Below are 55,395 nucleotides of genomic sequence, written 5' to 3' on the forward strand. Positions count from 1 at the left end.
ACCTATTGCCACTGCTTTCCAGCGTTGGGCCCTCCCCAACACCCCCGGGCCCCGGCGGGGGCCCGCTGCGGGGGGCGGGCGGGGCGGCCGCCACCCCCCCCCCGCCCGGCCCGCACGTCAGGCCGGGCGCGCCCCGGCGCCGGCGAGCACGAAGTCGACGATGCCCGCGACCTGCGCCCGCAGGTCGTCGTCGCCGAGCGCGCGCTCGTCGCCGGAGACCAGGAGCCGGTTCATGGTGACCGCGCCGTAGAGGCACAGCACGAGGGTCCTCGCCGGCAGGTCCGCCGGGACCTCGCCGCGGTCGACGGCCCGTCGCAGGATCGGCAGGACGGCGTCGGTGTGGTGGCGGGCGACCTTCTCGGTGAACGTGCCGAGCGAGGACGGCGCGCCTGCGGCGTCGACCGCCATGCGCACGGTCGCCCAGCCGGCGGGGTCGAGGTAGTGGCGGAAGAGGTTCGTCGCGAGCGCCTCGAGGTCGCCCCGGAGGGTGCCGGTGTCGACGTCCTCGATGCCGGCGGCGCGCACCTCGACCGCGTCGAGCAGCAGGGCGTCCTTGTCGCGCCAGCGCAGGTAGACAGTGGACTTGCCGACGCCCGCCCGTCGCGCGACGGCGTCCATCGTGAAGCCGGCCCAGCCGCGCTCGCCGTACTCCTCCAGCGCGGCCTCCAGGATCCGCGCCTCCGCCCCGGGCGTGCGGGGGCGGCCGCGGGTGCGGCGCGGCGCGGGCTGGGGGGACGCCATGCGAACGATTGAACCACCCAGCGGCCGACTAGGTTGTCGACATGTCTGTCGGCACCGGTGACCGCGGCGCCGCGTGGTCCGCGCGGAACACGCACCACTGGGACGAGTGGCCGCTCACCGACCTCGTCGCCGCCAAGGGCGACCAGCGGGTCAGCCTCGTCGTGCCCGCCCGGAACGAGGCCGGCACCGTCGGCGACGTCGTCACGCGCGTCCGCGAGGCCCTCGTGGAGACGGTCGCGCTGGTCGACGAGGTCGTGGTGATCGACTCCGACTCGACCGACGCGACGTACGACGTGGCGACCGGTGCCGGTGCGGTCGTGCACCGCTCGGCCGAGGTGCGCCCCGAGCTGGGCTCGCGGCCGGGCAAGGGCGAGGCGATGTGGAAGTCGCTCTTCGTCACCACCGGCGACGTGCTGGTCTTCATGGACGCCGACCTCCTCGACTGGGACACCCACTTCGTCCCCGGCCTCCTCGGGCCGCTGCTGACCCGGCCGGAGGTCGCGCTGGTCAAGGGCTTCTACGAGCGGCCGGGCGCGGAGGGGCCGTACGACGGCGGTCGGGTCACCGAGCTGGTCGCCCGCCCGCTGATCGCGCTCGAGCACCCCGAGCTCGCCGGTCTCGTGCAGCCACTGGCGGGGGAGTGGGCGGTGCGGCGGTCGCTGTTCGAGGCGCTGTCGGTGCCCACCGGGTACGCCGTGGAGCTCGCGGCGCTCGTCGACACCACCGCGCTGCTCGGCGTCGACGCGATCGCGCAGGTCGACCTCGGGCGGCGGGACCACTCGCACCAGCCGCTGCTCGACCTCGGCGCGATGGCGACGCAGATCATCGCGGCGATGACGGCGCGCAGGTCGTCCGCCGGGCTCCCGGGCTCGCCGTCCGGCGAGCCCGAGCCGGTCGTGCTGCGGCAGTACCGGCCCGGACCGGACGGCGTCGCACCGTACGACCGCCGGGTGCTCGTCTCCGAGCGGCCGCCGGCGAGGTTCCTGGCATGACCTTGAGGCTCGGTCGGCACGAGTTCGCCGACGACGCGACGATCATGATGGCGATCGTCAACCGCACGCCCGACTCGTTCTACGACAAGGGCGCCACCTGGGCGGAGGACAAGGCGTTCGACCGGGTCGCGCAGGTGGTCGACGAGGGGGCCGAGATGGTCGACATCGGCGGCATCAAGGCCGCGCCCGGTGAGGAGATCGACGAGGTCGAGGAGAAGCGGCGGGTCGTCGACTTCGTCGCGCGGGTCCGCGCGGCGTACCCCTCCCTCGTCATCTCCGTCGACACCTGGCGCGCCTCTGTCGGCGAGGCGGTCTGCGAGGCGGGCGCCGACGTGCTCAACGACGCCTGGGGCGGGGCGGACCCCGCGCTGGTCGACGTCGCGGCCAAGCACGACGTCGCGCTGATCTGCACCCACACCGGCGGTGCGGTGCCGCGGACGCGGCCCTACCGGGTGGAGTACGACGACGTCGTCCGGTCCGCGATCGACGACACCGTGGCGTACGCCGAGCGCGCGCTCGCCGCAGGCGTCGCGCGGGAGTCGCTGGTGATCGACCCGGCGCACGACTTCGGCAAGAACACCTTCCACTCCCTCGAGATCACCCGCCGCCTCGACGAGATGGTCGCGACCGGCTGGCCGGTGCTGGTGTCGCTGTCGAACAAGGACTTCGTCGGCGAGTCGCTCGACCTCCCGGTCGGCGAGCGGCTGACCGGCACGCTCGCCGCGACCGCGGTCTGCGCGCTCGCCGGCGCCCGGATCTACCGCGTGCACGAGGTCGTCGAGACCCGGCAGGTGGTCGACATGGTCGACACGATCGCCGGACGGCGGCTCCCGGCGCGGGCGATCCGGGGGCTGCAGTGACGCGCGTCGTGCTGGTGCCGGGCGTCCTCGCGCTTCTGCCCGAGCACGCCTCCCAGGTCGATCCCGTCGCCGACCTGCGGGCAGCCGCGCTCGAGGCGGTGCGGTGGCTGGGCGACGACGTCGAGGTGGTCGCCGACCCGCAGGGTGAGCGGATCGCCCAGGCGCTCCTGGCAGCAGCGGGTGCTCGGCACGGCGCAGGGGCGTCGTACCTCGTGGTGGGCAACGGCTCGGCCCGGCGCAGCGAGAAGGCGCCGGGCTACCTGGACGAGCGCTCCTTCGCCTTCGACGACGCGCTCCGGGCTGCGCTGGCGGCTGGCGACCTGGGCGCCGTCGACTGCACGCTCGCCGAGGAGCTGTGGGCGTCGGTCGAGGGGATCCGGCGGGCGGCCGACGCGATCAGCGGTCCGGCGACCGTCGACTACGACGACGACCCGTACGGCGTGCAGTACTGGGTGATGCGGTGGGGCTCGTGAGGGTCCTGCTCGGTCCGCGGAGCGGCGACCTCGCCGACCTGTACGCCGTACCCCGGCGACCGTGGCTGCGGGTCAACATGGTCAGCACCCTCGACGGCTCGGCCACCGGCCCCGACGGCCGGAGCGGGTCGGTCAACAACGCCGCCGACCACCGGGTCTTCCGGACGCTGCGCTCGCTCGCGGACGCGATCGTGGTCGGTGCCGGGACCGCGCGCACCGAGGGGTACGGCCCCGCCGACGTGCCGGTCGTGCTCGTCTCGCGGCGGGCCGACGTGCCGGAGGGGTTGCGCGGTCACGAGGCCGGTCGGGTCCTGGTGGCGACCTGGGCGACCGCCGACCGTCTCGACGAGGCGCGTGACCTGCTCGGCGACGAGCACGTGCTCGTCCTGGGTGACGACGCGGTCGACCTGGCCGCCCTCAAGGAGGCGCTGGTCGCCCGTGGTTGGACCAGCCTGCTCTCGGAGGGCGGGCCGCACCTGCTGCGCGACCTGCTCGCCGCGGGCCTGGTCGACGAGGTCTGCGCGACCGTGGTGCCGCAACTGGTCGCCTCGGACGGCCCCCGGATCACCGCCGGCCCGCCCGTCGACGTGCCGCTGTCCCTCGAGCTGCTGCTCGAGGAGGACGGGACGCTGCTGGGCCGCTGGCTCGTCGACCGGCGCGGCTAACAACAGACGGTCCATGCCTTTACCGTCCGGCGGGTCACCGGTTCGGCACCTTCTTCCTCGACAGCTGCGGCCCGGCGACTGACAAGTACGAGCCCGGCATGGCTCCGACCAGGCGGCGGTCGTTGCTACCGCGCAACGCCAGGCCCTCGTGTTCATCGAGTCTTACCCTCGCCAGGGCACGGAGGCGACTGACGACGCCAGGCTCGATAGGGCTCTGGCGGACGCGACGACTCGTGGAGCCAGACCCTCATCTTAGGCCCAACCTCCTACTTGTTCACCGCGCAGCACGACTCCACCATCAACTCGATGGTGCTTCAGGGAGTTGTAACGCCACCGTGCTGAATATCGACACCTGCGTGACTGCCTGCAATGTGACCGGCACCTATACCGTGTTGCCCGACCTTCGGGTCGAGTGCACAACCGTCGCGCGCATGGTCGTCCCCGTGATCTTCAATGACACGGCACAGGAAACAATCGGCCACTGCTACTTCCGAGGGCTCGAGACTCTCGATTCTCCAGGGTCTACTACAAGTCCGTCATGAGCGCCGCAAGCATAGGCATCATTGACCGCAGCACGTTTAGCCCATTCCTGCATCCGGGTCGAGATTTGGGACGTGCGGGTCAGCAACATTACATTTGGGCGATGAGCTGAGACTACGCCATCGGCGTATCCAAGGGCGCAGGCAACGGCTTCCTCGACAGTGTGAGCATCGTCCCTCCGCTCAAGTCCAACCCGGCCGGTTGCGCGGGGCTCTACTTCGATAGCGCCAGCGGCTACGCCGGAACCTGGGGCGGATTCATCTACCTCGACGGCAACCGGTCTCTCTGTTCGCTAGGGCATTCCGATCGGACCCAACTGGTCCAACGTCGACCTGAAGGTCAAGGCCACAAGATGGGCTCCGACTGCGTGGTAATTGACTCCGCCTAAAACATCATTATCGACTACCACGGCGAGAACAACTCTCAGACCCAGGACGGCAAGAGTCGCGGCAAGCGGTCGGTTTATCGCGCAGTAAGGTCCGTGGCAGTGGCGTCGGGCGACACTGGGAAGACCATTGCGCTCGCCCCCCTTCCCGATGGCCTACCGCCGTCGACCTCGCAGATCGAGTTCGATGGAGAGCGCCGGCCGGACGCTCCAGCCGTACCGGACTACGCACACGAACTACAACCACATATCCGTCGCCGTCGCGTCGGCCCTACGGCCGCGGGCACGCTGCACTGGCGAGCCAACCTCGAATGATGGACGGCCAATGGCCGTCCCATGTCGCAGGAGCAGATACCAGACGTAGACGATCCACACGAGCTCGATCCTCACGATGAGGCTCTCGCTCGCGCAGTACGTCGCTGCGGCTATGAGGAACGCCACCTCGCCGTACAGACGCCTCTCCATCAGCCTGTAGATCGCTCGCCAGAAGAGCGCTAGGAATACAGCCAACATGACCAAACCGCCACCGACCGCCAGGTGGATGTAGGAGTTGTCCACCGGGTAGGCCGTCGCCTTGACGGGTGTACTCAATACGAAGTCGAACCATTCCCGATCTTCGAGGAACATTCGGTAGAACACGGGCCTATTGCTGAGTACCCGGTTGACCTCGTACCCCGTCAGGTAAGCCAGGATCGGCGTCGCCCCGACGAGCACGACTGGGACCGAGGCGTACACGATCGGGATCCGAACCCGAGGGACGATAACCAGCAGTCCGGCGAAGAGGAGCACGGTCAAGAAGCCGCCCCGCGCGTCAGTGGTTCTGAATAGTTGATAGGACAGCGCCAGAACGGCGCCTAGAGTGAGAGCAAAGCGCTGGCGCGACCAGTATCTGTAGGCGTACAGCAACGACAACATGCAGGCGCCGGCGACGATGTTAAAGAAGAACGGCACGCCCTTCGTTCCGTAAGCCTGTCGCTCGCGGATGATGCGCCCGGCCTTCTCCAGGACGATCTCCTGGTTCACGGTGGCCCCAGTCCACAGAAGCAGGAAGATCAGACCCAACGCCGCCACGGCCGCGACGGCCGCGTATTTGAGCACCGTCCTCTCTGGGAGCAGGCACAGCAGCAATGCGAGGATGAGCGCGAACACAATCGACAACTGGTCAGGGTTCTGGCGAAGTACGAGCAGACTCATCGACGCCAGCAGCAGCCCCGTTAGCCACTGCGGCACGTAGACATTGCGGGCAAGGAGGGCGACGAGTACGACCATCAGGACGGCTCCACGGACCCCCTGCTTCAGCGCCTCGTTGTCAGCCGCCACGGTCTGGATCAGCACCGAGTTGACCGCCAGCGCCACAAGGGCGATTGCAGCCACAAGGCGTGGCGGGCGACGCCTCGCGACAGTCGCCGTCAGCCTCGCGTTGGCTGTGGTCGCCGTCATGCGGTCTTATCGGCGGGTCGGGTGAACACGAAGACCTCCCGGAACTCGCCGTCGATCCCCCGCTTTCGCTCCTGCGGCAACTTGTGCACCGTCAGGTCGAGTCCAGCGTCAGATGCTCGGTCGAACAGGTCGGCTCCCCAATCGAGGGTGACCAATGAGGCGCCCCCGTTCACGGGGCTGCGGTGATACTGCGGCTCGAGGTTGTGCACCACGCCAGCGTCGGTCAGCGACGCGCGTTCCCGCGTGGCCGCCAACTGCGGGTACCACGGGAAAGTGGCGATGTGCGCCCCGCCCGGCTTGAGAACCCGGAAGATCTCAGCCAGCACCTTCTCGGGCTTGAACACGTGCTCCAGCACGTCCTGAGTTACCAGTAGATCGAACGTCTCGTCGGCGAACGTGAGCCTGGAGAGATCTTCGCAACGAACCCCGTTGACCTCCGCGCCGAGCGGAGTGTCGTCGAGGTACTGGGAGGAACTGTAACCGGGGGCCGCGGACAGCGCGCTGGAGGCGCCGCGTCTGCCCGGTGAGGACTCGTGGATGTCAAGGGCGCGCCAGTCGGAGCGGAACTGGGCCAACACCTCGAACAGGCATCGCTCTCGCGGGATCGACAAGCACCGAAGGCAGCGAAGGTCGTCGCGCGGCCATGGGCCCTTCTCGATGTAGACCGTCCGCGCGGATCCACGAGTCTCCTTGCAGATGGCGCAGGTGCCGGGCCAGGTGAGTAGTCGGCGAGGCGGCTTCACGCGGCCAGACAGCACGGCACGCATCAACATGCGCCGGAGCCTACGACAGGACGCTTTTCGGCGGGCCGCTGATCCGTCCACTCGGCCGGAAAAGCGTGGGTCGGCCACGCGCTCAAAAGACTCCGCCGGTGCCCACGGGTTCGGCGCTACTGGGCCGCTGGCTCGTCGACCGCGGCTGACGGGTCGACGACGGACACGAGGACGGCGTCGGCGTACGACAAGCGGACCTCGGCGAGGTACTCGACCAGCAGGTCGCGGGTGAGGTCGGCGGTTCCGACGACCACGAAGGTGTCCGCCTTGTCGCCGAGGTCGAGGGTGAGCTCGTAGGCGGTGCCGTCGGCCTTCTCGGGCACCAGCTCGAGGAGCGCCTCCTCGTCCTCGACGGCCGCGGGGTCCTCCGGCGCTGCCTCGGGGTCGACCAGGCAGGTCCAGTCGCGGTCGAGGGCGGCGGCGCACGGGTCCGGCTTCGGCTCGGGCTCCGGCTGCGGGGTCGGGCTCGGCGTGGGAGAGGGCGTCGGCGTGGGCGTCGGGTGGTTCGGCTGCGGCGGGGGCTGGGGAGACGGCTGCGGGGAGGGCTGGTGCTGCGGGGGCGACGGCTCGAAGTCGGACCCCGGGGACGGCACGTGGCCCGGGACCGGGGCGTCCTCGGCCTCCTTGACCGGCTCCCACGCGGCGTCGGGCTCGGGCGAGGCGACGGTCGAGGGGGCGCCGGAGGGCGCGCCGGTGTAGCTGGGCGCCGGGACGTAGGACGTCGTCGGCGGGATGTACGGCGGCGTGTACGACGAGGGGAACACCAGCTGCGGCGGAGCCCCGGCGACCGGGCTCTCACCGACGTCGGCGACGACCGGCGGCGGGTAGAGGCCCATCGACGGCGGCACGACGTCCGCGGGCGTTCCGAAGGTCGGGGCCTCGCCGGTGGCGGGCCACACGATCGTCGACGGGTCGGCGGCGGTGACCGCGGGCGACTGCCCGTCGGCGTACAGCAGGCCTCCACCGGCGCCCAGCGTGAGCGCGAGCGCGACGGCGATCCGAGACCTCATGGACCCACCGTACGTCGGGGCTCGCGAGCCTCGGCAGGGGTTTCCCGAGGGAACACCCAACGTTCATATCCCCAGAACCGGAACAGGGTCGCCAGTGCCACGCCGACCAGGTTCCCCGAGACGTTCTCGGCAACCGCCGAGGTCCAGTCGAAGACGTAGGTGCTGACCGCGAGCGGCACCAGGTTGACCACCAGCCCGGCGACGTTGACCAGGAAGAACAGGGTGTACGCCGTGGCGAGCTGCCGCCGCTCGCGCTGGTCGAAGACCCACAACCGGTTGCCGAGGAAGGCGAAGGTCGCCGAGACGACGAACGCCAGCGACTTCGACGTCAGCGGCCCGGTCTCGAGCAGCTGGCGGGCCAGGTTGTAGCAGGCGACGTCGATCAGGAACGCGAGCCCACCGACGAGCAGGAACCGCCAGGCCACCCGCCCGGTGACGCCGCCGGCGGCGGGGCGGTCGGAGGTGGTGGTGGGCGGCACGAGGGAGTCGGTACCCCCGACACGCCGCCGTGGAACACACGCGGCCCTCCGAGCGTTCAGCCCCGTCATGGCCCCCGACGACTCCCGCCGCGTGTCCTTGCTGCTCGGGCTGCTCTTCGGGCTCGCCGGGATGGGCTCCTCCTCCGCCGCGGTCGCACTGCCGCTCCTGGGCAGCGACCTCGGCGTCGAGGTGGGGATCGCGACGTGGTCGATCAGCCTGTACGCCTTGATGCTGGCGGTCACCACGGCGGTCTACGGCCGGATCTCCGACCTCGTCGGCGTGAAGCTGCCGCTGCTCGTGGGCGTCGGGCTGATGACCGCCGGCGCGCTGGTCGCGGCGTTCGCGCCGACGTACGGCGTGCACCTCGGCGGCCGCCTCTTCCAGGGCGCCGGCGCGGCCGCCGTGCCGACGCTGGGGGTCGCGGCGCTGAGCGCGCGGTACGACGGCGAGGTCAAGGGCCTCGCGCTGGGCCGGCTCGCGGGCATGGCCGCCGCGGTCTCCTGCCTCGGCCCGCTCGTGGGCGGTGTCGTCGAGCACGCCTTCGGCTGGCGGGCCGTGATGGCGCTGCCGATCCTGGGCCTGCTGGTCATCCCGTTCCTGTGGCGCGCGCTCACCGGCGAGGGCAGCGGCGCGAGCCTCGACGTCCTCGGCGCGGTGCTGGTGGCGGCGACGGCGGCCGGGTTGGTCCTGCTCGTCCAGTCGCCGTCCACCGGGCTGGTGGTCGCGCTCGTCGGCGTGCTGCTGATGGTGCTCGGCGTCCCGCTCGTCGCCTTGCGCGTGCGGCGCCGGCCGCACGGCTTCCTGCCGCTCGCGGTCGTCCGCAACGCGACCGTCGTGCGCAGCGCGGTGGCCGCCGCGGCTGTGCCGGCGGCGTGGTTCGGCCTGCTCGTCTCGGTGCCGGCCGTGCTGGTGCACGACGGCTGGCAGGCCTGGCAGGTCGGGTTGCTGCTGGTGCCGAGCGCGGTGATCGCGCTCTTCGTACCCCGCGTCGCCGGCCCGCTGCTCACCCGGATCGGCGGCCCCGCCGCGCTCGCCGTGGCCGGCGTCATCGCCTCGGTGGCGCTGGTGCTGGCCGCCGTCGGCACCGCGCTCGTCTCGCCGGTCGTGCTGGCCGTCGCCGTGGTCCTGGTGACGATGGGCTTCGGCCTCGGCCAGCCGGCGCTCACCGCGTCGGTCGGCGACGCCGTCGAGCTGGACGTGCGCGGCGTCGCCCTCGGCGTGGCGACCCTCCTCTTCCTCGTCGGCGGGTCGGTCGGCTCGGCGGTCGTCGGCGGGGTCGGCGACGCGCTCGGCGTGCCGGCGTCGCTCGGCATCCTCGCCGTGCTGCCGCTGCTCGGCCTGGTCGCGCTGGTGCCGGAGCTGCGGCGGTCGCCGGCGCTCGCCGTGGACTGAGCTGCGCGACTGACCCTCGCCGACTGAGCAGGGGTCAGGCCCTGCGCGGCTCACCGGGTCTCGACGACGGCTCGCCTGCTCGACCGGCGGGCGCTCAGCGCGCGAGCGGCTGGGGGAGGTCGAGGTCGCCCAGGGCGCGGATGAGGCGCTCGGCGACGTAGTCGTGGCCGTCCTGGCTGGCGCCGCCGCCGGGACTGCGGAGCGCGGGCCGGTCGGTCCTCCCGGCACCGGCCCAGCCGGCGCCGTACGGATCGACGACGTATCCGTCGTACTTCTCCGCCAGGTCCCGCACCGAGCCGGCCACGTCGTCAGGGAGCGGGGCGTCCTGGGTGAGGGTCCAGGGGACGACCTGGACGAGCACCGCTTCGGGGTACGCCGCGCGGAGCCGGCTGAGGTAGTCGTCCATGGCCGCTCGGAGGTTGATCGTGGAGACGATGCGCAGGTCGTTGCGCCCGGCGTCGACCACGACGATGTCGGGGTCCTCGACCCCGCGCTGGACCTGCGGGAGCCGGTCGAGCAGGGCGTCGCCGGTGGCGGCGTTCGCGAAGCCGGTGCCCTCGACCGCGTCGACCTCGCAGGTCCAGTCGAGCTCCTCCGCGGTCTGGCAGGCGTACCCGTCCTCCGGGGAGTCGGCGCCGACGCCCGCGGTGTATCCGTCACCGATCCACAGCGAGACCACCTCGTCCGCGGGCTCGGGCTCCGCCGTCGGCGAGGCGGACGGACGGGGCGAGGGCACGACGAGGGAGTCGCTCGCCTCCTCGACGGTGGCGTCCACTCGGTCGCGCCAGTCGAGGTAGGCCCAGGCGGTGCCGCCCACGACGACGAGCGCCAGCAGCACGACGAGCACGCCGGAGAACCTCGACCCCATGCGCCGAACCGTAGCGGCCCGCGAGGGCGGCTCTGCCACAGTTGGCCACGTGCAGGTGGGGATGACGCTGCCGGTGATGGAGCCGGACCTGTGGGCGCGCGGTGCCGCGGTGCTCGAGGAGTGGGCGCGCGCGGTCGACGCGGGGCCGTTCTCGACGCTGTGCTTCGGCGAGCGGATCGCCTTCGACAACCCCGAGACGCTGACCCTGCTCGGTGCGGTCGCGGCCTGGACCGGCCGCGTGCGGATCGCGACGACCGTGGTGGTCCCACAGCTGCACGACCCCGTCCTGCTCGCCAAGTCGCTCGCCACCGCCGACCAGCTCTGCGCCGGCCGGCTGACCGTCGGGCTGGGGGTCGGCGGGCGCGAGGAGGACTACCGCGCGGTCGGCGCCGACACCGGCACCCAGACAATGCGCGAGATGGCCGAGCGGGCGGGCGTGCTGCGGGCTGTGTGGAGCGGCGACACGGTCGCTGGAGCCACCCGCCGGGTCGGCCCGCCGCCCGTGCAGCCCGGCGGGCCGGAGCTGCTCGTCGGCACCATGGGCCCGCGGACGATCCGGTCGGCCGCGGCGTGGGCCGACGGCCTCGCCGGCGTGACCCTCGACGTCGACCCCGGCGGCGTACGACGCCTCTTCGACCTGGCGGAGTCCGCGTGGGCCGAGGCCGGCCGGGCGGCGCCGCGGCTGACGACGTCGTTCTGGTTCGCCCTCGACGACGGCGACGGCAGCTCCCGCGCGCAGGTGCACCGCCACCTGCGCCACTACATGAGCTGGCTGCCGCCGGACCTGGTCGACGCGATGGCGCCGACCACCGGGTTCGCGGGGACGCCGGCCCAGCTGCGGGAGGTGCTGCGGCGCTTCGAGGACGTGGGCACGCACGAGGTCCACCTCATCCCGACCGGCTCGGACGTCGCGCAGGTCGAGGCCGTCGCGGAGCTCCTCCCGTGAGCCAGCAGGACACCGGGGCCACCTGGGCCCGCGCCGCGATCCTCAGCGTGGGGTTCGTCGCGCTCCTGTGGGTCGTCGAGGTGCTCGACGCGGTCTGGAGCAGGGACCTCGACACGTACGGCGTGCGCCCCCGCGACGACGACGGACTGGTCGGCGTGGCGCTCGCGCCGGTGCTCCACGCCGGCTGGGACCACCTCTCGGGCAACACCGTGCCGGTGCTGGTGCTGGCGTTCCTCGTGCTGGTCGGCGGCACCGGCCGCGGGCTCGCCGCGACCGCGATCATCTGGCTGGTCGGCGGCATCGGGGTCTGGCTGACCGCGCCGACGTACTCCATCCACCTCGGCGCGAGCGTCCTGGTCTTCGGCTGGCTGGTCTACCTGATGGTGCGCGGGATCTTCACGCGCAGCGCCGGCGAGATCATCCTCGGCATGGTGCTGTTCCTCGCCTACGGCGGCCTGCTGCTCGGCGTGCTGCCCGGCCAGCCGGGCGTCTCCTGGCAGGGGCACCTCTTCGGCGCGGTCGGCGGCGCGCTGGCGGCGTACTGGGTGGACCGGCGTGCCCGCGCCTGACCTCGCCGCGCTCGACGCGGCCCTCGCCGATGCCGAGCGCGACCTCGCCGAGCAGCGCCGGCTCACCGCCCGGCTCGAGCGCGGGGAGGCCGCGGTCGCGGCGGCCGACGCCGAGGTCGTCGCCCGGCGCGCCCGGCTGGCCGACGAGAGCGCCGACGTGAGGCGCCTGGAGTCCTTCAGCCCCACCCGCATCTGGGCCGGGCTGCGGGGCAGCCGCGACGTCGACCTGGACCGTGAGCGGGCCGAGCAGCAGGCCGCGGAGTACGCCGTGGCGCAGGCCGAGGCGCGCCTCGCGCGGGCGCGGGACGAGGTAGGGGTGACCCGGGCCGCGCTCGACGCCGTCGGTGACGCGACGGCCCGGCGGCGCGAGGCGCTGGCCGGCAAGGAGGAGCACCTGCGGGCCACCGGCCACCCGTCGGTCCCCGAGCTCGACGAGATCGCCGGGCTCACCGGCGCCGGCCGCTCCGCCGTCGCCGAGCTGCAGGAGGCGGTGGCCGCGGCGGACCATGCGCTGGCCCGGCTCTCGGCCGCCGCCGAGCTGCTGTCCTCGGCGCGGAGCTGGTCGACGGCCGACACCTTCCTCGACGGCGGCCTGCTGACCGACATGGTGAAGTACGACCGGATGGACGCCGCCCAGCGCCTGCTGCACGACGCGGACCTCGCGCTGCGCGGGCTCGCGACCGAGCTCGCCGACGTCGGCATGACGGCCGTCGGGGGCATCGAGGTCACCTCGCTCACGCGGACCTTCGACGTGTGGTTCGACAACATCTTCAGCGACTGGTCGGTGCGCAACCGGATCACCGAGGCGGCCGACCGGGTGGCCTGGACGCTCCGCGCCGTCGCCGACGTGCGCGAGCAGCTGCTCGCCCGGTGGCGCACCGAGCACGCCGGGCTCGAGCGGCTCGCCGTACGACGCGAGGAGCTGCTGGCGCGCTAGCGGCCCTGGCCGACGGCGGCCAGCGCCGTGGCGAGCGCGCCCACCTGGTCCAACGGAGCGTCGTACCCGGGGAAGTAGGCGCACACCCGGTCGGCCACGTCCCCGAACCGTCGGCTGATCTCGGCCGCGCACTGCTCCGGCGAGCCGACCACCGCGAGGGTGTGGAGCATGTCGTCGGTGACCAGCTCCATCATCGAGGCGACGTCGCCGGTCTTGGAGAGCCGGTTGAGTTCGGGCTGCACGTCGGCCCAGCCCTCGACCTCGAGGACGGGGCGGTACGCCGGCGTGGAGCCGTAGAACGCCAGCAGGCCGCGGACGCCCAGCGACGCCGCGTGCAGCTCCTCGGGGGTCCGGCCCATCGCCACGATCGCCTGCGGGTGCACGCGGAACGTCGGCGAGGCGGGCGTGCCGAGCGCCGGCAGCGTCCGCTCGCGGAAGTGGCGGTGGCTGTGGAACGGCATCACCAGCAGCCCGTCGGCCACCTCGCCGGCGGTGCGGGTCATCAGCGGGCCGAGGGCGCCGAGGAGGACCGGCGGCGGGCCGTGGGGGTTCGGGCCGGGCACGAACGTCGGCGGCATCAGCGTGTGGCGGGTGTGCTCGCCGCGGAAGTCCAGGCGGGTGCCGTCCTGCCAGGAGGTGAGGATCGCCTTGACGGCCAGCACGATCTCGCGCATCCGGGCGGCCGGGGGCGACCACGTGGCGCCGTACCGGTTCTCGACGTGCGGCTTGACCTGCGAGCCCAGGCCGAGCCGGAACCGGCCGCCCGACATCAGCTGGAGGTCCCACGCCGTGTGCGCGAGGTGCATCGGGCTGCGCGGCATCGCGATCGCGACGTTCGTCATCAGGTCGGTGCGCACGACGCCGGCCGCCGCGGCGAGCGGCAGGAACACGTCGTGCGGGCCCTCGAACGTGAACAGCCCGGCCACCCCGGCGCCCACCAGCTCCTGCGCGCGGGCGGCCGCCCGGTCGGGGCGGGCGTCGAGCTGGACGTCGAGCAGCACCTGCGGAACGTAGCGGGCGGGTGGGGCCCGGGTCACCGCAATCGTTCAATTGAACGGTTGTGGTGGTGCGCAAGCGCTTGCGCACCACCACAACCCAACAATTGAACGATCGCGGCGGGCCCCCAGCCCCAGGACCGCAGCCCTCAGGCGGACTCGCGCCGCACGAGCGTGGGAGCGAGCAGCACCTGGTCGCGCGGCGTGGCGGGGTCGTCGAGCCGGGCGAGGAGGAGCCGGGTGGCGCGCTCGGCCAGCTCGCCGGCGGGGTTGACCACCGTGGTGAGCGGGGGAGTGCAGTGGTCGGCGCCGAGGTCGTCGTACCCCACCACCGCCACGTCGCCCGGCACCGACCGGCCGGCCGCGGCGAGCGCGCGCAGGGCGCCGCGGGCCATCAGGTCGGAGGCGACGACGAGCCCGTCGAGGTCGGGGTACGTCGCGAGCAGGCGCGCGCAGGCCGACTCGCCGCTGGCCTCGGTGAAGTCGCCGTGCTCGACCGGGCCGGCCGCGAGGCCGGCGTCGGAGAGGGCGCCGAGGTAGCCGACGAGCCGGTCCTGGCCGGCGGCCATGTCGGCCGGCCCGGCGACGTGGGCGGTCCGCCGGCGGCCGCGCTCGAGCAGCAGCTCGGTGGCCAGCCGGGCGCCGGCGACGTTGTCGGTGTCGACCCAGGGCACCCGGTCGGCGCCGACGATCGGCCGGCCGACGAACGCGCACGGCAGCGCGAGCCCGGCCAGGTGCTCGGCGAGGTGGTCGCTGCGGTGGTGGGAGACGACGATCGCGCCGTCGACGTGCCCGCCGCGCAGGTAGCGCAGGGTGCGGTCCTCCTCCTCGCCGGGCCGCGCGAGCAGCAGCACCAGCTGCAGGTCCCGCTCGGCCAGGACGCGGTTGACCGCGGTGAGGGTGCGCCCGAAGAACGGGTCGGAGAAGACGCGGTCGTCGGGCTCGGGGACCACCACCGCCACCGAGTCCGTACGTCGCGTGGCGAGCGTCCGGGCGGCCGGGTTCGCGACGTACCCGAGGCTGCGCACCGCCTCCTCGACGGCGACGCGCGCCCGGTCGCTGACCCGGCTGCTGCCGTTGATCGCGCGGGAGGCCGTGGCACGCGAGACACCCGCGAGGCGCGCGACCTGGTCGAGGGTCGGCGTCCCGGGGCTCTCCACGGCGGTCAACCTAGCGAGGATCAGCCCTGCGCGGACCCCAACCGGCCGGTCGCGGCGACGTCGCCGTAGAACCGGGCGGAGGTCTTGGGCGTGCGCACCTGGGTGTCGTAGTCGACGTGGACGATGCCGAACCGCTTGGTGTAGCCGAAGGCCCACTCGTAGTTGTCCAGCAGCGACCACTGGAAGAACCCGCGCACGTCGACACCGGCCTCCATCGCGGTGTGCAGCGCGCGCAGGTGCGCGTCGATGAACGCGACCCGCTCGGGGTCGTGGACCGAGCCGTCCGCGGCGACCTGGTCGTCGTAGGCGGCGCCGTTCTCGGTGATGTAGAGCGGCGGGGTGTCGTACTCCTCGTGCAGCCGCACCAGCAGGCGGGTCAGCCCCTCGGGCTGGACCTCCCAGTCCATGGCGGTGCGGGGGAGGCCGCGGCTGACGAAGATGACGTCGTCGCAGCCGACGTACGGCGTGCTGGTGGTGCGGCCGGTCTCGTTCTCGTTGCTCTTCAGCTCGTCGGGGTGCGGGCGGCCGGCGATCGCGTTGCCGTTGTAGTAGTTGACGCCCAGCACGTCGATCGGTGCGCTGATGACCTCCAGGTCGCCGTCGCGGACGGCGTCGGTCCAGCTGCCGCCGCCGGGGACCGGCATGGCCTCGGTGTCGGCGACGACGTCGGCGGGGTAGCTGCCCCGGAAGAGCGGGTCGAGGAACACCCGGTTGAACAGCCCGTCCACGCGCCGCGCGGCGTCGACGTCGACCTCGTCGGTCGGGTCGTTGGCGTCGGCGACGGTGAAGTTGAGGGTGATGCCCAGGCCCGAGTGCGGCTTCGCCGGGTCGGTGACGACGCCGCGGCTGCGCAGCTCCGCGGCGGCCAGGCCGTGGCCGAGCAGCAGGTGGTGCGCGGCGACGAGACCGTTGGCGCCCTCCTGGCGGCCGGGCGCGTGCTGGCCGCCGGTGTGGCCGAGGAACGCCGAGCACCACGGCTCGTTCAGCGTCGTCCATGCGCCGACGCGGTCGCCGAGCGCGTCGTGGACGGAGACGGCGTACTCCGCGAACCGGTAGGCGGTGTCGCGGTTCGTCCAGCCGCCGCGGTCCTCGAGCGCCTGGGGCAGGTCCCAGTGGTAGAGCGTCAGCCACGGCAGGACGTCGTTCGCGAGCAGCTCGTCGACCAGCCGGTCGTAGAACGCCAGGCCCGCGGGGTTGACCGGCCCGGCGTCGGGCCGCACGCGCGGCCAGGAGACCGAGAAGCGGTACGCCCCGAGGTCGAGCTCCTTCATCAGCGCCACGTCGGCGGCGTACCGGTGGTAGTGGTCGCACGCGACGTCACCGTGGTCGCCGCCGATGACGGCACCGGGCACCCGCGCGAAGGTGTCCCAGATGCTCGGGGTGCGCCCGTCCTCGGCGGCGGCGCCCTCGACCTGGTACGCCGCGGTCGCGGCCCCCCACAGGAACTGCGTCGGGAACTGGACGGTGCTGGGGCCGGTCATGCGGTCGGTGCTCCTACGGGGCCGGGGTGGAAGCGCTTCCACACAGAGGTGACCAGCGTGCGGGGGCGCCCCCGGCGCTGTCAAACACGCAGGGGTCCATCGGGGGCGCGTCAGGCCCGCGACCGGCGGGTGACGGCGGAGGACCGCATCCGCCAGCCGACCAGCGCGAGGTCGAGCGCGGTGCGGACCTGCCGGGTCTCCAGGTCCAGCCCGCCGAGCAGCCCGGTGATCCGCTCGAGCCGCGCGTAGAGCGTCTGGCGGCGGATGCCCAGCGCGTGGGCGGCGACGGTCTTGGAGAGCCCGGCCTCCAGGTAGGCGTCCAGCGTCGGCACCAGCTCCGCGCCGTGGCGTGCGTCGTGGTCGAGCAGCGCGCCGAGCTGGTCCTCGACGAACCGGCCCAGCTCGGCGTCGTCGACCATCCCCGACAGCAGACGGTAGACGCCGACGTCGCTGGCCAGCACCGTGCGCGAGCCCGGGGTCAGCCGGGCGGCCAGGTGCAGCGCGTCGCGCGCCGCCGGCAGCGAGCGGGCCAGGCCGGCGGGGTCCTCGACGGGCGGCCCGGCGGCCACCCGGACCACCCCGCCGCCCACGGTCGCGCGCAGCTCGGCGTCCAGCCCCTCGGCGAAGTCCGCGAGCCTCGCCCGCAGCGCTGAGGGCCGCACGGTCGTCGCCACTAGCAGCACGCCGTCGACCTCTGCCACCAGCGCGGCGCCGAACGCCGCCTGCGCCGCCTCGACGGTCGCGCTCAGCCCGGGCCGCAGCGAGCCGGGCAGCCGCAGCTCGACGGCGAGGCCGACGGCCTGGACGCCCGCGCCCGGCGCCAGCCCGGCGGCACGGGCGCGGACCAGCACGTCGCCGCGGCTGAGGTGCTGGCCGGCCGCGAGCGCCAGCACCAGGTCCGAGCCGGGGCCGGTGCGGCGCCCGGTGCCGCCGCCCGGGCCGAGCCGCAGGTCGAGCATCGTCGCGCAGAGCGCCACCAGCCGCGGCAGTGCCGGCTCGCGGGTGTCGGCGACGGCCAGGGTCGCCCACGGCGTGCGGCCCACCTCCGCCTCGAGCGGGGGCCCGACCCGGGAGCGGACGTCCTCGCCGAGGAGCAGCGTGCCGTCGGGGGAGTAGACCCCCACCGGGGCCCGGCAGCACTGTGCGACGAGCGCGACGAGCTCCGGCCCGCCGATGCCCTCGGCCACCGCGTCGTGCAGCACCGCCGTCACCTCGTCGGCGCGGCGCAGGACGTCGAGCTCGCCGGTGATCAGCAGCGGGTGCACCGCCTCGGTCACCTCGATGAACGGCACCACGCCGTGCAGCACCACCAGCGGCAGGTCGTGCTCGCGGGCCGCGGTGACCAGCGCGTCGGGCGGGGTCGGGAACGTGCGGCCCAGCTCGAGCAGCAGCGCCGCGACGCCCTGGGCGGCCAGCGACTCGACGTACGCGCCGATCCCCGGGCCGGCCGCACCGACCAGCCCGAGCCCGGTGGTCAGCAGCACCTCACCGCCCTTGAGCAGCGGGGAGATGCCGTAGATCTCCGAGGTGTGCACCCAGCGCACCTCGCGGGCGCCGAGGTCGCTCCCGACGAGCACCTCGGGCCGCGCTCGCCGCAGGAGCGGCATTTCGAGGAGGTCTCGCACCGTGAACGCCATGTAACCAACCCTGGCCGAAATCCGGCCGGATGGACAGGTTGTCAGGTCCACCGCGGAACAACAGGACGCGGTGTCCCTTGTGGTGCCTGCTCGAGGCCCGCTTGACTGACGGCTGCCGGCCCCGCCGCGCACTCCCGTCGAAGCCCCGAGGTGGTTCCCATGAACGTCCTTCCCGCAACCCGGTCCCGCTCCTCCCGCCGCCGCGGAGCACGCCGTACCTGGCTGGCCCTCGCCGTCGCCGGCGCGCTCGCGCTCTCCGCGTGCGGCGGCGCCACCGGCGAGGAGGCCGACGACGGCGGCTCCGGGTCCGAGGACCTCCCGCTCGTGTACGGCGTGTACGCCACCCCGCTCGAGGAGCCCTGGGACGGCGCGATCCACGCCGCCCTGCAGGAGGCCGCCGACTCCGGCGAGATCCGCTACAAGCACGTGGACGACCTCAGCACCTCCGACGCCATGGAGCGCGGGCTGCGCGACATCGCCGCCAACGAGGAGCCGGACGCGATCATCGGCGACGCGTTCGCGGCCGAGGAGGCCGTGCGCAAGGTCGCCGCGGAGTTCCCCGAGATCCCCTTCGCCTTCGGCTCCGGCGAGGACCCGGTCGAGCCCAACTTCAGCGTCTTCGACAACTGGCTCCAGGACCCCGCCTACCTCGCGGGGATGCTCGCCGGCGGGATGACCGAGAGCGACACCATCGGGATCGTCGGCGCGATGCCGATCCCCGAGGTCAACCGGATCGTCAACGCCTTCGTGCAGGGCGTGAAGGAGACCAACCCGAAGGCCACGGTGAAGATCTCCTTCATCAACAGCTTCTTCGACCCGGCCGCGGCGAAGCAGGCCGCCCAGGCCCACGTGTCCGCGGGCGCCGACGTGCTGTTCGCCGAGCGCGACGGCGTGATCGCGGCCGCCGAGGAGGCCGACATCCCGGTCATCGGCATGATGGTCGACCAGCGCGAGGAGGCCCCCGAGAACGTCGTCACCTCGCTGCTGTGGCACATGGGCCCGACCGTCGAGGCGGTCGTCGCGCAGGCCCAGGACGGCGCGCAGGCCGTCGACCTCGGTGAGTTCTCCTTCATGAAGGTCGGAGGCAGCGAGCTGGCCGAGATCAACACCGACGTGGTCGGTGGGGTGCCGGAGGAGCTGGTCGCGAAGGTCGAGGCCAAGCAGGAGGCGATCCTGGACGGCAGCTTCACCACGCCGGTGGACGAGAGCGCGCCGGCCAGCTCGATCGACGTGTCGAAGCAGTGACCGGCGGAGCCACGGACACCGTGGCCCGTCCCCTCCTCGAGCTGAGCGGCATCACCAAGCGGTACGGCGACCTGGTCGCCAACGACGACGTCTCGCTGCGCGTCGCACCGGGCGAGGTCGTCGCGATGCTCGGGGAGAACGGCGCCGGGAAGTCCACGCTGATGAAGGTCGTCTACGGCCTCGTCCGGCCCGACGCCGGCACGGTCGCCATGGACGGCGTGCCGCTGGACATCGGGTCGCCCAAGGACGCGATGGCCGCGGGCATCGGGATGGTCACCCAGGAGTTCTCCCTGGTCGAGACCATGACGGTGGCCGAGAACGTCGCCCTCTCCGGGCTCGGGCTCGGGCCGCTCGACCGGGCCGGGACCCGGCGCCGCGTCGTCGAGGCCATGGAGCGGGTGGGGGTCACCCTCGAGCCGGACCGGCTCGTCGGCACCCTCTCGATCGGCGAGCGGCAGCGGGTGGAGATCGTCAAGGCGCTCTTCCACGACTGCCGGGTGGTGATCCTCGACGAGCCGACGGCGGTGCTGACCCCGCAGGACGTCCAGGCCCTCTTCGCGACCGTGCGCCGCCTGCAGGCGGCCGGCCTGGGCATCCTGATCGTCTCCCACAAGCTGCGCGAGGTCGCCGAGATCTCCGACCGGGTCGTGGTCCTGCGCCGCGGCCGCCTGGTCGGCGAGCGCGCCACCGCGACCGTGCGAGACGAGGAGCTGGCCGCGCTGATGATGGGCGGCAGCACCGCCGAGGTCGGCGCGCAGGTCACCGCCGACGACGGCGCGACCGGCGACGTCGAGGCGGCGCTCGGGATGACCGACGTGCCGGTGGTTGCCCCGGCTGCTCCGGCCGCTGCCGCCACCTCGGGCGAGCCGGTGCTCCGGCTCACCGGGCTGACCGTGACCCGGGACGGGCGCGACGTGCTGAGCGGGATCGACCTCACCGTCGGCGCCGGTGAGGTCGTCGGCCTCGCCGGGGTCTCCGGCAACGGGCAGACCGAGCTGGTCGACGTCCTCAGCGCGGTCGTCCCGGTCTCCGCTGGGTCCCTCGAGGTCGACGGCCGCGACGTGACCCGGGCCGGCGTCGGCGAGCGCCTCGCCGCCGGCCTCGGGCGGCTCACCGAGGACCGCCGCGGCAGCGTGGTCCCGCAGATGAGCGTGGAGTACAACCTCGTCCTCGAGGACCTCCCGCAGTACACCCGGCGCGGACTGCTCGACCGCCGCGCCGTCCGGGCCCACGCCGAGGCGATGATCGAGCGCTTCGACATCCGGGCCCGCCCGACCGACGCGGTCGCCACCCTCTCCGGCGGCAACATGCAGAAGGTCCTGCTCGCCCGCGCCCTCCACCGGCGGCCCCGGGTCCTCGTGGCCGCCCAGCCGACCCGAGGTCTCGACATCGGTGCCTACCGCTACGTCCACCAGCAGCTCGACGAGCTGGGCACGCAGGGGGCCGGCGTGCTGCTGGTCTCTGAGGACCTCGACGAGATCCGCTCGCTCAGCGACCGCATCGTCGTGCTCTTCCGCGGCGAGGTCGTCGGCGAGCTGCCCGTCTCCGAGGCGACGCCCGACCGGCTCGGCGTCCTGATGGCCGGAGGAGGATCGGCATGAAGTTCGTCCTGCGCGGCCACGAGCCGCGCTGGCTCGCGCCCGCCGCGGTGCTCGTCGCCGTCCTTGTGACGGTGGCCCTGACCGCCGTCCCCATCCGCCTGGCCGGCGCCGCGCCGTTCTCGGCGTTCGAGCGCTACCTGGTCACCCCGCTCACCTCGGTGCACGGGGTGCAGGAGGTGCTGCTGACCGCGACGCCGCTGCTGTTCACCGGCATCGCGGTGGCCATCGCCTTCCGTGCCGGCTACTGGAACATCGGGGCCGAGGGGCAGTTCTTGCTCGGCGCGGTCGGCACGACCTGGGTCGGCACGACGTTCACCGACCTGCCGGCGTACGCCGCCCTCCCGCTCGGCTTCCTCGCCGGTGCGGCCGGTGGCCTGCTGTGGGCGGTGGTCCCGGCCTGGCTCAAGCGGCACGCCGGCATCGACGAGGTCGTCACGACGCTGCTGCTCAACCCGGTCGCCCTGCTGGTGGTCCAGGGGCTGCTCAACGGTCCCTGGCGCAACTCCAGCAGCGGCTTCACCGACTCCGACCGGCTCGGCACCGGCTACGACCTGCCGGCGCTGGTCCCCGACAGCCGGGTCCACTGGGGCTTCGCGGTCGCCGTCGTCGTCATCGTGGTGGCCGGCGTCGTGCTGGCCCGCACGGCGGTCGGCGTGCGGATCAAGGCCGCCGGACAGGCGCCGGGCGCTGCGGGGTTCAGCGGCGTCGACGTCGGCCGGCTCCAGTGGCGCTGCGCGCTGGTCTCGGGGGCGGTCGCCGGTCTCGGCGGCGCCTCCCAGGTCATGGGCGTGCAGCACCAGCTGACCTCCGGCATCAGCGACGGCTACGGCTACACCGGCGTCATCGTCGCGACCCTGGGCGGCCTCGGCGCGCTCGGCGTCGTGCTCGTCGCGCTCCTGCTCGGCGACATCTCGGTCGGCGCGCAGAACGTCTCGCTGGTGCTGCAGGTCCCCGCCCAGCTGGGCGCCATGTTCAGCGCACTGCTGCTGCTGGCGGTGCTGTCGGCGATGAGCTGGCGCCGGTACCGGCTCCAGTGGCGACGAGGAGGCTCCCGATGAGCATCAACCTGCTGGCGCTCATCGGCGCCATGCTCACCATCGCCACGCCCCTGGTGTGGGCCGGCATCGGCGAGCTCGTCACCGAGCGGAGCGGGGTGCTCAACCTCAGCATCGAGGGGACGATGTACCTCGGCGCGTTCGTCGGCTTCCTCGCCGCCGCCCGGACCGGCTCGCCCTGGCTCGGCCTGGTCGCCGCGATCGTCTCCGGCGTGCTGGCCGGGGCGCTGATGGGCTTCTTCGTGGTCACCCTCGGCCTCAACCAGCACGTCTCCGGCCTCGGGCTCACGCTGCTGCTGATCGCGGGGTGCGAGTTCACCTTCCGGCTGCTCTACGCCGGGGACCGCCCCACCCTGGACGAGAAATTCCACGTGCTCTTCCGCGGCACCGAGGTCGTCGACCAGCACTGGCTGACGTACGTCGGCTTCCTGGTCCTCGCCCCGGCCGCCTGGTGGGTGCTGCGCTCGACCGGGCTCGGCATGCGCCTGCACGCGGTCGGCGAGAGCTTCGAGGCCGCCGACGTCGCCGGGATCTCCGTCACCGCCACCCGGTACGTCGCCCTCATGGTCGGCGGCGCGCTGATGGCGATCGGCGGGGCGTTCCTCACCCTGGCCGTGCTCGGCAGCTTCACCCTCGACATCGTCAGCGGCCGCGGCTGGGTCTGCATCGCGCTGGTCATCTTCGCCCGCTGGCGGGTGTGGCCGGCCGTGCTCGGTGCGCTCATCTTCGCCGGGATGGACGCGCTGCAGCTGCAGCTGGCCATCACCTCCGCCTTCGACGCGGTGCCCGGCGAGCTGATGCTCGCGCTGCCGTACCTCGCGGTGATCGTCGCGCTGGCCATCGGCGGGCGGACCGTGCGCTACCCCGGCTCCTACCTCAAGGCCTACCGCCGCGCCTGACCGACCGGCTCCCTCGCCCGTCGTACCCCACCCCCCTCTCCGAACGGAGTCGACATGACCGACCACCAGCTGCTGGCCCCCGCGCTGGCCGAGGCCCGCAACGGCCTCGCCGAGGGCGGCATCCCCATCGGGGCAGCCCTCGTCCACGAGGGCACGGTGCTCGGCACCGGCCGCAACCGCCGCGTCCAGCTCGGCAGCGCCACCCGGCACGGCGAGACCGACTGCCTGGAGAACATCGGCCGCCTGCCGGCGTCGGTCTACGCGCGCTCGACGATGGTCACCACGCTCTCGCCGTGCGACATGTGCACCGGCGCGATCCTGCTCTACGGCATCCCGCGCGTGGTGATCGGCGAGAACCGCAACTTCGTCGGCGGCGAGGACCTCCTGCGCCAGCGCGGCGTCGAGGTGGTCGTGCTCGACGACGCCGACTGCGTGGAGATGATGGCCGGCTTCATCCGCGACCAGCCGACCCTGTGGAACGAGGACATCGGCGTCGAGGACTGACGCCCCCCCCCGCGAACAGCACCGCCTCGTGATGCCCACCGTGCGCTGGAGCGCACGCCGGGCATCACGAGGCGGGTGAGGGCTGGGGCAGCTACTTCGACTTGCGGGCGCGGCTGGCGATCTTCGCGCGCTCGTTGGCGTCGAGGATGACCTTGCGGATGCGCACCATCTCGGGGGTGACCTCGACGCACTCGTCGTCGCGGCAGAACTCCAGGCACTGCTCGAGCGAGAGCTTCTTCGGCGGGATGAGCTTCTCGAAGTTGTCGGAGGTGGCGGACCGGATGTTGGTCTGCTGCTTCTCCTTGGTGATGTTGACGTCCATGTCGTCGGCGCGGGAGTTCTCGCCGACGATCATGCCCTCGTAGACCTCGGTGGTCGGCTCGACGAACATCACGCCGCGCTCCTGCAGCGAGGTCATGGCGTACGCCGTCGCCGCGCCCTTGCGGTCGGCCACCAGCGAGCCGTTGTTGCGCGAGCGGATCTCGCCGGCCCACGGCTCGTACTTCTCGAAGATGTGGTGGGCGATGCCGGTGCCGCGGGTGTCGGTGAGGAACTGGGTGCGGAAGCCGATCAGGCCGCGCGCCGGGACCAGGAACTCCATCCGGACCCAGCCGGTGCCGTGGTTGGTCATCTGCTCCATGCGGCCCTTGCGGGAGGCGAGCAGCTCGGTGATCGTGCCGAGGTACTCCTCGGGCGCGTCGATGGTCAGGCGCTCGACCGGCTCGTGGACCTTGCCGTCGATCTCGCGGGTGACGACCTGCGGCTTGCCGACGGTCAGCTCGAAGCCCTCGCGGCGCATCTGCTCCACGAGGATCGCCAGCGCCAGCTCGCCACGGCCCTGGACCTCCCAGGCGTCGGGGCGCTCGGTCGGCAGCACGCGCAGCGAGACGTTGCCGATCAGCTCGGAGTCGAGGCGGTCCTTGACCAGGCGGGCGGTGACCTTCGCGCCCTTGACCCGGCCCACCAGCGGGCTGGTGTTGGTGCCGATGGTCATCGAGATGGCCGGCTCGTCGACGTGGATGAGCGGCAGGGCGACCGGGTTCTCCGGGTCGGCCAGCGTCTCGCCGATGGTGATGTCGGGGATGCCCGCGATCGCCACGATGTCGCCGGGGCCGGCGGTCTCGCCGGGCTTGCGCTCGAGGCCCTCGGTGACGAGCAGCTCGGTGATCTTGACGCGGTTGACCGAGCCGTCGCGCTTCATCCATGCGACCTGCTGGCCCTTGCGCAGCTCGCCCTGGTGCACGCGGACCAGCGCGAGCCGGCCGAGGAACGGCGAGGAGTCGAGGTTGGTGACGTGGGCCTGGAGCGGCGCGCCCTCGTCGTACGTCGGCGCCGGGATGGTCTCCAGGATCGTCTTGAACAGCGGCTCGAGGTCGGGGCTGTCGGGCAGCTCGCCGTTCTCCGGCTGCTCCAGGCCCGCGACGCCGGCGCGGCCCGAGGCGTAGACGACGGGGAAGTCGAGCGCTTCCTGGCTGTGGCTGTCGTCGAGCAGGTCCATGAACAGCTCGTAGGTCTCGTCGACGACCTCGGCGATCCGCGCGTCGCCGCGGTCGGTCTTGTTGACGACCAGGATCACCGGCATGTCGGCGTTGAGCGCCTTGCGGAGCACGAAGCGGGTCTGGGGGAGCGGGCCCTCGGAGGCGTCGACGAGCAGCACGATGCCGTCGACCATCGACAGGCCGCGCTCGACCTCGCCGCCGAAGTCGGCGTGGCCGGGGGTGTCGATGATGTTGATCGTCATCGGCTGGCCGCCGGCGGCGGGGCCGGCGTAGTGGACGGCGGTGTTCTTCGCGAGGATCGTGATGCCCTTCTCGCGCTCGAGGTCACCGGAGTCCATGACCCGCTCGGCGACGCTCTCGGCCTGGTGCGCGGTGAACGCGCCGGCCTGGCGGAGCATGGCGTCGACGAGGGTGGTCTTGCCGTGGTCGACGTGCGCGACGATCGCGACGTTGCGCAGGTCCGTGCGTGCGGTGGTTCCGGGCATGGCAGTGGTACGTCGCTTCCGTCGAGGTCAAGGAGTGGTGCTCGGTGGCGCTGGGCCACACGAGGGCCTCGTCGAGTCTAGTGGCGGCCCCGTGGTCGGCCCGCATCCTCGGACGTGGCCCACGGCACCTCCCTGGGCACCGGGGGCGCATGCCTTCGATCGCCACGAACACCCGCGTCGAGCTGCCCGAGCTGCTCGACTTCGTCCGCACCCGCCACCACCTGGTGCTGCTGACCCACCGCGCCGACGGCCGCCCGCAGCTCTCGCCGGTCACCGGCGGGGTCTCCGCGGACGACCGGATCGTCGTCTCGACCTACCCCGACCGCGCCAAGGCCACCAACCTCCGCCGCGACCCCCGCTGCTCGGTGCTCGTCCTCTCCGACGAGTGGAACGACGCCTGGGTGCAGGTCGACGGCACGTGCGAGGTGCTGGACATGCCCTCGCAGGAGGCCGAGGACGGGCTGGTGGAGTACTTCCGCTGCATCTCCGGGGAGCACCCGGACTGGGAGGAGTACCGCCAGGCCATGCGCAAGCAGGGCAAGTCGCTGCTCCGGATCACGCCCACCTCGTGGGGGCCGGTCGCGACCGGGGGCTTTCCGCCGGACCGCGTGCCGGGGTAGTCACGGACGTTTCTGCCCCCGACCACCACGCTGGAGGTCAGGAACGTCCGTGACTACCCCGCCAGGGCCCGGTCGAGCGCAGCAGCGACGTGCAGCGTGGTGCAGGGGAAGACCGGGATGTCGGCGTCGGCCTGCTTGACGAGCAGCTCGAGCTCGGTGCACCCCAGCACCACGCCCGCGGCGCCGGCGTCCCACAGCTGGTCGACCACCTCGACGACGCGGCGGCGGGAGGAGTCGAGGACGCGGCTGTGCACGAGCTCGCCGTACACGATGTCGTCGAGCTCCTGGTGGTGCTTCTCGTCCGGCACGTGCACGGTGATGCCGTGGCCGGCGAGCCGGTCGGTGAAGAACGGGCGGGTCATCGAGAACTTCGTGCCGAGGAACCCGACCGAGGACACCCCCGCCTCCTTGCAGGCGTCGGCGACGACGTCTGCGAGGTGCAGCACGGGTACGCCGACGGCGGCCTCGACCTGGTCGAAGACCTCGTGGTACGCCGTCGTGCACATCAGCAGGAAGTCCGCACCGGCCCGCTCCACGCCCTGCGCCGCGGTCACCAGCAGCGCGGCGACGTCGTCCCAGCGGTCGGCCGCGGCCAGCTCGGTGACCTCGGCGAACTCCACCGACGCCAGCACGGTCCGTGCGGAGTGGAGCCCGCCGAGCCGCTCCTCGACGCCGCGGTTGAGGCCCTCGTAGTAGACGGCGCTGCTCTTCCAGCCGAGCCCGCCGAGAAGTCCGATCGTCTGCATGGGCCCACCCTGGCAGACCTCCGGCCCGTGTTCTACCGCTCGGTAACCGGAGTCACGCCACGGTCACCCCGCGGTCGCCCCGGACGGCTCAGTCCAGGACGCGGTGCACCTTGTGCTGGGCGGCCTGGGCGCGCGGGCGGATGACCAGCTCGTCGACGTTGACGTGCGCGGGACGGGTGACCATCCAGGTGATCGCCTCGGCGACGTCCTCGGCGGTCAGCGGCTCGGCGACCCCGGCGTACACCGCCTCCGCCTTCTCCCGGTCGCCGTCGAAGCGCACCAGCGCGAACTCGTCGGTCCGGACCATCCCGGGCGCGATCTCGCACACGCGGACCGGCTGGTCCCACAGCTCCAGGCGCAGCGTCTCGGTGACGACCTGGGTGCCGTGCTTGGCGGCGGTGTAGCCCCCGCCGCCCTCGTAGGCGATCCGGCCCGCGGTCGACCCGACGTTGAGGATCACCCCGGCCCCGCTGGCCACCAGCGCCGGCAGCAGTGCCCGGGTCACCTGCACCAGGCCGATGACGTTGACCTCGTACATCCGGCGCCACTCGTCGCTGTCGGCCTGCGCGACCGGGCTCGACCCGAAGGCGCCGCCGGCATTGTTGACCAGCACGTCGAGCCGGTCGCCGACGGTCTGCGCCAGTGCCGCGACGGAGTCCTCGGAGGTCACGTCGCACACGACCGCGGTGCCGCCGATCTCGGCGGCCAGCTGCTCGACCCGGTCCGCGCGGCGCGCGGCGCAGAAGACGTGGAACCCCTCCGCGGCCAGCATCCGGGCGGTCGCAGCGCCGATGCCGCTGCTGGCACCGGTGACGACGGCGGTACGACGGGTGGGGGCTGCGGCGGAGGACGTCTCGGTCATGGCGACCATTGTCGGGAGCGCCCCGGGGCGCTGGCACACTGGCTCGCCGTGCCGACCCCCGCCCGGCCGGGCGGCGGTCGTGCGACCGATGGGTACCGGCCGCCACGCCGGGTGGTGGGAACAACCGAGGACCTCCGCCGGTTGGGCCCCGGAGGACCGGCGGACGGCAGTGGGAGGACGAGCGTGGACGCGATCAGGCGGTTGGCGATGATCAGCCTGCACACCTCCCCGCTCGACCAGCCCGGCACCGGCGACGCCGGCGGGATGAACGTCTACGTGGTCGAGGTCGCCAAGCGGCTCGCCCGCCACGGCATCGAGGTCGACGTGTTCACCCGCGCGACCAGCTCGGCGCTGCCGCCGGTCGTGGAGGCCTACGACGGGGTGTCGGTGCGCCACGTGCACGCCGGCCCGTTCGAGGGGCTGACCAAGGCCGAGCTGCCCGCGCAGCTGTGCGTCTTCGCCCGCGAGGTGCTGCGCGCGGAGGCGGTGCAGCCGGTCGGCCACTACGACGTCGTGCACTCCCACTACTGGCTCTCCGGCCAGGTCGGCGCGCTCGCCCGCGACCGCTGGGGCGTCCCGCTCATCCACTCCATGCACACGATGGCGAAGGTCAAGAACGCCGCGCTCGCCGCCGGCGACGCCCCCGAGCCCGCCGCACGGATCATCGGTGAGGAGCAGGTCGTCGAGGCCGCGGACATGCTCATCGCCAACACCGACCTCGAGGCAAAGCAGCTCATCGAGCTGTACGACGCGGAGCCGGCGCGCGTCGAGGTGGTCCACCCGGGCGTGGACCTCACGGTCTTCTGCCCGACCGACCGGGTCGCCGCCCGGGCCGGGCTCGGCCTGCCCCGCGACGCCCACGTCCTGCTCTTCGCCGGCCGGATCCAGCCGCTCAAGGCCCCCGACGTGCTGCTGCGCGGGGTGGCCGAGCTGCTCCGCCGCTCCCCGGACCTGCGCTCCCGCCTGGTCGTGCCGATCGTGGGCGGGCCCTCCGGCTCCGGGCTCGACCGGCCCGAGTCGCTCGCCGCTCTCGCCGAGGAGCTCGGCATCGCCGACGTGGTGCGGTTCGTCCCGCCGGTCGACCAGGCCGCGCTGGCCCGCTGGTACGCCGCCGCCACGGTCGTCGCGGTGCCGTCGTACAACGAGTCCTTCGGGCTGGTCGCCGCCGAGGCCCAGGCCTGCGGCACCCCGGTGCTCGCCGCGGCGGTCGGCGGGCTCACCACCGTCGTCCGCGACGGCCGCAGCGGGCTGCTCGTGGAGGGGCACGACCCCCGGGACTGGGCCGGCGCGTTGGGGCGCCTGGTCGGCGACCCGCTGCTGCGCGACCGGCTCGCGGCCGGCGCGCTGGAGCAGGCGCGCGAGTTCTCCTGGGAGGCGACCGCCGCCGCCACCCTCGACGTCTACCGCCGGGCCCGCTCCGGCATGCGGGAGGCCGCAGCGTGAACGAGCAGGTCGCCGGGACCGTCCGGTCCTACCTGGCCGAGAACGAGCTGGAGTTCGAGGAGACCCGCGAGGGCCTCTTCTCCTTCACCCTGCCCGGGGAGAAGAAGCTGCAGACCGCGGTCCGCCTCGACGTGGGGGAGCACGCGCTCGGCGTGCACGCCTTCGTCTGCCGCAACCCCGACGAGAACCACGAGCGGGTCTACCGCTGGCTGCTCGAGCGCAACCTGCGGATGTACGCCGTCTCCTTCGCCGTCGACCGCACCGGCGACATCTACCTCGACGGCCGGCTGCCGCTCTCCTCGGTCACCCCCGACGAGCTCGACCGGCTGCTCGGCTCGGTGCTGTCCTACGCCGACGAGTCCTTCAACGCGATCCTCGAGCTCGGCTTCGCCTCCTCCATCCGCAAGGAGTGGGAGTGGCGCAAGCTGCGCGGGGTGTCCACCCGCAACCTCGAGGCGTTCCGCGGGTGGCTCGAGTCCGGCGACGAGCCGGACGTCGGGCCCGGCAGCCTGGGCTGAGGCTCCGCGCTCGTGTCCTCGGGCCGTCGCAATCGTTCAATTGCGCGATTGCGGCGGCCCACAGCCCGGTGGGAGCGCTTCCACGCCGTCGGAACTCGACAATTGAACGATTCGTGCGGCACGGGCGGCACCAGCGACCGGGTCACGCCGCGGCAGCCGGCTCCTGGACGACCGAGCGCGGCTTGCGGCGGGCGACGGCGACGCCGACGAGGGCGAGCACGCCGCCGACGTAGGCCATGGTGGGCGGGGCCTCGGAGAGCAGCAGCACACTGAGCACGATGGTGATCGGCGGGACGAGGTAGGTCGTGATGCCCAGGCTGGAGGCGGTCATGTGCTGCAGCGCGAAGGCGTACGTCGTGAACGCGATCGCGGTCGGGAAGACCCCGAGGTAGACCACCCACAGCACCGAGCTGGTCGGGGCGTCGCCGACCTCCCGGACCAGCTGCCCGGCCCAGGGCAGGCAGGCGACCGCGCCGATGGTGCACGCCAGCCAGGTGACGTGGAGGGCCGAGAGGCGGGCGACGAGCGGCTTCTGCAGCACCAGGCTGATCGAGTAGACCAGTGCGGCGACCAGGCAGAGGACCACGCCGAGGGGATCGCGGTCGTCGGCCTCCGAGGTCGACAGGGCGATGACCGCGACGCCGCCGAAGGCCAGCGCCAGGCCCAGCCCGAGGTAGACGGTGAACCGCTCGGAGAGGAACACCGCGGCCAGCAGGGCGATCAGCACCGGCGAGACCTGGATCAGCATGACCGCGGTGCCGGCGTCGACGCGGTGCTCGCCGGCGTTGAGGGCGACGTTGTAGACGCCGTACCAGAGCACGCCGATCGTCAGCAGCGACACCCACTGCCGAATCGTCGGGCGCGGCAGCCGGCGGCCGACCACGAAGAGGCTGAGCGCCACGGCGCCGACCACCAGCCGGCCGAGGGAGAGCGAGCCGGGCCCGAAGTCGTCGGCGAGGTGGCGGATCGCGACGAACGCCGAGGCCCACAGCACCAGCGTCACGCCGACCGCGGCGACCGGGAGCCAGGCGGGTCCGGCGGTCGGCGTGGTCGGGGCGGGGGAGGCGGAGGTCGTCGTACGGGTCGTCACCGCGCAAGCCTAGGGACGGTCCGGCCCCGGCGACACGCGGATATCGGACGTCGATGCGCGATCGGCCGCCACCGCCGGGCACGAGGGGTGGACTGGTCCGGCCAGGGCCGCGCAGGGGTTCGGCTCAGCGGGCCCCGTCCGGTGCCGATCAGGCCGGCATGTGGTGGATCCTCACGGCGCTGGCGGCGTCCTGGCTGGTGCTGGTGGTCCCGCTCGCCGTCGCCGTCGGCCGGGCGTTCGAGGCCGGTCAGCGCTCCGAGCGGCCGCCGGCCTAGAGGTCGAGCTTGTAGCCCAGCCCGCGCACGGTGACGAGGTACTTCGGCTCGCCCGGGTCCGGCTCGAGCTTGGCGCGCAGCCGCTTGACGTGGACGTCGAGGGTCTTGGTGTCCCCGACGTAGTCCGAGCCCCAGACCCGGTCGATCAGCTGCCCGCGGGTGAGCACCCGGCCGGGGTTGCGCAGGAACATCTCCAGCAGCTCGAACTCCTTGAGCGGCAGCCGCTGCTCCTGCCCGTCGACGGTGACGACGTGGCGCTCGACGTCCATCCGCACCGGCCCCGCCTCCAGCGTGGCGGGGGCCAGGTCGGGCTCCGTGCCGCGCCGGAGCACGGCCCGGATCCGGGCGACGAGCTCGCGGGGGGAGTAGGGCTTGGTGACGTAGTCGTCGGCGCCGAGCTCGAGCCCGACCACCTTGTCGACCTCGTCGTCCTTGGCGCTCACCATGATCACCGGCACGTTGCTGGTCTGCCGGATCGTGCGGCACACCTCGGTCCCGGGGATGCCCGGGAGCATCAGGTCCAGCAGCACGATGTCGGCGCCGTTGCGGTCGAACTCCGAGATCGCTGCGTGGCCGTCGGCCGCGACGGCGACCTCGAAGCCCTCCTTGCGCAGCATGTAGGAGAGAGCATCGCTGTAGCTCTCCTCATCCTCGACGACGAGTACCCGGGTCACGGGCGGTCCTCCTGGTTCAGGCCCCCGATGAGGGGCTCGGACATGTGCTGGTCGGTGTGCTGGGGCAGGGTCAGCGTGAACGTCGACCCCTGCCCCTCGACCGACCAGACACGCACCTCGCCACCGTGGGTGGCGGCGACGTGCTTGACGATGGACAACCCCAGGCCCGTGCCGCCGGTGGACCGGTGGCGGGCGGGGTCGACGCGGTAGAAGCGCTCGAAGATCCGGTCGATCTCCTCGGTGGGGATGCCGATGCCCTGGTCGACGACCGAGACCTCGACCATCCCGTCGGTGGCCTTGGTGGTGACCAGGACGGTGGAGTCCGGGTCGGAGTACGACACGGCGTTCGCGACCAGGTTGGAGACCGCGGCGGTCACCTGCTCGGCGTTGCCCAGCACCCGCAGGCCGGTGGTGCCGCCGCTGACGACGGTGATCCGCTTGGCGTCGGCGTCGATCGCGCTGGTGTCGACCGCGACCCCGATGACCTCGTCGATCGCGACCGGCTGGGGGGCCTCGAGGGGGTCGTCGCCCTGCAGCCGCGAGAGCTCGATGATCTGCTGGACGAGCTGGCCGAGCCGCTCGCTCTCGACCAGCATCCGGTCGGAGAACCGGATCACCGCCTCCGGGTCGTCCGCGGCCTCGCCGACCGCCTCGGCCAGCAGCCGGATCGCGCCGACGGGGGTCTTCAGCTCGTGGCTGACGTTGGCGACGAAGTCGCGCCGTACCGCCTCCACGCGACGCTCCCGCGTGCGGTCCTCGACGAGCACGAGGACCAGCCGCGAGCCCAGGGGGGCGACGCGGGCGGTGACGTTGCGGGGCGGGACGCCGCTGCGGGCGATCAGCAGCTCGGTCTCGCGGATCTGGCCGTCGCGGCGGACCTGGCGCACCAGGTCGGCGAGCTCGTCGGAGGTGAGCACGGTGCCGCGCACCAGGCCCATGGAGTACGCCGGCGCGCTGGCCTTGAGGACGACGTCGGACTCGTCGACGACGACCGCGCTGCTGCGCAGGACCGACAGGACGGTGGCCACGCCCGGGGGCACGACGGGCTCGTCGGCCGCGGGGACCCGCTGCTGCTGGCGCTCGCTGACCGACCAGGCCAGCACCGCCGCGCCACCGACGACGGCCCCGATGATGGCGGCGAGGAACGCCTGCATCGTCGGGTCCACGGTGCGATCGTACGGCTCGCCCGACCGTGCCCTCGCCGTCCGAGGCCTCGGTCGGGGAACGTTCACCCCGCGTTCACCCCATCACCCTCCCTCGTTGCGTACCGTGCCCCACCCTCGGTCACATGCGCGACGCCTTCCACGACCAGCTCGAGTCCGTCTTCGTCGACCTCGCCGGCATCTGCGGCCGGGTCGAGCAGGCGGTCCGCGAGGCGACCCGGTCGTTGCTCACCGGCGACGCCGAGGTCGCCGAGGCGGTCATCAGCGGCGACGCCGAGATCGACCGGCAGCGCGAGGAGGTCGAGGAGGCGGCGTTCCAGCTGCTCTCCCTGCAGGCGCCGGTGGCCGGCGACCTGCGCACGGTCGTCGCGGCGCTGCGGATGGTCACCGAGCTGGAGCGGATGGGCGACCTGTCGGTCCACGTCGCGAAGATCGCCAGGCTGCGCGTGCCCGGTGTCGCGGTGCCCGACGAGGTGCGCCCCACCATCGAGCGGATGGCGACGGTCGCCGAGGACATGGTCCGCCGGGTCGCCCAGATCATCACCCGCCGCGACGTCGCCGCCGCGATCGCGCTGGGCCGCGACGACGAGGAGATGGACCAGCTCCGCCGGCGCAGCTTCTCCGAGCTGCTCGCCGACGACTGGCAGCACGGGGTGGAGGCGGCCGTCGACGTCGCCCTGCTCGGGCGGTACTACGAGCGGATCGCCGACCACGCCGTCTCGGTCGCGAACCGGGTGGTCTTCGTCGTCACCGGCGACAACCCCACGTCCGTCGGCGCCTGAACGCCCCCGGCGGCGGCGCGGGGGTGGCGCGGCCGTCGGGGTAGTCCGGCACACCCGGGCCCTCGCCGAGGCCGGCGAGGACGCGCTCGTGGCGGACCAACCCCACGAGGGCGCCCCGGTGCCGGACTACCCCTGCCGACGAGCCCGGAACCGCCGAGCGGTCAGCGGCCCTGGTTGGCGACGGCGGCCGCAGCGGCGGCGGCGGCCTCGGGGTCGAGGTAGCGGCCCGGGGCGGCGGGACGCAGGTCCTCGTCGAGCTCGTAGAGCATCGGCATGCCGGTGGGGATGTTCAGCCCGGCGATGTCCTCGTCGCTGATCCGGTCCAGGTGCTTGACCAGCGCGCGCAGCGAGTTGCCGTGGGCGGCGACGAGCACCGTGTGGCCCGCGCGGAGGTCCGGGACGATCGACGACTCCCAGTACGGCAGGAACCGCGCGATGACGTCCTTGAGGCACTCGGTGCGGGGCATCTCCTCGCCGAGGTCGGCGTACTGGGGGAGCCCGACCTGGGAGTACTCGGCGTCGTCGGCCAGCGGCGGCGGCGGGACGTCGAAGGAGCGGCGCCAGAGCATGAACTGCTCCTCGCCGAACTCCTCGAGGGTCTGCTTCTTGTCCTTGCCCTGCAGGGCGCCGTAGTGGCGCTCGTTGAGCCGCCACGAGCGCCGCACCGGGATCCAGTGCCGGTCGGCCGCGTCGAGGGCCAGGCAGGCGGTGTTGATCGCGCGTCGCTGCAGCGAGGTGTGCACGACGTCGGGCAGCACGCCGGCCTCGCGCATCAGCTCACCGCCGCGGACGGCCTCGCCGCGGCCCTTCTCGGTGAGGTTGACGTCGACCCAGCCGGTGAAGAGGTTCTTGGCGTTCCACTCGCTCTCGCCGTGGCGGAGCAGGACGAGGCGGTAGGTCACTCCGACTCCGTCTCCGGCGCCTCGGAGCCCTCGTGGCCCGGGTCCTGGACGGAGACGCCCTCGCAGTCGTACGGCTCGGCCTCGGTGGTCGAGGCGGCGCCGTCGGCCTGCGGGGCGTCGTCGAGGCCCTCGTACTCGTCGCACGCGGGGTGGACCGGGACGGTGAGCTCGACCGACTCGCCGTTGCCGAACTCCAGGGTCAGCGGGACGAAGTCGCCGGGCTCGAAGTCGCCGGTGACGCGGACGCCACCCTCCTGCAGCATCGAGACCAGACCGCCCTCGGCGATCTCGTAGGGCTCGAAGTCCGCGACCTCGAGCTCGACGCCGGAACCACCGGAGATCGCCTCGAGGGTGTCCTCGTCGGCCTCCGGGTTGTTCGACAGCGTGGCGAGGAACGTGCCGCTGCCGGCCGCCTCGGACACGATGACCGCGCCCACCACGTCGACGTCCGCGGACCGCTCGTTCGCGGTGTTGGAGTAGTTGGTCACCCGGTCGGTCGCGTAGTTGAACCCGCACGAGCCGAGGGCGGGGACGGTCAGCACGAGCGCGCCGAGGGCGAGCGCGGTGTTGCGTCGGAGCAGCATGTTCTGGAGCCTCGCAGGGTGAGCGGCCAAAGGTGGCCCTCAGCCTAGCGGTGGCTACCGGGCCAGTCCGACCGAGGTGCCGGCGAAGGCGAGGGCCACCAGCACGATCCCGAGGTAGACCGACACCAGGGTGAGCAGGCGGGCGGCGCCCAGGCGCAGGCCGAGCCGCAGCGGCAGGTAGGTCCAGCCGTCCTTGTTGTCCGGCACGAGGCCCCACAGCGCGCGCAGCACGTGCACGCCGATGCCCAGCAGGGCGAACAGCGCGACCATCGCGACCTCGGGCGGGTTGCCCTCGTGCTGCCCACCCCAGCCGCCGTAGGAGAGGTAGGCCGGGTAGAGCGCGTACGACGCCGCCCACGGCACCCACGACAGCAGGCCCCGGCGCAGCACGACATTGCCGAGCAGACCGATCGCGACCGAGAGCAGGTAGGCGCTGCCCGCCGTGATGCCGGTGGTGATGGACAGCGGGACCAGGAGGAGCACGGCGCACGCGATCGCGAACCACACCGACCCCGGCTCCAGCCGCTCCTGGGCCACCGGCTTGCCCGGCAGGTCGTGGCGCGCGTCGCGGCGGCGGTCGACGATGTCGTTGTGCCAGCCCAGCACGGCCTGGCCGACGAGCACGGTCGCGAGGACCACGCCGACCTCGCGCAGCTCCCGGCCCGCCAGGGCCGCGCAGGCGGCGATGCCGAGGGCGGTGAGGACGGCCTGCCGCGGGTGGCTCGCCTGGACGAGCAGCAGCGGCTCCAGGTCGCGCAGCCCGCGCCGGCGGCGTACGTCGCCCGCGGGCCGCGGCTCGGCGGGTGCGGCGACAGCGGTGGCTCCGGTGGCACGGGTGCTCGCCTCAGTCGGCTGGGCGACGGGCTCGTCGACGGGACCCTCGACGGGCTCCTCGAGCGCCACGGAACCCGTCTGCTCGGCCCCGGCAGTACCACTTCGGCGCCGGAAGCGCTCCCTCTTCGCCATGGCGGCAGTATCGCCTGCGTCACCTCCGGGAACGGGCGAACCACGCGGTTCACCTGCGGTTTCGTGGTTCCCGGTGACCTCCGCGGGGCTACCGCCTGCACATCGCCCCGTGCCTTGTCAAGACCGGATTGTGGCTCTGACCTGCAACAACGCTGATCCGGGTGGTCCAGACGCGTGTTAAGATGGTGCCCTAGGAAGGGGTACCTGACATATGACTTTCACCGTCGGCGAAACGGTTGTTTACCCGAACCACGGGGCCGCTGTCATCGAGGACATCGAGATGCGGACCATCAAGGGAGAGGACCGGCAGTACCTCGTCCTGCGGATCGTCGCCCAGCAGGACCTGGTCGTGCGCGTTCCTGCGTGCAACCTCGACCTCGTCGGCGTCCGCGACGTCGTGGACAAGGACGGCCTGGACCGCGTGTTCGACGTGCTGCGTGCCGCGCACGTCGAGGAGCCGACCAACTGGTCGCGCCGCTACAAGGCCAACCTGGAGAAGCTGCACAGCGGCGACGTCATGAAGGTCGCCGAGGTCGTGCGCGACCTGTGGCGCCGCGAGCGCGACCGTGGCCTGTCCGCGGGCGAGAAGCGGATGCTCGCCAAGGCGCGCCAGATCCTGGTCTCCGAGCTCGCGCTCGCCGAGAAGACCAACGAGGACAAGGCCGAGGCCATGCTCGACGAGGTCCTCGCCTCCTGACGCACCACCGCGGCCGGCCCAGCAGGCCGACCAGCTGATCGATCGAGGCCCCCGGGTGACCACCCGGGGGCCTCGTCGCGTCCCGGGGCCCGTCCCGACCCGGCCCCGGTGCGGGCCAGCGGCCTAGGGTCGGGGCGTGGACTGGGACGAGGAGCAGGACGGTGCGCCCGCAGCGCTCGGCACGGTGGTGGAGGCCGGACGGGGCTCGCTCCCGTTCGCGCTCGTCCACGGCGAGGGCCTGGTGGTCGCCGCGTCCTGGGCGCTCGCCGAGGCCGGGGTGACGCTGGTCGACATCGGCACCGAGTGGGCCGGGCTGGTCGACGCCGGCGAGCCCCTGGTGCTGCACGACGCGCTGTGCCCGATGACACCCGCGGACTTCATCGCGGCCTGCCTGGCCCGCGCGGTGGAGCGCGACGTCGTCGTGGTCGGCACCCGGCCGGTGACCGACACCGTCAAGGAGTCGGCCGACGGGTTCGTCGGCGCGACGGTCGACCGCGCCGGCCTGGTCGCGGTCGCCTCGCCGGTCGTGCTCCCGGCGAGCGCCGTGGCGCAGCTGGAGGGCCTGCCGTCGCTGGACTTCGCCGAGCTGGTCGAGGACCTCCGCGCCCGGTTCGTGGTGGAGCTCGCCGACGCGCCGCCGTCGGCCCGCCGGGTCGCCGGCGAGGACGACGTACGCCTGCTCGAGGCGCTGACGACCCCGGATTGACCTGTCCGCAGGGCCGGAGGTCAGGGCGCGGACGGCGGGGCGAGGGCGAGCGCCAGGTCGACGTCCTCGGGGAAGGTGATCTTGAGGTTGCGCGAGGTGCTGGGCACCGCCGCGATCCGCACCGGTCCTCCCGGGACGTCGGGATAGCGCTCCAGGCAGCTGGCGGTGTCGGTGCCCTCGAAGCCGTCGGCGTCGGCGCTGCGGTACGCCGCGAGCAGCGCGCCCGCGCGGAACGCCTGAGGCGTCTGCACGCCGACCAGCCCGGTCGGCAGCCGGTCGCCCGCGACCGACACGAGCCCGCTCAGCGGCACGACGGGGATCGCGCCGCCGTGCTCGCGGGCGGCGCGCACGGTCGCCGCGAGTAGCTCGACGCCGGCCAGTGGCCGGGCCCCGTCGTGGACGGCGACGACGTCGATCGCGCCGGCGTCGATCTCGGGGGCGAGCGCGCGCAGCGCCCGCCACTCCGAGGCGTGCCGGGTCGCGCCGCCGGTCACCACCAGCACCTCGCCGTCGCCGAGGTGCGGGGTCACCGCGTCGGCGACGGCCTGCTCCTCGCCTGCTCGCACGACCAGGACCACGCGGGCGACGTCGTCGACCGCGAGCGCGTCGCGCACCGACCACGCCAGCACGGCCTGGGTGCCCAGCGGCAGGAGGACCTTGTTGACCTCGGCGCCGACGCGGGAGCCGGCACCCGCGGCGAGGACGACGACGGCGGCGGGCACGCAGCGGAGGCTATCGCGGCGTGTGCGCGTGGCTCGGGCACCGGTGCGAGCAACGATTTACACGCCCGTTGCACGACGAAACCCGGTCGTGAACCTGGGCGACCTAGTTTCGGCCGCGTGACCCCGCGAGCCGCGCACGACCAGTGGCAGCCGGTGTGCGCGCTGGTCGACCTCGAGGTCGAGCGGGCCGCCACCGCCCTGGTGCACGGGCAGGCGATCGCCATCTTCCGGCTCGCCGACGACCGGGTCTTCGCCCTCGGCAACCACGACCCGTTCGCCAAGGCCTCGGTCATCGCCAAGGGGATCGTCGGCCTGCGGGGCGACGTGCCGTTCGTCGCGTCCCCCTCGCACCGGCACGCCTTCGACCTGCGCACCGGCAAGTGCCTCGACGACCCGGGCGCGGCGGTGCCGGCCTACGACGTCAAGATCGTCGAGGGCCGGGTGTTCGTCGGCCACCGCAAGGCCGCCGCGGCATGAGCCTGCTGGTCACGGTCGGCCGGCCGGGCTGCCCTGTCGTCGCCGAGGTGACCCGACGGGCGGCCGCCGCGCTGGGCGTCCCGGCGGTCGCGACGTGCGGCGACGGGCTTCGGGGCGTCCTCGCCGGAGCGGTCCGCCCGCCGGTCGTCGTGCCGGTGGCGCTGGACGGCGCCCTCCCGCACGGCCGACCGCTCGGGCCGCACCCGCTCCTCGCCGCGGCCCAGGCCTCCCGGCTGATCGCCGCGGGGGCGCGTCCGGGCCGGGCGGTGGTGATGGTGGCGCCCGGGTCGCACCGCCCGGAGGACCAGGAACGGCTCGTGCGCGCAGCGGCACTGCTCGCCCACACCTGGACCGGACCGGTGCGGCTCGCGGCGCAGACCGGCCCGGTGCCGCGCCCCGAGGAGCTCCTGGGCCGCGGCACGGCCGTCTCGCCGTACCTCCTCGCCCCCGGCCCGGACGCGGACGAGGTGCGGGCGACCGCCTCCGCCGCCGGTGCGCCGGTCGTCGCCGACGTGCTCGGGGCGCACCGGTTCCTGGTAGAGCTGGTCGTGCGGCGCTACCGGGCCCGGCAGCACCCGGTGGCGGCCTAGGGGGAATCACCCGCGAGCAGGTCGGCCAGCTCCTCGGGCCGGCTCAGGTGGGGGCAGTGCCCGGTCGTGACCTCGTCGGGCGCGGTGATGCCCAGCCGGTCCGCGGCGACCCGCCGCTGCACCGCCGGCGGCAGGAACCGGTCGCGGGTGGTGATGACGTACCGGCTCGGGACGGCGGGCAGGGCGGCCGCCGGCCACGGCGCGGCGCCCAGCCGGTCGGAGGTCGGCCGCTCCCGGGCGGCGGCCTCGGCCGCGAGCCCGGGTGGCACGTCGTCGTCGAGGTCGGGCACCCCGCCGGTCCAGCCGACGGCACCGAACCACTCCGCGGCGCTCTCGCCCGGCCGGGGCACCATCCCGGCCACGAACACCTGCAGCCGCACGTCCCGGCGCCCGGCCAGCCGCTCGGCCACGAGGGGCACGACGAACCCGCCGGCGGAGTGCCCCACCACCACCAGGTCGTCGAGCCGGTCCGTGCGGTCGAGGGCGGCCTCGACCACGTCGACGCAGTGGTGCCAGGTCGCGTCGGCGCGGTCGGTCGGCAGGTCGGGCGCGACGGCCCGGTGGCCGCGCGAGACGAGCGCGCGCCCGACCAGGTGCCAGGCCCAGCCGCCGTCGCCCGCGCCGTGCAGGAGCGCGAAGGTCGTCATGGTGGTCCGACCCCGGCCGGGGACCGGACTCACCGGTCGGGCTAGGCGATGCGCCGGACCGGGGTGCGCGCCGCGGAGCGGGCCCGCTCGACGAGCGCGACCAGGTGCTCGGTGACCAGGTCGGGGCGCTCGAGGGGGAGGTAGTGCCCCGCGCCCGGGGCGACCAGCATCCGCGCCCCGCGGATCCCGCCGGCCAGCCGGCGGGCGTGGGGCGGCGGGGTGAGCCGGTCCGCGCTGCCGACCAGCACGACCGTCGGCACGTCGTCGTACGCCGCGAGCCCGGCGAGCCGCTCGTGGCGCATCAGGTCGCGGTAGAAGCCCTCCATGGTGGCCGGCGGGCAGCAGATCAGCTGGTCGGTGGCGAGCCCGGCGTCGCGCAGCCGCAGCGGCCGGCCGAAGAGCAGCCGGTGGACGACGTACCGCTCGATCGAGGGGGTGCGCCGCCGCTCCCGGCGGGTCAGCAGCCGGGCGCGGGCGGCCAGCACGTGAGGGATGGCGCGGCGGGCGGCCGAGCCGACGTCGGGCAGGCCGAGCGTCACCGTGCCGAGCTCGCCGGAGGAGGTGGAGACGAAGAGCAGCCCGCGGACCCGGTGGACCAGGTCCGGGCGGACCTCGGGCAGCTCCATGATCGTCATGCCGCCGATCGAGTGGCCGGCGAGGACGAGCGGGCCGTCCGCGGCGTAGGCGTCCACGACGGCGCCGAGGTCGCGGGCGAGGTCCTCGATGGTGCAGGCCTCGAGCGGCGCGGTCTCCGAGCGGCCGTGGCCGCGCGCGTCCCAGGTGACCAGGCGCAGGTCGCTGCCGTAGCGGTCGAGCAGGTCGCGCACCTGGTAGTGCCAGTCCTCCTCGTCGGCCGTCCAGCAGTGGGCGAGGAGCACCGTCACGGCGGCGTCCGCACGACCGTGGGTCGAGACGTGCAGGGTCAGGCCATCATGGGTGGTGAGCGTGTGCCTCACGCGTCCTCCCGCACGACCAGCGCGGTCGCGACGGCCGCAACGCCCTCGCCGCGGCCGGTCAGGCCCAGCCCGTCGGTCGTCGTCGCCGAGACCGTCACCGGGGCGCCGAGCGCGGCGCTCAGCGCCGACTCGGCCTCCGCACGGCGCGGGCCGATCTTGGGCCGGTTCCCGATCACCTGCACCGCGACGTTCCCGACCTCCCAGCCGGCGGCCCGCACGCGGCGGGCGGTCTCGCCGAGCAGCGCGGCGCCCGAGGCGCCGGCCCACTGCGGCTCGGCGGTGCCGAAGTTGGAGCCGAGGTCGCCGAGGCCGGCCGCGGAGAGCAGCGCGTCGCACGCCGCGTGGGCGGCGACGTCGGCGTCGGAGTGGCCCTCGAGGCCCTGCGGCTCCCCGGGCCAGGAGAGCCCGGCGAGATGCAGGGGGACGCCGTCGACGAGGCGGTGGACGTCGGTGCCGGTCCCGACACGGATCCGGCCAGCGAGGTTGGGTGGCACGGCGCGATCATGCCTGAGGGATGATCGGGTCCGTGCGGACGTCTCGCGGTGCGTGGTCGGTCGCAGGACTGGTCGCGGGCGCGGCCGGGCTTGCGACGTCGTACTGCGCCGCCATGGTGATGACGATCCGCGACTCGCCCGTCGTGGCGGTGGTCGAGCAGCTGATCCGGCTGGTGCCCGGCGCGGTGATCGAGAAGGCGATCCGCCTGGTCGGGGCGGCCGACAAGCCGCTCCTGGTGCTCGGCGTGGTCGTGGCGCTCGGCGCGCTCTTCGCCTGGGCCGGCCGCCTCGCGCGCCGCTCCTGGTGGATGCCCGCCGTGGTCTTCGGCGTGCTCGCCGCGATCGGGGCCGTCGCGGTGCTCGCCCAGCGCGGGGCCGGCGGGACCGACCTGGTCCCGGTGGCCGTGGGCTTCGTGACCTGGGTCGTCTGCCTCTCGGTCCTCACCGACCCGCTGCGCCGCGCCGACGTCCTGGCCGTCGAGCACCGCGAGCGCGCCGAGCCGGCCGACGACCTCCCGGCACTGCACCGGCACACCCGTCGCGGGTTCGTGCTGCGCGCCGGGTTGATGTCGGCCGTGGCGGTCGCCCTCGGGGTCTTCGGCCGCGCCGTCGGCAGCGGTCGTCGGCACGTCGAGAAGAGCCGCCGGCTGCTCAAGCTCGACGGCGTCACCGAGGGGCAGGTGCCGGCCGGTGCCCGTGTCGACCTCGCCGACGTCAGTCCCTGGCGGACGCCGAACGACGAGTTCTACCTGATCCACACCGCGCTGGTCGTGCCGGCGATCGAGCCCGCCGACTGGACCCTGCGGATCACCGGCATGGTCGACCGGCCGATGGAGATCACCTACGCCGAGCTGGTCGCGCGCGAGCTCACCCAGTCCTGGATCACCCTCAACTGCGTCTCCAACGAGGTCGGCGGCGACCTCATCGGCAACGCCTGGTGGAGCGGGGTGCGCATCGCCGACCTGCTCGCCGAGGCGGGCGTCCAGGAGGGGGCGGACGCGGTGAAGCAGACCTCCGACGACGGTTGGACCTGCGGCACCCCGCTGGAGGCGCTCACCGACGACCGCGACGCCATGCTGGCGGTCGCGATGAACGGCCGGCCGCTGCCGATCGAGCACGGGTTCCCGGTGCGCACGATCGTCCCCGGCCTGTACGGCTACGTCTCGGCGACCAAGTGGGTCCGCGAGCTCGAGGTCACCCGGTTCGAGGACTTCGAGGCGTACTGGACGACCAAGGGCTGGGGCGAGCGCGGCCCGGTGAAGATGTCCTCCCGCGTCGACGTCCCCCGCACCGACGCCGACGTGCCGGCCGGGCCGGTCCGCTTCGGTGGGGTCGCCTGGGCCCAGCACACCGGCGTCGCGACCGTGGAGATCGCCGTCGACGGCGGGGAGTGGGTCCCGGTCGAGGTGGCGCGCCCGGGCACGGACGACACCTGGGTGCAGTGGGTCGGCGAGATGGAGCTGGAGCCCGGCGACCACGCCGTGCGGGTGCGGATGACCGACAAGACCGGCGCCGTGCAGACCGGCGTCGAGGCCGGCGTGCTGCCCGACGGCGCCACCGGCTGGCACGAGCGGTCGTTCTCGGTGGTGGAGGCGTGAGCCCCGACGCGCGGGACTTCGCCGGGCGGCGCGGCTGCGCCCTGGTCGTCGGCGGCAGTGGCGGGATCGGCCTCGAGGTCGTGCGCCTCCTCGCCGCCCGTGGCTCGGACGTGGCGCTGACCTACCGCTCGCGCCCCGAGGCGGGGGAGGCGGCGGTCGCCGAGGCCCGCGGGCACGGCGCCGTCGCCACCGCGCACGCCCTGGACCTCGGGGACCTCGACGCGGCGGCCGCCCTCGTCGAGACCGTCGCCGCCGAGCACGGGGGCATCCACACGCTGGTGCACGCCGCCGGCCCGCACGTCCCGATGACCCACCTGTCCGCCGTCGCGCCGGCGGCGATGGCCGCCCAGCTGCAGGCGGACGCGGCCGGGTTCTTCGGCGTCGTGCAGCCCGCACTGCCGCACCTGCGGGCGACCCAGGGCTCGGTGGTCGCGGTGACCACCGCCGCGACGGCCCGCTTCCCCGTCCGCGACGGGCTCTCCTCCGCGCCCAAGGGAGCGGTGGAGGCGCTGGTGCGGGGCCTGGCCGCCGAGGAGGGGCGGTACGGCGTCCGCGTGAACGCCGTGGGCCCGGGCATGCTCACCGACGGCATGGCCGCGCGCCTGATCGGCTCCGGCGAGCTCGACGACGCCGCGCTCGAGGTCGCCCGCGGCAACATCCCCCTGCGCCGCTTCGGCAGCGCCGTGGACGTCGCGGAGGCGGTCTGCTTCCTCGCCTCGGCGCGTGCCGGGTTCGTCTCCGGCCAGAAGCTCGACGTCGACGGCGGCTACTCCGCCTGAGCGCCTGAGCAGCGCCGTCCGAGGAACGAGGACGGCGCGTGGCGAAGGCGGGTCGAGCAAGCGACGCGACCGAGGGACGAGGTCGCGCGAGCGGGTCGAGACCCGGTGAGGGACGCAGGGCGGCGACCACGGTCACGGGTCCCGACGAGGGTCGCCGGGTCCCGACGAGAGCTCCCGACCCGCGCCGGGGCCCGCTGGTCGACCAGCGGCGTGGGCTACCAGGTGCCGTTGGACGGCGGGAGCGGGTGGGCGTCGTCGTGGATGACGTAGGCCAGCCCGCCGGAGGTCGGCAGCCAGGCGTCCTCGAACTCACCGCGGTCGTAGGTGCGCCGCACGCCGCTGTTGCGCGGGGCGGCCGGGTCGTTGACGACGACGTCGCCGGTGGAGGTGAAGCCCACGACGACCAGCAGGTGGCCGTTGGTCGCGGAGATCGGTGCGCCGGAGAGCTCGCCGCGGCCGAAGGACACCGAGGTCACGACCGGAATGCCGGCCTTGACGAGCCGCTCGGCCTCGCGCAGCGAGCGCAGCCGGGTGACGAACGCGTGACCGGCCAGCGGGGCGGCGTACGCGGTGTTGAAGGGCCAGTTGCCGGTGCCGCGGTACGCCGCGTCGTACGTCATCCGCGCGGCGTGGTCGACCCAGGGGTCGGTGTGGCCCGAGCCGACCCAGGCGCGGTCGGCGGCCGGCGGCAGCGCGTCGTAGTAGCCGAGGACCATCGAGGTCGACGTCGGGGAGCACCACGCCTCGCCGCCGCCGCCCCACTGCGGGGAGTGGCCCTGGTGGATCATCTGGCTGTAGCGCGGCACGTCGAGCACCACGCCGCGGGCGACCCCCGGCTTGGACGTCGCGACGTCGCCCGAGGGCAGCCGGGAGGCGACCGCTCCGACGGTGTCGACGACGGCCGCGGCCGCGGTGCCGCTGCGCCGCGCCAGCGAGACGCGCAGCTGGTAGGACGCCAGGCCGCGGGGGGCCTTCCAGGTGTCGACGGCGACGTCGGCGAGGTCGTCGCCCTGCCCGCCGACGCTCGTCCGCTTCGTGTAGCCGTCACCGGAGGTCCACCGGCCCAGCACGTCCCAGCTCGACTGCCCACCGCCGGCGGCGCGACCTCGCACGGCGACCTCGATCCAGCTGTCGCCGGTCGTGGTGGCCGACCAGGAGCCGATCAGCTCGGTGAGCGCGAACCCCGGCTTGGTCCACGGCGAGAACCACCGGCCGACGTCGTATGCCGTGCCGCCCTGCGTGCGCCTGCCGGCGGCGGCCTTGGTCTGCACGAGCGTGCCCCGCGTGACGCGCGTCCCCTCCAGCCGGCCGCTGCGCAGCTCGGCGGGGGAGTCCCACTGGGTGTAGGAGATCGGTCGCGCCGGTGCCGCCGAGGCCGCCGTGGGCACGAGCGGGAGGAAGGCGCAGGTCAGGAGGAGGGGGAGGAGCCGCCGCATGGGCTCCACGGTAGGTCACATCCGCCCCACGAGTCACAGGAACAGCGGGGCGCCCGAGGATGCGGGCCGCACCCCGCCCCGTCCCTAGACTGGAGGGGTGACCCTGAGGCTCTACGACACCGCGACGCGCGAGGTGCGCGACTTCGTCCCCCTGGAGGAGGGGAGGGCGAGCGTGTACGTCTGCGGCCTCACAGTGCAGTCCGAGCCGCACGTCGGGCACGTCCGCTCGGGGGTCAACTTCGACGTCCTGCAGCGCTGGCTGCGGCACAGCGGCTACGACGTCACGTTCATCCGCAACGTCACCGACATCGACGACAAGATCCTCGGCAAGGCCGCCGGCCTCGGCCGCCCGTGGTACGCCCACGCCGCGATCATGAAGCGCGAGCTCGACGCCGCGTACGCCGCGCTGAACGTCGCGCCGCCGACCTACGAGCCCGCGGCCACCGGCCACGTGCCGGAGATGGTCGAGCTGATCGAGGCGCTCATCGAGCGCGGTCACGCCTACGCCGCCGAGGACGGCTCCGGCGACGTCTACTTCGACGTCCGCTCCTGGCCGGCGTACGGCGAGCTGACCTCCCAGCGCATCGACGACATGGAGGCCGCGGAGGACGCCGACCCCCGCGGGAAGCGCGACGCCCGCGACTTCGCGCTGTGGAAGGGCCGCAAGGACTCCGAGCCGCTCACCGCGTCCTGGCCGAGCCCCTGGGGCCGCGGTCGGCCCGGCTGGCACATCGAGTGCTCGGCGATGGCCGGGAAGTACCTCGGCAGCGCCTTCGACATCCACGGCGGCGGCGTCGACCTGCGCTTCCCCCACCACGAGAACGAGCAGGCGCAGTCCCGCGCGGCGGGGCACCCGTTCGCGTCGTACTGGATGCACAACGCCTGGATCACCACCGCCGGCGAGAAGATGAGCAAGTCGCTGGGCAACAGCCTGACCATCCCGTCGGTGCTCCAGCGGTTCCGCGGCATCGAGCTGCGCTTCTACCTCGTCGCCGCGCACTACCGCTCGCACGTCGAGTTCAGCTTCGAGGCGCTCGAGGAGTCCGCCGCCGGGTTCCGCCGGGTCGAGGGCTTCCTCGACCGGGTCGGCGCGGACACCGGGGCGGCGCAGGACGGCGCGCTGCCGCAGGCCTTCGCCGACGCGATGGACGACGACCTCGGCACGCCCGCCGCCGTCGCCGTGCTGTACGACGCCGTCCGCGAGGGCAACCGGCTGCTGCAGGCCGGCGACGCCGCGGGCGCACGCGGCCAGGCCGCCGCGGTGCGCGCCATGCTCGACGTGCTGGGCCTCGACCCGGCCGACCCCGCCTGGGGCGGCGCCTCCGGTGCCTCCGACAAGGCCGACGCACTGACCACCGCCGTGGACGTCCTCGTCCGCGGCCTCCTCGACCAGCGGGCCCAGGCCCGTGCGGCGAAGGACTTCGCCACCGCCGACGCGATCCGGGACCGGATCAAGGCCGCCGGCATCGAGGTCGAGGACACCCCCGACGGCCCGCGATGGTCGCTAGATGCAGGGAGCATCGTCTGATGCCAGGGAACAGCCAGCGCAAGGGCGCCATCCGCAAGGGCGGCAAGGGCGCCACGGTCGGCTCCGGCGGCCGCGTCAAGCGCGGCCTCGAGGGCAAGGGACCGACGCCGAAGGCGAAGGACCGGCCCTACCACAAGGCCTACAAGGACGCGCAGCGCAACGAGCGCCGCGGCGCTCCTGCCCGCCCGCGCAAGAAGTCCAGCAGCGACATCGAGTGGATCGCCGGCCGCAACGCGGTCGTCGAGGCGCTGCGCGAGGGCGTGCCGATCACGGCCGTCCACGTCGCCGAGGGCGCCGAGCGCGACGGCCGGCTGCGCGAGGCCTTCCGCCTCGCCTCGGAGAAGGGCATCGGCCTGCTCGAGGTGCCCCGCGGCGAGCTCGACCGGATCACCAGCGGCGCGGTCCACCAGGGCCTGGTCGCGAAGATCCCGGCCTACGAGTACGCCCACCCCGACGACCTCCTGGACGCCGCGGAGGCGAACCAGGAGAAGCCGCTGATCGTCGTGCTCGACCAGATCACCGACCCGCGCAACCTCGGCGCGATCGTCCGCTCCTCGGCCGGCTTCGGCGCCCACGGCGTGGTCATCCCCGAGCGGCGTGCGGCGAGCATGACCGCTGCCGCCTGGAAGACCAGCGCGGGTGCCGCGGCCCGGATCCCGGTCGCCCAGACCGTCAACCTGGTCCGGCAGCTCAAGGCCTACCAGGACGCCGGCTGCATGGTCGTCGGCCTCGCCGCCGACGGCGACGTCACGCTCCCCGAGCTCGCCGGGCCTGACGGCCTCGCCGACGGTCCCCTCGTGATCGTGGTGGGCGCCGAGGGCGGCGGCCTGTCCCGGCTGGTCCAGGAGACCTGCGACCAGGTCGTCTCGATCCCGATGGCCAACACGCTGGAGTCCCTGAACGCCGGCGTGGCCGCCTCGGTCGCGCTCTACGCGGTCGCGCAGGCGCGCGCCTGAGGCTCCCCCGAGTGCCGTCCGGCGTGCGCCCCGGCCGCGTCCTGGCCACCACCGTGGCGGTGGTGGTCTGGGCGGTGCTCGCCGTCGGGATCGGCACGACGCTCTTCCTCGCCGACTCCCGGACCGTGTCGGTGGCCAGCCACGACGCGGTGGTCCGCCCGACCCTGGACGGCGAGGTCGTGGTGCGCACCGGGCCGGTGCTGCCCGACCTGCGCCTGCGCTCCGGGTCCCGCATCGGCGTCGACGTCCGCCTCGGCAAGACCGAGGCCCGCACCACCGACGAGCTGGTCCAGCGCTACGCCTACATCGGCAGCCAGCCCGACGGCCCCCGGGCCAAGGTCGAGCGCGTCGTGGTCGAGATGGCCCGCGACGCGGCCCTGCGTGGGGCCGTGCTCGCGCTCGTCCCCCTGCTCGTCTGGGCGGCGGTCGGCCGCGACCGCCGGCGCCAGCTGCTGCGGGCCGGCCGGTCGTGGCGCGGGGCGGTCACGGTGCTCGTCGTGGCGGGTCTGGTCGTGGTCCTGGTCGAGCCCTGGCGCGGCGAGGACCCGCAGGTCGACGACGACCGCGACTGGGTCTCGCTCGAGCAGTGGCTCGGCGCCGCCGTGCCGCTGCCCGAGGAGGTGGCGGGCCTGGAGGTGCGCGGCGACGTCACCACCGACCAGACCCGGCGGCTCGTCGAGAGCGCGGTGGACACCTACACCAAGAGCAAGGAGTGGTACGCCGCGGCGGCCGAGGACGCCGCCGGGCTCGGGCTCCGCCAGCCGGCCGAGGACGAGACGGTCGCGCTGCTCGTCTCCGACCGCCACGACAACATCGGCATGGACGCCGTCGCCCGCGCGATCGGCGACGCCGCCGGTGCGACCACGGTCCTCGACGCCGGCGACGACACCTCGACCGGCAAGGCCTGGGAGGCGTTCTCGCTCGACTCGGTGACCGCGGCCTTCGACGACCTCGACCGCTGGGGCGTCGCGGGCAACCACGACAACGGCCCCTTCGTGCGCGACTACCTCGCCGACCGCGGCTGGCGGATGCTCGACGGCGAGGTCGTCGAGGGGCCGGGCGGGTCGCCGCTCATCGGCATCGACGACCCCCGCTCCAGCGGCCTCGGCGCCTGGCGCGACGAGACCGGCCTGTCCTTCACCGAGGTCGGCGAGCGTCTCGCCGACGAGGTCTGCGAGGCCGACGAGCGGATCGCCACCGTGCTGGTCCACGACGCCAACCTGGGCCGGGAGGTCCTGGACCGGGGCTGCGCCGACCTCGTCGTCGGCGGCCACCTGCACGTCGCCAGCGGGCCGACCCAGGTGATCGGCGAGAACGGCGAGGTGGGGCACACCTTCACCACCGGCACGACCGGCGGGGCGGCGTACGCCATCGCGATCGGCTCGAAGATCCGCCGCACCGCCTCGGTCACCCTGATCACCTACCGCGACGAGCGTCCGGTCGGGCTGCAGGAGGTCGACCTGCTGACCAACGGCGTCTTCGAGGTCGGGGACTACACCGAGCTGTCCTACGAGCCCGAGCCGGCCGGCGAGACCGGCCTGCCGCCGGTCACCCCCGCCCCCGGGCCGTCGGCCCTGCCCGAGACCGAGGGCCCCTAGAAGTAGTCGCGCACGTGCACCGGCCGGCCGTGCAGCAGCAGGTCGAGCACCCGGTCGTCGTCGCGGCGGCCGGACAGGTGGCCGGCGAGGCGCAGGTTGGCGCTGTCCTGCGTCCCGGCGAAGGCCAGCGCCAGCCCCTGGGTGGTGTACGTCGCCGCGTCGGGCGGCACGTCGGCCCGCTCGCACCGGGAGACGCCGTCCTCGACGACCAGCCGGTAGCCGCCGTCGGCCACGCCGAGGACGTCGCCGGCGACCCGGAGCTGCGCGGTCCACGAGCCGGGGGCGAGCCGCAGGCCGGTGAGCGCCCGGGCGGGGTCGTGGACCCGCAGCATGTACGGGCGGTGCACGACCCGGCGCCCGGTGGAGGTGGGCAGGACCAGGCGGGCGGTGTCCGCCCCGGAGGTGGTCAGCCGGACGGTGGGAGCGACGGCGGAGAAGGACCCCAGCACCCGCCACAGCGCGCGGTGGGCGTCCGCGGTCAGCCCGACCAGGTCGGGCACCGTGATCCGGGCGTGCTCGTCGTAGCCGGTGCCGCGGTCCCACCGCGCGAAGCCGACGACCCGGCCGTCGGCGTCCTCGGCGAGCGTGGTGGCGGTGACCTGCTCGAGCCAGGCGGCGTCGGGGGCGCCGAAGCCGGCTCCCCGCCGGGTGAGCGGGCCGTTCTGCGCGGCGGCCCACGCGTCGTACGCCTCGCGGACCGCGGGCACGTCGGCGACGGTGGCGCGCCGGACCGTGGTGCCCTCCGCGGGGCGGACCAGGCCCAGGTCGGCGGTGACCAGGTCGACCTCGTCGAGGGCGCACACGACCTCGTAGCCGAGCCGGCGGTAGATGCCGGGCGCGGTCGGGTAGAGCGTGCTCAGCGGCTCCCCCCGCTCGGAGGCATCCCTGAGCAGCGCGCGGAACAGCTCGAGCAGCAGCCCCTCGCCGCGGTGCTCCGCGGCGACCGTGACGTCGGCGACGCCGCAGGTCGGCACCCGCGTGCCGTGCCACCACGACCCGAGCTCCAGCCCGACGGCGCGGGCGAGCAGCCGGTCGCCGGCGAACCTCCCCCAGGAGTGCCGACCGCCCGCCGGGGAGGTGTCCTCGGCGGGCGGCGCCGGCTGGCCCGGCGGGTCCGCCCCGAACCCCTCCTCGCCGAGCCGCCGGGACTGCTCCCGGTCCTCGGCGGTGAGCCGCCGGGTGGCGCGTCGGGCATCGCTGCTCGTGCGGTCCATGCCCGGGAACCTACGTCCCGGCAGTCGACCTAGGGTGGGGACCATGCCGACGAACGTGGAGAGGCTCCTGCCGGGCGAGGACGCCGAGGCGCTGCTGGACCTGGCCGGGTCGATCGCCCGGGAGAAGCTGGCGCCCCAGGTCGCGGAGATGGAGGAGCGGGCGGAGTTCCCCGCCGAGGCGTACGCCGTGCTCGGCCGCGCGGGACTGCTCAGCCTGCCCTTCCCCGAGTCCTACGGCGGGGGCGAGCAGCCCTACGAGGTCTACCTGCAGGTGATCGAGGAGATCGCCGCCGCCTGGCCCAGCGTGGGCGTCGGCGCGAGCGTGCACTCGCTCACCGCGACCGTGGTGGCGGCCAACGCGACCGAGCAGCAGCGGGCCGAGTGGCTGCCGCGGATGCTCTCCGGCGACTGGCTCGGCGCCTACTGTCTCTCCGAGCCGCAGGCCGGCTCCGACGTGAGCGGCATCGCCACCAAGGCGGTCCGCGAGGGCTCCGCCGAGGACGGCGAGTACGTCGTCACCGGCACCAAGCAGTGGATCAGCAACGGCTCGCACGCCGACTACTACATCCTCTTCGCCCGCACCGGCGAGGACCCCAAGCGCGGGCTGTCCGCCTTCATCCTCCCCGGCGACACCCCCGGCGTGACGTTCGGTGCGCCCGAGAAGAAGCTCGGCCTGCACTGCGACGTCACCACCCAGGTGATCCTCGACGGGGCCCGCATCCCCGCCGCCCACCGCGTGGGGGAGGAGGGCGCCGGCATGAGGGTCGCCCTCTCCGCGCTCGACGCCGGCCGGCTCGGCATCGCCGCCGTCGCCACCGGCATCGCCCAGGCGGCGCTCGACCACGCGGTCGCCTACGCGCGCGAGCGGCGGCAGTTCGGCCGGGCCATCGGGGAGTTCCAGGGACTGCAGTTCCTGCTCGCCGACATGGGAGCGGAGGTCGAGCGCGCCCGCGCGACGTACCTCCACGCCGCTCGGCTCAAGGACGCCGGCCGCCCGTTCTCCCGCCAGGCGAGCATCGCGAAGCTGACCGCCAGCGACGCGGCCATGCGGGTGACCACCGACGCCGTCCAGGTCCTCGGGGGCAACGGCTACACCCGCGACTACCCGGTCGAGCGGCTGTTCCGCGACGCCAAGATCACCCAGATCTTCGAGGGCACCAACCAGATCCAGCGGATGGTCATCGGTCGCGACCTGCTGCGCTGAGGCCGCCGCGGGCGACCCTCAGGCCCGCCGCCGGCCGGGCGCGAACGCCGCGGCCACCAGGGCGACGGCGACGGCCCCGGCACCGGTGAGCAGCGCCGGTCCGACCGCCCCGTCGTAGCCGGTCGGGGTGATCGCGCCGCCGTGGGCGAGGAAGACCGCGGTGAGCAGCGCGATGCCGAGCGCCACCCCGAACTCCCGGATCGTGGAGTTCGCCGAGCTGGCGACGGCGAAGTCGTCGTCGGGGAGCCCGTCGAGCACGGCTGTGGCGCTCGGGGCGAAGGTGAGCCCCATGCCGATGCCGGCCATGGCCAGCGGCACGACGAACGAGGAGTACGCAGCCCCGTCCTCGGTCAGCCACGCGAACCACAGCAGGGCGCCGGCCTGGAGCGCCAGCCCGGTCATCAGCAGCGGGCGCAGCCCGGTGCGGGAGGCCAGGGCGCCGGCCAGCGGGGCGACCACCATCGGGGCGGCCGTCCACGGCAGCGTGCGGAGGCCCGCCTCGAACGGGCTGTGGCCCTGGACGACCTGGAGGTACTGGGAGAGCAGGAAGACCGCTCCGAAGATGCCGAGGGTGAAGGTCAGGCCGATGACGTTGGCCACCGAGAAGCCGCGCGAGGCGAAGAGCCGCAGGGGCAGCACGGCGTCGGCGCGGCGGCGGGCCCACGCGACGTACGCCGGGACCAGCACCGCGGCGCCGACCAGCGAGCCGAGCACGCCGGCGCTCGACCACCCGTCGTCGTTGCCGTGCACGATGCCCCAGATGCCGAGGAACACCGCGCCGCCGAGCAGCAGGGTGCCGACCGGGTCCAGGCGGTTCCAGGTGCCGCGGGACTCCGGGACGGCGAGGAGCAGCAGCGGCAGGGCGACGACGGCGACCGGCACGTTGAGCCAGAAGATCGCCTGCCAGCTCACCCCCTCCACCACCGCGCCCCCGACGACCGGCCCGAGCGCCACGCCGAGACCCGAGACGCCGCCCCAGATGCCGATGGCGGCGGCCCGGCGGGCGGGCGGCACCGACGAGGCCAGCAGCGTCAGCGACAGCGGCATGATCGCCGCGGCGCCGAGCCCCTGGACGGCCCGCGCCGCGATGAGCGCCTCGGAGGTGGTGGACAGCGCGGCGGCGATGGAGGCGGCCGTGAAGAGCACCAGCCCGCCCACCATCGTGCGGCGGCGGCCCCACCGGTCCCCGAGGGTCGCGGCGGTCAGCATGAAGGTCGCGAAGCTGAGCGTGTAGGCGTTCAGGAACCACGACAGCTGCCCGACGCTGGCGCCCAGGTCGGCCTGGACGACCGGGAGGGCGGTGGTCATCACCAGGTTGTCGAGGGTCGCCATGAACATCGGGAGCGAGGCGGCAAGCACGGCCAGCGCGACCGGTCGGCGCCGCGGGGGCCGCCCCGTGGGGAGCCGGTCAGCGGTCGGCAGGAGGGTGGTGGACATGGCTGCTCCTAGGTAGGCATCGGATGATTACAACGTAGGTAATCGACTGATAACCTGTCAACCATGGTGGTCCGGATGAGTGCCGACGCCCGACGCGCGCTGCTGCTGGAGGCGGGTGCGCGGGCCTTCGCCCGTGCCGGGTTTCACGGCACGACCACGGACGCGATCGCCAAGGAGGCCGGCGTCTCCCAGCCGTACGTCGTACGGATGTTCGGCACGAAGCTCGAGCTGTTCCTCGAGGTCTTCGAGGCGGCCGGCGAGCGGGTCCGGGCGGCGTTCGCCGCCGTCCTCGACGAGGGCCCGTTCGACCCCGAGCTCGATGCGGACTGGGAGCGGCTCGGAGCCGCGTACGCCGACCTGATGGGGGTCGACGACACCCTCCAGGTGCTGATGCACGGCTTCTCCGCGGGCTCCGTCGAGGAGATCGGCGCCGTCGGCCGGCGCTGCATGGACCGGATCTACGCGACGATCCTGGCGACCGGCTGCACCGACGAGCAGGCGCGCGACTTCGTGGCGCACGGCATGCTCCTCAACGTCATGATGTCGCTCCGTGCCGGCGACCACCTCGAGGACGGCGGGGCGCTGCGCGCGCTGACCGTCTGCACGTTCGGCGACGCCCTGGCGCTGGTCTCGGGGGACGCGGGCGTCCCCGACGGCGGCGCTGCGGGGCCGTCGCTGTCGCGGGGCCGCTGATCTCCTCAGGGAGAACCGGCACCTCTCAGGGGTTGCAACGGCCGAGGAGTGCCGGAATCCCCGGGGGGCCGGGGATTCCGGCAGGCCCGGACCGGACAACCCACATCCCGCCGGACGAAACGTGTGGGCGCCGTCACCTTTCGGTGATCGCCTCGTTCAGGAACTAGTACCTGTTCTAGTTCCTGTGGAGGACCCGTGCCCAGCCTTCGACGTCACCGACCCGGATCGGTCGCCCTCGGCGTCCTCGCCGGAGCGCTCACCCTCACCCTCGCCGCGTGCGGCTCGCAGCTCGACCCGAACCAGGTGGTCGGGGCGGGCGGCGTCGCCGCGGGTGCCGAGGGCGGCGTGGTCGCCGGTGGCGACGTCCCGGGCGCCGCGACGGGCGACACGGGCGCCGGGGGCGACCTCGGCGGCAGCACCGGCTCGACGGGCGGCTCGACCGGGAGCACGACCGGCGGGTCGGGGGCGACCGGGTCCACGGGAGGCGGTGGCGGCGACGCCGCCCAGCCGGGCGGCGAGAACGCCGCGGACGGCGGCACCCAGGCCGGCTCGTGCGACGGCTTCAAGAACCAGACCGGCATCGACGACAAGACGATCACCATCGGCAACGCCTCGGACATCTCCGGTCCGGTGCCGGGCATCTTCGAGTCCAGCCAGGACGCGGTCAAGGCGTACGTCGCGTACTTCAACGCCTCCACCGACATCTGCGGCCGCAAGCTCGCGCTGAAGTCCTACGACAGCCGCACCGACGCGGCCGCCGACCAGCAGGCCTACTCCGACGGCTGCGAGAACGTCTTCGCGATGATCGGCTCGATGTCGGCCTTCGACTCCGGCGGCGCGTCCGCGGCCCAGGGCTGCGGGCTCCCCGACATCCGCTCGGCGGCCGTGACCGGCGACCGCGCCGGCTGCAGCACCTGCTTCGGGGCGCAGTCGACGGTGGCCAACCAGTTCCAGAACGCCGTCCCGGACTACGTGAAGAAGAACTTCCCCGACGCCGCCGCGAACGCCGCCATGCTCTACATCAACGCCGGTGCCGCCTCGGAGAACGGCAAGATCCAGGCGGCCGCCATGTCCGAGCGGGGCATGAAGTTCTCGATGGTCCAGGGCATCGACATCGCGGAGTTCAACTACGCGCCCTACGTCCAGCAGATGAAGGACAAGGGCGTGAAGTACGTCCAGATGATCGCCCAGCCGGCGCAGTTCGTCCGGCTCGCCGACGCCATGCAGCAGCAGGGCTTCGAGCCCGACGTATTCATGATCGACCCCTCCGCCTACAACCGGGAGTACATCGAGAGCGGCGGCTCCGCGGTCGACGGCACGACGGTGTTCCTCAACTTCGTCCCGTTCGAGGAGGCCAGCAGCAACAAGGAGATGCAGACCTACGTCAGCTGGCTCAACCAGGTGAA

55 protein-coding genes (1 of these 55 only partly in view) are annotated in these 55,395 nt (G+C 73.7%); 29 read left to right on the plus strand and 26 right to left on the minus strand.

Annotated elements, in window-relative coordinates:
* Nucleotides 1-117: 117 nt before the first annotated feature.
* The gene (locus AB0N29_RS11745) at nt 118-741 is read right to left on the minus strand and encodes a TetR/AcrR family transcriptional regulator (protein WP_302268256.1); all 624 of its coding nucleotides are present in this window, start codon (nt 739-741) and stop codon (nt 118-120) included.
* Between the two features lie 41 nt (nt 742-782).
* Between AB0N29_RS11745 and AB0N29_RS11750 the strand changes: the two genes are divergently transcribed.
* From AB0N29_RS11750 to AB0N29_RS11765, 4 genes are read left to right on the plus strand one after another with little or no spacing between them, the layout of a single operon-like run.
* Nucleotides 783-1,733: a glucosyl-3-phosphoglycerate synthase gene (locus tag AB0N29_RS11750; protein WP_364866904.1), complete on the plus strand. Its 951-nt coding sequence runs from the start codon at nt 783-785 to the stop codon at nt 1,731-1,733.
* Complete coding sequence (gene folP / locus AB0N29_RS11755; protein WP_302268254.1) at nt 1,730-2,593, plus strand: dihydropteroate synthase; 864 nt, start codon at nt 1,730-1,732, stop codon at nt 2,591-2,593. Before AB0N29_RS11750 ends, folP begins: the two co-directional genes overlap by 4 nt.
* On the plus strand, nt 2,590-3,066 hold the full coding sequence (locus AB0N29_RS11760) for a hypothetical protein (protein ID WP_364866907.1): 477 nt from the start codon (nt 2,590-2,592) through the stop codon (nt 3,064-3,066). The genes folP and AB0N29_RS11760 overlap by 4 nt, the downstream gene beginning before the upstream one ends.
* The gene (locus tag AB0N29_RS11765; protein WP_364866909.1) at nt 3,063-3,731 is read left to right on the plus strand and encodes a dihydrofolate reductase family protein; all 669 of its coding nucleotides are present in this window, start codon (nt 3,063-3,065) and stop codon (nt 3,729-3,731) included. Before AB0N29_RS11760 ends, AB0N29_RS11765 begins: the two co-directional genes overlap by 4 nt.
* Nucleotides 3,732-4,893: 1,162 nt before the next feature.
* On the opposite strand, the gene AB0N29_RS11770 is transcribed toward AB0N29_RS11765, so the two are convergent.
* The 4 genes from AB0N29_RS11770 to AB0N29_RS11785 form a co-directional block, all read right to left on the minus strand.
* On the minus strand, nt 4,894-6,096 hold the full coding sequence (locus tag AB0N29_RS11770) for a hypothetical protein (protein WP_364866911.1): 1,203 nt from the start codon (nt 6,094-6,096) through the stop codon (nt 4,894-4,896).
* On the minus strand, nt 6,093-6,869 hold the full coding sequence (locus AB0N29_RS11775) for a class I SAM-dependent methyltransferase (protein ID WP_364866913.1): 777 nt from the start codon (nt 6,867-6,869) through the stop codon (nt 6,093-6,095). The genes AB0N29_RS11770 and AB0N29_RS11775 overlap by 4 nt, the downstream gene beginning before the upstream one ends.
* A gap of 116 nt (nt 6,870-6,985) precedes the next feature.
* The gene (locus AB0N29_RS11780; protein WP_364866915.1) at nt 6,986-7,879 is read right to left on the minus strand and encodes a hypothetical protein; all 894 of its coding nucleotides are present in this window, start codon (nt 7,877-7,879) and stop codon (nt 6,986-6,988) included.
* On the minus strand, nt 7,876-8,358 hold the full coding sequence (locus AB0N29_RS11785) for a GtrA family protein (protein ID WP_364866917.1): 483 nt from the start codon (nt 8,356-8,358) through the stop codon (nt 7,876-7,878). The genes AB0N29_RS11780 and AB0N29_RS11785 overlap by 4 nt, the downstream gene beginning before the upstream one ends.
* A gap of 67 nt (nt 8,359-8,425) precedes the next feature.
* Between AB0N29_RS11785 and AB0N29_RS11790 the strand changes: the two genes are divergently transcribed.
* Nucleotides 8,426-9,751, plus strand: coding sequence for an MFS transporter (locus tag AB0N29_RS11790; RefSeq protein WP_364866919.1), 1,326 nt, complete (start codon nt 8,426-8,428; stop codon nt 9,749-9,751).
* Nucleotides 9,752-9,845: 94 nt separating this feature from the next.
* On the opposite strand, the gene AB0N29_RS11795 is transcribed toward AB0N29_RS11790, so the two are convergent.
* Nucleotides 9,846-10,619 (minus strand): SGNH/GDSL hydrolase family protein, encoded by a 774-nt coding sequence (locus AB0N29_RS11795; RefSeq protein WP_364866921.1) that lies wholly within the window; start codon nt 10,617-10,619, stop codon nt 9,846-9,848.
* Nucleotides 10,620-10,668: 49 nt separating this feature from the next.
* Between AB0N29_RS11795 and AB0N29_RS11800 the strand changes: the two genes are divergently transcribed.
* The 3 genes from AB0N29_RS11800 to AB0N29_RS11810 are packed head-to-tail and all read left to right on the plus strand — an operon-like array spanning nt 10,669 to nt 13,071.
* Entirely contained in the window at nt 10,669-11,565 is an 897-nt protein-coding gene (locus AB0N29_RS11800; RefSeq protein WP_364866923.1) for an LLM class flavin-dependent oxidoreductase, read from the plus strand.
* Nucleotides 11,562-12,134, plus strand: a complete 573-nt coding sequence (locus AB0N29_RS11805) for a rhomboid family intramembrane serine protease (protein WP_364866925.1) — start codon at nt 11,562-11,564, stop codon at nt 12,132-12,134. Before AB0N29_RS11800 ends, AB0N29_RS11805 begins: the two co-directional genes overlap by 4 nt.
* Nucleotides 12,121-13,071 (plus strand): hypothetical protein, encoded by a 951-nt coding sequence (locus tag AB0N29_RS11810; RefSeq protein ID WP_364866927.1) that lies wholly within the window; start codon nt 12,121-12,123, stop codon nt 13,069-13,071. Before AB0N29_RS11805 ends, AB0N29_RS11810 begins: the two co-directional genes overlap by 14 nt.
* Here the strand turns inward: AB0N29_RS11810 and AB0N29_RS11815 are convergent.
* The 4 genes from AB0N29_RS11815 to AB0N29_RS11830 form a co-directional block, all read right to left on the minus strand.
* A complete protein-coding gene (locus tag AB0N29_RS11815; protein ID WP_364866929.1) occupies nt 13,068-14,072 on the minus strand; it encodes a TIGR03617 family F420-dependent LLM class oxidoreductase in 1,005 nt (334 codons plus the stop codon). The genes AB0N29_RS11810 and AB0N29_RS11815 overlap by 4 nt on opposite strands.
* 143 nt (nt 14,073-14,215) lie before the next feature.
* A complete protein-coding gene (locus tag AB0N29_RS11820; protein ID WP_364866931.1) occupies nt 14,216-15,226 on the minus strand; it encodes a LacI family DNA-binding transcriptional regulator in 1,011 nt (336 codons plus the stop codon).
* 20 nt (nt 15,227-15,246) lie between these two features.
* Nucleotides 15,247-16,707, minus strand: a complete 1,461-nt coding sequence (locus AB0N29_RS11825) for a GH1 family beta-glucosidase (RefSeq protein ID WP_364866933.1) — start codon at nt 16,705-16,707, stop codon at nt 15,247-15,249.
* 110 nt (nt 16,708-16,817) lie between these two features.
* Nucleotides 16,818-18,344: a PucR family transcriptional regulator ligand-binding domain-containing protein gene (locus tag AB0N29_RS11830; protein WP_364866935.1), complete on the minus strand. Its 1,527-nt coding sequence runs from the start codon at nt 18,342-18,344 to the stop codon at nt 16,818-16,820.
* Nucleotides 18,345-18,503: 159 nt separating this feature from the next.
* On the opposite strand from AB0N29_RS11830, the gene AB0N29_RS11835 reads away from it, so the two are divergent.
* The 5 genes from AB0N29_RS11835 to AB0N29_RS11855 are packed head-to-tail and all read left to right on the plus strand — an operon-like array spanning nt 18,504 to nt 23,648.
* Nucleotides 18,504-19,589, plus strand: a complete 1,086-nt coding sequence (locus AB0N29_RS11835; protein WP_302268238.1) for a BMP family protein — start codon at nt 18,504-18,506, stop codon at nt 19,587-19,589.
* A 20-nt stretch (nt 19,590-19,609) separates the two neighbouring features.
* Complete coding sequence (locus tag AB0N29_RS11840) at nt 19,610-21,190, plus strand: ABC transporter ATP-binding protein (RefSeq protein WP_364866938.1); 1,581 nt, start codon at nt 19,610-19,612, stop codon at nt 21,188-21,190.
* On the plus strand, nt 21,187-22,248 hold the full coding sequence (locus AB0N29_RS11845; protein WP_302268236.1) for an ABC transporter permease: 1,062 nt from the start codon (nt 21,187-21,189) through the stop codon (nt 22,246-22,248). The genes AB0N29_RS11840 and AB0N29_RS11845 overlap by 4 nt, the downstream gene beginning before the upstream one ends.
* Nucleotides 22,245-23,144 carry an ABC transporter permease gene (locus tag AB0N29_RS11850; RefSeq protein WP_364866941.1) on the plus strand — a complete coding sequence of 300 codons (900 nt, stop codon included), beginning with the start codon at nt 22,245-22,247 and terminating at the stop codon, nt 23,142-23,144. The genes AB0N29_RS11845 and AB0N29_RS11850 overlap by 4 nt, the downstream gene beginning before the upstream one ends.
* Before the next feature lie 54 nt (nt 23,145-23,198).
* Entirely contained in the window at nt 23,199-23,648 is a 450-nt protein-coding gene (locus AB0N29_RS11855; RefSeq protein ID WP_302268233.1) for a nucleoside deaminase, read from the plus strand.
* Between the two features lie 91 nt (nt 23,649-23,739).
* On the opposite strand, the gene typA is transcribed toward AB0N29_RS11855, so the two are convergent.
* A complete protein-coding gene (typA, locus tag AB0N29_RS11860; RefSeq protein ID WP_302268232.1) occupies nt 23,740-25,632 on the minus strand; it encodes a translational GTPase TypA in 1,893 nt (630 codons plus the stop codon).
* Nucleotides 25,633-25,781: 149 nt separating this feature from the next.
* Here typA and AB0N29_RS11865 point away from each other — a divergent pair, with 149 nt between their 5' ends.
* Entirely contained in the window at nt 25,782-26,252 is a 471-nt protein-coding gene (locus AB0N29_RS11865) for a PPOX class F420-dependent oxidoreductase (protein WP_364866944.1), read from the plus strand.
* Between the two features lie 53 nt (nt 26,253-26,305).
* On the opposite strand, the gene AB0N29_RS11870 is transcribed toward AB0N29_RS11865, so the two are convergent.
* Nucleotides 26,306-26,998 carry an amino acid racemase gene (locus AB0N29_RS11870; protein ID WP_302268229.1) on the minus strand — a complete coding sequence of 231 codons (693 nt, stop codon included), beginning with the start codon at nt 26,996-26,998 and terminating at the stop codon, nt 26,306-26,308.
* Between the two features lie 88 nt (nt 26,999-27,086).
* Complete coding sequence (locus tag AB0N29_RS11875; protein WP_302268228.1) at nt 27,087-27,860, minus strand: SDR family oxidoreductase; 774 nt, start codon at nt 27,858-27,860, stop codon at nt 27,087-27,089.
* Nucleotides 27,861-28,067: 207 nt separating this feature from the next.
* Between AB0N29_RS11875 and mshA the strand changes: the two genes are divergently transcribed.
* Together mshA and AB0N29_RS11885 are read left to right on the plus strand one after the other, a co-directional pair.
* Nucleotides 28,068-29,303, plus strand: a complete 1,236-nt coding sequence (gene mshA / locus AB0N29_RS11880) for a D-inositol-3-phosphate glycosyltransferase (RefSeq protein ID WP_302271717.1) — start codon at nt 28,068-28,070, stop codon at nt 29,301-29,303.
* Nucleotides 29,300-29,821 (plus strand): YbjN domain-containing protein, encoded by a 522-nt coding sequence (locus tag AB0N29_RS11885; RefSeq protein ID WP_364866947.1) that lies wholly within the window; start codon nt 29,300-29,302, stop codon nt 29,819-29,821. The genes mshA and AB0N29_RS11885 overlap by 4 nt, the downstream gene beginning before the upstream one ends.
* Nucleotides 29,822-29,963: 142 nt before the next feature.
* Here AB0N29_RS11885 and AB0N29_RS11890 read toward each other — a convergent pair whose 3' ends face one another.
* The 3 genes from AB0N29_RS11890 to AB0N29_RS11900 form a co-directional block, all read right to left on the minus strand.
* Nucleotides 29,964-30,911: a DMT family transporter gene (locus tag AB0N29_RS11890; RefSeq protein WP_302268225.1), complete on the minus strand. Its 948-nt coding sequence runs from the start codon at nt 30,909-30,911 to the stop codon at nt 29,964-29,966.
* A gap of 271 nt (nt 30,912-31,182) precedes the next feature.
* Nucleotides 31,183-31,860, minus strand: a complete 678-nt coding sequence (locus tag AB0N29_RS11895; protein WP_302268224.1) for a response regulator transcription factor — start codon at nt 31,858-31,860, stop codon at nt 31,183-31,185.
* Complete coding sequence (locus tag AB0N29_RS11900) at nt 31,857-33,026, minus strand: ATP-binding protein (RefSeq protein ID WP_364866950.1); 1,170 nt, start codon at nt 33,024-33,026, stop codon at nt 31,857-31,859. Before AB0N29_RS11900 ends, AB0N29_RS11895 begins: the two co-directional genes overlap by 4 nt.
* Before the next feature lie 122 nt (nt 33,027-33,148).
* Here AB0N29_RS11900 and phoU point away from each other — a divergent pair, with 122 nt between their 5' ends.
* Nucleotides 33,149-33,805: a phosphate signaling complex protein PhoU gene (gene phoU / locus AB0N29_RS11905; RefSeq protein WP_364866952.1), complete on the plus strand. Its 657-nt coding sequence runs from the start codon at nt 33,149-33,151 to the stop codon at nt 33,803-33,805.
* Nucleotides 33,806-33,966: 161 nt separating this feature from the next.
* On the opposite strand, the gene AB0N29_RS11910 is transcribed toward phoU, so the two are convergent.
* From AB0N29_RS11910 to AB0N29_RS11920, 3 genes are read right to left on the minus strand one after another with little or no spacing between them, the layout of a single operon-like run.
* Complete coding sequence (locus AB0N29_RS11910) at nt 33,967-34,707, minus strand: phosphoglyceromutase (protein WP_302268219.1); 741 nt, start codon at nt 34,705-34,707, stop codon at nt 33,967-33,969.
* Nucleotides 34,704-35,291, minus strand: a complete 588-nt coding sequence (locus AB0N29_RS11915; protein WP_364866955.1) for a hypothetical protein — start codon at nt 35,289-35,291, stop codon at nt 34,704-34,706. Before AB0N29_RS11915 ends, AB0N29_RS11910 begins: the two co-directional genes overlap by 4 nt.
* A gap of 54 nt (nt 35,292-35,345) precedes the next feature.
* The gene (locus AB0N29_RS11920; RefSeq protein WP_364866957.1) at nt 35,346-36,194 is read right to left on the minus strand and encodes a UbiA family prenyltransferase; all 849 of its coding nucleotides are present in this window, start codon (nt 36,192-36,194) and stop codon (nt 35,346-35,348) included.
* Nucleotides 36,195-36,468: 274 nt separating this feature from the next.
* Between AB0N29_RS11920 and AB0N29_RS11925 the strand changes: the two genes are divergently transcribed.
* The gene (locus AB0N29_RS11925) at nt 36,469-36,954 is read left to right on the plus strand and encodes a CarD family transcriptional regulator (protein ID WP_302268215.1); all 486 of its coding nucleotides are present in this window, start codon (nt 36,469-36,471) and stop codon (nt 36,952-36,954) included.
* Between the two features lie 136 nt (nt 36,955-37,090).
* Nucleotides 37,091-37,660: a 2-C-methyl-D-erythritol 4-phosphate cytidylyltransferase gene (locus tag AB0N29_RS11930; protein WP_302268214.1), complete on the plus strand. Its 570-nt coding sequence runs from the start codon at nt 37,091-37,093 to the stop codon at nt 37,658-37,660.
* Nucleotides 37,661-37,680: 20 nt separating this feature from the next.
* On the opposite strand, the gene AB0N29_RS11935 is transcribed toward AB0N29_RS11930, so the two are convergent.
* Nucleotides 37,681-38,382, minus strand: a complete 702-nt coding sequence (locus AB0N29_RS11935) for a 2-C-methyl-D-erythritol 4-phosphate cytidylyltransferase (protein WP_364866960.1) — start codon at nt 38,380-38,382, stop codon at nt 37,681-37,683.
* 117 nt (nt 38,383-38,499) lie between these two features.
* Here AB0N29_RS11935 and nirD point away from each other — a divergent pair, with 117 nt between their 5' ends.
* Together nirD and AB0N29_RS11945 are read left to right on the plus strand one after the other, a co-directional pair.
* Entirely contained in the window at nt 38,500-38,859 is a 360-nt protein-coding gene (gene nirD, locus AB0N29_RS11940; RefSeq protein WP_302268212.1) for a nitrite reductase small subunit NirD, read from the plus strand.
* On the plus strand, nt 38,856-39,449 hold the full coding sequence (locus AB0N29_RS11945; protein WP_302268211.1) for a hypothetical protein: 594 nt from the start codon (nt 38,856-38,858) through the stop codon (nt 39,447-39,449). Before nirD ends, AB0N29_RS11945 begins: the two co-directional genes overlap by 4 nt.
* Here AB0N29_RS11945 and AB0N29_RS11950 read toward each other — a convergent pair.
* From AB0N29_RS11950 to ispF, 3 genes are read right to left on the minus strand one after another with little or no spacing between them, the layout of a single operon-like run.
* A complete protein-coding gene (locus AB0N29_RS11950) occupies nt 39,446-40,096 on the minus strand; it encodes an alpha/beta fold hydrolase (RefSeq protein WP_364866964.1) in 651 nt (216 codons plus the stop codon). The two genes, AB0N29_RS11945 and AB0N29_RS11950, sit on opposite strands and share 4 nt — an antisense overlap.
* Nucleotides 40,097-40,137: 41 nt before the next feature.
* Nucleotides 40,138-41,052: an alpha/beta hydrolase gene (locus AB0N29_RS11955; protein ID WP_364866966.1), complete on the minus strand. Its 915-nt coding sequence runs from the start codon at nt 41,050-41,052 to the stop codon at nt 40,138-40,140.
* Nucleotides 41,049-41,546 carry a 2-C-methyl-D-erythritol 2,4-cyclodiphosphate synthase gene (gene ispF, locus AB0N29_RS11960; RefSeq protein WP_302268208.1) on the minus strand — a complete coding sequence of 166 codons (498 nt, stop codon included), beginning with the start codon at nt 41,544-41,546 and terminating at the stop codon, nt 41,049-41,051. The genes AB0N29_RS11955 and ispF overlap by 4 nt, the downstream gene beginning before the upstream one ends.
* Before the next feature lie 32 nt (nt 41,547-41,578).
* Between ispF and AB0N29_RS11965 the strand changes: the two genes are divergently transcribed.
* Both AB0N29_RS11965 and AB0N29_RS11970 read left to right on the plus strand, forming a co-directional pair.
* Nucleotides 41,579-43,144 (plus strand): molybdopterin-dependent oxidoreductase, encoded by a 1,566-nt coding sequence (locus tag AB0N29_RS11965; RefSeq protein WP_364866970.1) that lies wholly within the window; start codon nt 41,579-41,581, stop codon nt 43,142-43,144.
* On the plus strand, nt 43,141-43,923 hold the full coding sequence (locus tag AB0N29_RS11970; protein WP_364866973.1) for an SDR family oxidoreductase: 783 nt from the start codon (nt 43,141-43,143) through the stop codon (nt 43,921-43,923). The genes AB0N29_RS11965 and AB0N29_RS11970 overlap by 4 nt, the downstream gene beginning before the upstream one ends.
* Nucleotides 43,924-44,138: 215 nt before the next feature.
* On the opposite strand, the gene AB0N29_RS11975 is transcribed toward AB0N29_RS11970, so the two are convergent.
* Nucleotides 44,139-45,359, minus strand: coding sequence for a C39 family peptidase (locus AB0N29_RS11975; RefSeq protein ID WP_302268205.1), 1,221 nt, complete (start codon nt 45,357-45,359; stop codon nt 44,139-44,141).
* 97 nt (nt 45,360-45,456) lie between these two features.
* On the opposite strand from AB0N29_RS11975, the gene cysS reads away from it, so the two are divergent.
* Genes cysS through AB0N29_RS11990 form a run of 3 tightly spaced genes read left to right on the plus strand, consistent with a single transcriptional unit; the run spans nt 45,457 to nt 49,441 of the window.
* Complete coding sequence (cysS, locus tag AB0N29_RS11980) at nt 45,457-46,887, plus strand: cysteine--tRNA ligase (protein ID WP_302268204.1); 1,431 nt, start codon at nt 45,457-45,459, stop codon at nt 46,885-46,887.
* Nucleotides 46,887-47,843: a 23S rRNA (guanosine(2251)-2'-O)-methyltransferase RlmB gene (gene rlmB / locus AB0N29_RS11985; protein ID WP_302268203.1), complete on the plus strand. Its 957-nt coding sequence runs from the start codon at nt 46,887-46,889 to the stop codon at nt 47,841-47,843. The genes cysS and rlmB overlap by 1 nt, the downstream gene beginning before the upstream one ends.
* A gap of 11 nt (nt 47,844-47,854) precedes the next feature.
* Nucleotides 47,855-49,441, plus strand: coding sequence for a metallophosphoesterase (locus AB0N29_RS11990; RefSeq protein ID WP_364866977.1), 1,587 nt, complete (start codon nt 47,855-47,857; stop codon nt 49,439-49,441).
* Here AB0N29_RS11990 and AB0N29_RS11995 read toward each other — a convergent pair.
* Entirely contained in the window at nt 49,438-50,655 is a 1,218-nt protein-coding gene (locus tag AB0N29_RS11995) for a GNAT family N-acetyltransferase (RefSeq protein WP_364866979.1), read from the minus strand. The genes AB0N29_RS11990 and AB0N29_RS11995 overlap by 4 nt on opposite strands.
* Nucleotides 50,656-50,698: 43 nt before the next feature.
* Between AB0N29_RS11995 and AB0N29_RS12000 the strand changes: the two genes are divergently transcribed.
* Nucleotides 50,699-51,859 carry an acyl-CoA dehydrogenase family protein gene (locus AB0N29_RS12000; protein ID WP_302268200.1) on the plus strand — a complete coding sequence of 387 codons (1,161 nt, stop codon included), beginning with the start codon at nt 50,699-50,701 and terminating at the stop codon, nt 51,857-51,859.
* An 18-nt stretch (nt 51,860-51,877) separates the two neighbouring features.
* Here the strand turns inward: AB0N29_RS12000 and AB0N29_RS12005 are convergent, their stop codons facing one another.
* Entirely contained in the window at nt 51,878-53,296 is a 1,419-nt protein-coding gene (locus AB0N29_RS12005; protein ID WP_364866982.1) for a DHA2 family efflux MFS transporter permease subunit, read from the minus strand.
* 75 nt (nt 53,297-53,371) lie between these two features.
* Between AB0N29_RS12005 and AB0N29_RS12010 the strand changes: the two genes are divergently transcribed.
* Together AB0N29_RS12010 and AB0N29_RS12015 are read left to right on the plus strand one after the other, a co-directional pair.
* Nucleotides 53,372-53,989, plus strand: a complete 618-nt coding sequence (locus AB0N29_RS12010) for a TetR/AcrR family transcriptional regulator (RefSeq protein WP_364866984.1) — start codon at nt 53,372-53,374, stop codon at nt 53,987-53,989.
* A gap of 195 nt (nt 53,990-54,184) precedes the next feature.
* A protein-coding gene (locus AB0N29_RS12015) for an ABC transporter substrate-binding protein (protein WP_364866986.1) crosses the window boundary here: on the plus strand, nt 54,185-55,395 show its 5' portion. The gene runs 277 nt beyond the window's last position; 1,211 of the gene's 1,488 nt are visible here — the first part of the coding sequence; it begins with the start codon at nt 54,185-54,187; the stop codon falls past the right edge of the window.

The organism is Nocardioides sp. NPDC092400 (assembly GCF_040684155.1).
In the GTDB taxonomy this organism is placed as follows: domain Bacteria; phylum Actinomycetota; class Actinomycetes; order Propionibacteriales; family Nocardioidaceae; genus Nocardioides.

Bases quoted from the DNA above. Each gene is read 5' to 3' on its own strand.
- AB0N29_RS11745 (WP_302268256.1), bottom strand. From the start codon at position 741: ATGGCGTCCCCCCAGCCCGCGCCGCGCCGCACCCGCGGCCGCCCCCGC.
- AB0N29_RS11750 (WP_364866904.1), top strand. From the start codon at position 783: ATGTCTGTCGGCACCGGTGACCGCGGCGCCGCGTGGTCCGCGCGGAAC.
- folP (WP_302268254.1), top strand. From the start codon at position 1,730: ATGACCTTGAGGCTCGGTCGGCACGAGTTCGCCGACGACGCGACGATC.
- AB0N29_RS11770 (WP_364866911.1), bottom strand. From the start codon at position 6,096: ATGACGGCGACCACAGCCAACGCGAGGCTGACGGCGACTGTCGCGAGG.
- AB0N29_RS11775 (WP_364866913.1), bottom strand. From the start codon at position 6,869: ATGTTGATGCGTGCCGTGCTGTCTGGCCGCGTGAAGCCGCCTCGCCGA.
- AB0N29_RS11780 (WP_364866915.1), bottom strand. From the start codon at position 7,879: ATGAGGTCTCGGATCGCCGTCGCGCTCGCGCTCACGCTGGGCGCCGGT.
- AB0N29_RS11790 (WP_364866919.1), top strand. From the start codon at position 8,426: ATGGCCCCCGACGACTCCCGCCGCGTGTCCTTGCTGCTCGGGCTGCTC.
- AB0N29_RS11795 (WP_364866921.1), bottom strand. From the start codon at position 10,619: ATGGGGTCGAGGTTCTCCGGCGTGCTCGTCGTGCTGCTGGCGCTCGTC.
- AB0N29_RS11825 (WP_364866933.1), bottom strand. From the start codon at position 16,707: ATGACCGGCCCCAGCACCGTCCAGTTCCCGACGCAGTTCCTGTGGGGG.
- AB0N29_RS11830 (WP_364866935.1), bottom strand. From the start codon at position 18,344: ATGGCGTTCACGGTGCGAGACCTCCTCGAAATGCCGCTCCTGCGGCGA.
- AB0N29_RS11835 (WP_302268238.1), top strand. From the start codon at position 18,504: ATGAACGTCCTTCCCGCAACCCGGTCCCGCTCCTCCCGCCGCCGCGGA.
- AB0N29_RS11845 (WP_302268236.1), top strand. From the start codon at position 21,187: ATGAAGTTCGTCCTGCGCGGCCACGAGCCGCGCTGGCTCGCGCCCGCC.
- AB0N29_RS11850 (WP_364866941.1), top strand. From the start codon at position 22,245: ATGAGCATCAACCTGCTGGCGCTCATCGGCGCCATGCTCACCATCGCC.
- AB0N29_RS11855 (WP_302268233.1), top strand. From the start codon at position 23,199: ATGACCGACCACCAGCTGCTGGCCCCCGCGCTGGCCGAGGCCCGCAAC.
- typA (WP_302268232.1), bottom strand. From the start codon at position 25,632: ATGCCCGGAACCACCGCACGCACGGACCTGCGCAACGTCGCGATCGTC.
- AB0N29_RS11865 (WP_364866944.1), top strand. From the start codon at position 25,782: ATGCCTTCGATCGCCACGAACACCCGCGTCGAGCTGCCCGAGCTGCTC.
- AB0N29_RS11870 (WP_302268229.1), bottom strand. From the start codon at position 26,998: ATGCAGACGATCGGACTTCTCGGCGGGCTCGGCTGGAAGAGCAGCGCC.
- AB0N29_RS11875 (WP_302268228.1), bottom strand. From the start codon at position 27,860: ATGACCGAGACGTCCTCCGCCGCAGCCCCCACCCGTCGTACCGCCGTC.
- mshA (WP_302271717.1), top strand. From the start codon at position 28,068: ATGATCAGCCTGCACACCTCCCCGCTCGACCAGCCCGGCACCGGCGAC.
- phoU (WP_364866952.1), top strand. From the start codon at position 33,149: ATGCGCGACGCCTTCCACGACCAGCTCGAGTCCGTCTTCGTCGACCTC.
- AB0N29_RS11915 (WP_364866955.1), bottom strand. From the start codon at position 35,291: ATGCTGCTCCGACGCAACACCGCGCTCGCCCTCGGCGCGCTCGTGCTG.
- AB0N29_RS11925 (WP_302268215.1), top strand. From the start codon at position 36,469: ATGACTTTCACCGTCGGCGAAACGGTTGTTTACCCGAACCACGGGGCC.
- AB0N29_RS11945 (WP_302268211.1), top strand. From the start codon at position 38,856: ATGAGCCTGCTGGTCACGGTCGGCCGGCCGGGCTGCCCTGTCGTCGCC.
- AB0N29_RS11950 (WP_364866964.1), bottom strand. From the start codon at position 40,096: ATGACGACCTTCGCGCTCCTGCACGGCGCGGGCGACGGCGGCTGGGCC.
- AB0N29_RS11975 (WP_302268205.1), bottom strand. From the start codon at position 45,359: ATGCGGCGGCTCCTCCCCCTCCTCCTGACCTGCGCCTTCCTCCCGCTC.
- rlmB (WP_302268203.1), top strand. From the start codon at position 46,887: ATGCCAGGGAACAGCCAGCGCAAGGGCGCCATCCGCAAGGGCGGCAAG.
- AB0N29_RS11995 (WP_364866979.1), bottom strand. From the start codon at position 50,655: ATGGACCGCACGAGCAGCGATGCCCGACGCGCCACCCGGCGGCTCACC.
- AB0N29_RS12000 (WP_302268200.1), top strand. From the start codon at position 50,699: ATGCCGACGAACGTGGAGAGGCTCCTGCCGGGCGAGGACGCCGAGGCG.
- AB0N29_RS12005 (WP_364866982.1), bottom strand. From the start codon at position 53,296: ATGTCCACCACCCTCCTGCCGACCGCTGACCGGCTCCCCACGGGGCGG.
- AB0N29_RS12010 (WP_364866984.1), top strand. From the start codon at position 53,372: ATGAGTGCCGACGCCCGACGCGCGCTGCTGCTGGAGGCGGGTGCGCGG.